Raw genomic sequence first — 57,671 nt, 5'->3', positions numbered from 1 at the left:
CTTTGTGTTTTCACAAATATTACCGCTACTCACCTACGCAGGGCTGCTGGTCGTTCCTGTGGGGGCGATTGTATTTGCGGAACATCAAATTTTCCCACGAATTGGCTACACCCGCTATTGGTCTTCGTACCGTAAGCTTAGCTTTAGTATGCCTGCCATGGCGTCGTGGGGCTTGGGCTTGGTTTTCGGTTTTGGCTTAAATGTGCTTGATGTGATGTCTTTCTTTTATCTCTTTATCCCTACTTGGTTTTTTACCATCGCGGTGTATACGCTGCTCGCATCTAAATACGGGGCAAAAGAGAACTTTGCAAAGGAGGTCAAGGAAGAAGAAGTTCGTAATGAAGCCATTGAACGCTTTCACGTAGAGCAAGCAAAAAATGAAGCTGTTGTTGCCAAGGATGTTTCAATGTTCTCGAAGGGATTAAAATTCGTTGCTATTTCGGCTTTGATCGCTACCTTGGTTTTGGCCGGTAATGTTTTATTCGGAAGTGCTACGGAAACAGATTATATCGAAAATAGAGAACTTTTTTATACCTGCGCATTCGGTTGTACCAGCATTTATTTCGTGTTAGCTTATTGGGCGCTGAAACGCGGGAAAACCAATACAGCAGATTAGCGTGGAAAACCCGATACAACTCAATCAAACGAATTTAACAGCAATAGGAAATCATATACCCGTGCCTATGTATTCACGTTCCGCGAATAAAACGGGAATCGTACATATCGGGGTCGGCGGCTTTCATAGGGCCCACCTTGCCTACTATCTACACCTTTTAAAAAAAGGCGGCGGTGCCCCAGCGTGGAATATCTGCGGAATCGGATTACGCGAAGCGGATTCCAAACTCCGTGACATTTTTAAAATCCAAGACCACCTCTATACCTTGATGGTCAAACACCCAAACGGAAAAATCAATGCCGAAGTCATCGGGGCCATAGTTGATTTCAAAATGGGAATCGAGGACCCCGAACCCGTTATCGCTAGCATGGCAGATGCGGATACTAGGATCGTATCGCTGACGATAACCGAGGGAGGGTATAATTTTAATCCTAATACGGGGGACTTCAATTTTGATAACCCCGACATTCAACACGAACTACAGCATCCACTGGAACCTAAAACCGTATATGGGTTTTTAACCACGGCCCTAAAAAGGCGGCGCGATGCGGGTTTGCCCGCTTTTACCATTTTGTCCTGTGACAATATCGAGCATAATGGAGACATGGCAAGAAAGATGCTACTTGCCTTTGTCCAAAAGCAAGATCCTGACCTGGCGGAATGGATAGCACAACAAGTGGCGTTCCCCAATAGTATGGTAGATCGCATTACGCCGGTGACAACCCCAACGGATATCGAAACCTTAGCACTAACTTATGGCATACAAGATGCCTGGCCCGTTACCTGCGAACCTTTTATACAATGGGTCGTAGAAGATAAATTTTCGAATGGGCGACCGGCCTTTGAAAAAGTAGGCGTACAATTCGTACCCGATGTGGAGCCTTATGAGAAAATGAAACTGCGACTTCTCAATGCCGGGCATTCGGTCTTGGGGCTTTTGGGGGCGCTATACGGCCACACCACCATCAATGCTTGTATGGAAGACGAAACCTTCACCACTTATTTGCGCGGCTTTTTGGATGCAGAAGCTACTCCAGTTTTGGGAAATATCGAAGGCATTGATTTGGAGGACTATAAAGACGGTTTGCTAGAGCGTTTTGCCAACCCAAATATCAAAGACAGCGTCAGCCGTATTTGTTCGGAAAGCTCGGCCAAGTTGCCTAAATTTTTGATTACTACACTACAGGAGAATTTAGCTACTGGCGGAAACATACAATGCGCCACATTGGTCATCGCTGCTTGGTGCTATTATAGTGATAAGGGAATCGATAAGGATAGGAAGCCAATTGAAATTATCGATGCTATGGGTGCCGAACTTCATGAAGCGGCCAAACGAACAGAAACTGACAGCCTGTCTTTTATAAAACAAGAATCCCTGTTTGGTAACCTTGCTAAAAATCAAAGATTTACAAGGTTATACCATGATAGAATCCAAAAGATTTACAAGGATGCCAATATCAAAAGGTATATGCTTGAGCTGCTTTAAAAGCTACATTTTTGGACAGCTTCGTAAAACCTACCTTTTTCGATACAAATCATAATTGCCCTATACGGCCGGTCCGAGGTTTTGGTCCATGTCCAATCCAGACCTTCCGTAAGGATCCACATGGGCATTCACCAATGGGCATATACCATTTTAGTTTTTTGGATTGAAGCAATCCCGATGCGGTACATGATTCTTCGCTCTTTTGAGGCCTATTTTGAGGAGGATAGCCGGGATACGGAAGGAAAAAAGTCGGAAGAAGCGTGAAAAAGCATCATCTTTTAGCCTCCCAAGGGTTCGGGAGAAAAAGTTTAAACCACTTCACAGTATAACACGGTCCCGGTATCTTAATAGGGAGGATAGATACTTGCGGCTAGCTTAGGTACTTTAAGAAAACGTTGTGCCCTTTAAATAATGTCGGTGCTAGACATTAAAGTATTTACTGTTCCAAATAGCGGGGTTAAAGTTTTTCCCTAAAGCAAATCCATAGAAAATAACGACGGAAGCGATACTCTTGAACATGAAAAAATAAATGATCCAAAATTCGCTCGATGTAGCTGTTTTCGAAAACAGACCTGAAGGAACCAAAGAAGTACAGACATAACTGATCAACATTACCAGTACGGTAAGGTTTACAATGCCCTTAAACGGCCACACCAACAATTTTCTTAACGGGTGTAGGTCATTGCCCCATTTGTGTATCAGGTAAAAGTAATCGTTTCCAATAGGTGCGAACAATAAAGGGTCGTCCTTATCCTCTAATTTAAAAAGTTTTGAAGGGGCTACAATTTTAAATCCTGTCAATTCTATTTCATGGGCTTTCTCCAACTGTTTGATCTTGGATATGGCTTCCTGCGGTATTTCCCCCTTAAAATATTTGGAGTTCAAAAAGCGCAACCGATAATCGATACAGATTTTTTTGATTTGGTCGATATGATAAATACGATCGGTTTCCAATAAATCAAAATCGAATGCATTGGTCACCAGTGCTTTTCCTCCTGAAAAATTTTTTTCGATACGATCATTTTCCTGTGCATCTTTTTGAAGAATCCGATGCACTTCCGCTAGTATGGTATCGGTATTTGAAGTTGTAGAACGAACTTTTTCGAGCTTTTGCTCGATGTTGGTTTTTTGTAATCTCATTTCTTTTTCTTTAGCATTGTAAAGTTAACAAATAGTCACCGCATTTGAAATACCATGTTGAACTTACATGTTAAGATAAGGTTAATTTCTTTGAATGGCACTTTCTTTTAACATGGTATTCCGGCAAACCAGTGTATCTTACCGACGAAATCGGCGTTTTATCGGTTTCCGTTCCCAAATATTATCAAATGATGTCCTACTTTTACCAGTTATGTTGTGCGTGCCTATTTCTTTTCCTCAATCTTTGTTGTGCACAAAATTCCAATGAAAAACCCATAATGGATCCTAGTGAATCCATTGTTACCAACACTCAAAATTCGGACCATCATCAAGTATTGTTAACGGCCATGCGTGCTGCTGATCTAGAGGACATTTTGTCCGGAAAGGGTCCGTTCACAGTTTTCGCCCCTTCGGACTCGGCCTTTGAAAAGCTTTCCCAAGAACAAATGGAAACACTCTTAAAACCCGAAAACAAAAATGACCTACAAGCGTTACTTCGATATCATATCATTGCTGGAAACCTTTCGGCATCCTATATTCTAAAAGCAATGTGCCGTGGAAAGGGAACGGCCAGCTTCACTACGGTTCAAGGCGATAAGCTTATCGCCACCATGGACGGTATCGATATTGTACTGACCGATAGCAATGGGAACTCCGCGAGGATCACGACCGCGGACGAGAACCAATGCAACGGGGTCATCCATGAAATCGATAGTGTTTTCCTACCAGCAAAGATATAAAGGTTTGTCAACGAAGTTCGGCCTGTAGTTCTTTTTCAAACCGCGTCTGTAGTTTCTTCATAATTTTATCGATCTGCTTGTCCGTCAAGGTTTTTTGTTCGTCCTGTAAGGTAAAGCTCAAGGCATAGGATTTTTTTCCCTTCGGCAACTTATCTCCCATGTACACGTCAAAAAGACTGACATCCTTCAACAGTTTTTTTTCGGTTTGCAGCGCTAGTTGATATAGATCGTTAAAAGCAACGGAATCGTCCAATAAAAGGGCAAAGTCACGTTTTACGGCGGGATATTTTGGAATTTCTTGATAAACAATGGCTTTCGCCCCGGCCAATTTGAGTACCTCGTCCCAATCGATATCGGCAAATATCGTCTCTTGGGCGATGCCAAATTTATCGAGGACCGATTTTTGAACCAGACCTATTTCGGCCAAGTTTCGCTTGTTCGAGGTCAAGGTTATGCCCTCGGAATAAAGAGGCTGATCCACCGGTATAGGCCGTATGTCATTGATTCCCAATCGCTGCAATACATTTTCGATCATACCGCGTACATAGAAGAAATCCGATTTTTGGGTTGCACCGGTCCAGCTGTCCCGTTCTCGATTTCCTGTAGCCAACAGCACCAGATGTTTGCGTTCCGCTCTCCTTTCTGCAGTAAATTGGTGATAGGTCTGTCCAAACTCGAACAGCCTAAGGTGCTGTCTTTTTCTATTGATATTATGGGAAACCGCTTCCAAGGCACCGAACAACATCGACTGTCGCATTACCGATAGGTCGTTGCTCAAGGGGTTCAGCATTGTTATCGCTTGTGCCTTCGCCGCTTCTGATATATGTTCGTGGTATTTTGTACTGGTGAGACTGTTGGTCATGATTTCGTAAAAACCGGAAGCGGCCAATAGTTCACCAATTATCCGTTGCAGCTTGTAATCTTCCAATTTGGAAGTAGGGGCAATGGAGGCGTTCAATTTTTCGGTAAAGGCAATATTGTTATAGCCATAAACGCGCAAAATCTCCTCTATCACATCAACTTCGCGCTGCACATCTACCCTATAGGAGGGAATGGAGAGTCCAAGCCCTGTTTCGGTCACATTTTTTACCTGTATTTCCAAGGAAGCCAAAATGGATTTTATGGTGTCTTTTGGAATCTCCTGGCCAATCAGGCTATGCACTTTTTTGAACGTTAGAAATACTTGATGGTCATCCGCTCTTTTAGGATATAGATCGATAATATCGGACGAAATGGTGCCGCCGGCAATTTCCGTAATTAAAAGTGAGGCACGCTTGAGGGCGTATTCCACCTGTTCGATATCGATACCCCGTTCAAAACGGAAAGAGGCATCCGTATTGAGGCCATGGCGTTTTGCCGTCTTTCGAATGGAAACCGGATCAAAATAGGCACTCTCCAGAAAAATCGAAGTGGTCCCCTCGGTAACTCCTGTATTGATACCTCCGAAAACACCGGCGATACACATTGGTTTTTCACCATCGCAAATCATAAGGTCGTCCTCGTGGAGTTCCCTCTGTTCCCCGTCCAAAGTCATGAATTTTGTTCCCGCCTTCACGGTCTTCACAACAATCTTTTTATCGAAGATGCGGTCGGCATCAAAGGCGTGTAGCGGTTGTCCCAGTTCGTGCAGCACGTAATTGGTGACATCAACGACATTGTTTTTGGGCGTTAGGCCAATGGCCCTTAAGCGATGCTGTAACCAATCCGGTGAAGCTTTCACCGTTAGGTTACTTATAGAAAGGCCACAGTACCGCGGTGCCAGCGCACTATCCGCTACTTGCACCTCAATTCTTAGGGATCGATCGTCCACATTGAACTGGCTTACCGATGGTGTGATCAGCTCTATTTGCAGGTCCTGTTGTTTTAGGCCGGCCCTTAGGTCCCTAGCAACACCGAAATGGCTCATTGCATCCGCCCTGTTTGGGGTAAGGCCAATTTCAAATACCTCGTCCTGAACGATCTCAAAAATGGTGGAACAAGGGGTGCCAGGTACCAACGAAGGGTCCAGGACCATAATGCCATCATGACCCTTGCCCAAGCCCAATTCATCTTCGGCACAGATCATTCCGTAACTCTCTTCGCCTCTTATTTTCCCCTTGCGAATGGTCCATGGCTTGCCATCGGCGTCATAAAGTTCCGTACCCACAGTGGCTACCGGCACTTTCTGTCCTTCTACTACATTGGGCGCACCGCAGACAATTTGTAGGGGCAGTGCGTCACCAATATCGACGGTCGTGAGTTTGAGCCGATCGGCATTAGGGTGTTTTTTACATGTTAGCACATGTCCTACAACTACGCCTTTCAAGCTGCCCTTTACCGATTCAAAGGCAGTTATCCCCTCTACTTCCAGACCAATATCCGTTAGCAGTTCTCCCGTTTTTTGGGATTCCCAGTCCAGGTTTAAAAATTGTTTGAGCCAGTTGTAAGAGATGTTCATCGGTCGGTTTTAAAACGCGTAAAGATAAAACAATGCCCCTAGACATTCAATAGCGATTCTTTGGAATTGATTTATTTTTTAGCGTAGGTTTGCCATCAATAATCGCCCCGATAGGGTTTAAGCTTAAAGACATGAAAAATCTCTTCGTTTTTGTGGTGGCATTTATACTGCTTTCGGGATGTGAACGCCAAAAGACTGCCGTACCAAAAGATGGGATTTGGCGCGCAGCTTTAAAGATTACGGACGGGCAGACGCTTCCTTTCAATTTTGCATGGACCACATCGGAAAATGGGGGGTATGCGCTGCAAATTTTCAACGGTACGGAAACCATTCTTGTCGACGAAATTGAGATCACCAACGATTCCATTTTGATTAGGGCCCCTGTTTTTGAGGGGTATTTGGCAGGTACGTTTACCGAAACGGCAATGCAAGGGGCTTTTATCAAAGAAAGTTTGGACCGTGTGGTACCTTTTACCGCCGTATATGGCGAACCTACCCGTTTTGATGAGACCAAAGCCCATAACACGAATGTTGCCGGGATATGGGAAACCTTATTTAGTGGAGATACGGAAGACGAATATTTGGGAAAGGGTATTTTTTCCCAGAAGGGAAATCAGGTTACCGGTACGTTCAGAACAACTACCGGCGATTACCGTTATTTGGAAGGGATCGTTAACGGCGATTCCCTAAAACTATCGGCATTCGACGGTGCACACGCCTTTTTATTTGCGGCCCGGGCCACGGATAGTACCTTGGAAGGAACCTTTTTTTCGGGAAATCATTTTCAAGAGCCTTTTTTGGCAAGGCGTAACCCACAGTTTGAACTTCCCAATGCCGATTCGCTTACCTTTTTGAAACCGGGTTATGATCGGTTCCACTTTGCCTTTCCGGATGCCAACGGTACAATAGTAAGCTTGGATGACGACCGTTTTAAAGGTAAGGTGGTATTGGTACAAATTATGGGTACTTGGTGCCCTAATTGTTTGGACGAAACCAAATTTTATGTTGACTATTTAAAACGGAACCAAGAAGAGAATCTAGAAATAGTTGGGTTGGCGTTCGAATATGCCAAGACCGAGACCGGCGCTTTTAAAAGTATTGAAAGGTTAAAGGAGCGTATTGGAGTGGAGTATCCCATTGTTTTAGCACAATATGGTACCTCCGACAAGCAAAAAGCTCAGGAAAAGCTGCCTATGCTGAACCATGTACTATCCTATCCAACTACGATATTAATCGACAAAAAAGGGGAAGTCCGAAAAATACATACCGGTTTTAACGGTCCTGCAACCGGGGAAAAACATCTTGAATTCAAAAATACTTTTGAAGCTTTTGTTCAAAATCTTTTGAACGAATAAAGGTATTACACCATTTTAACTTTGAAATGGTATTAAATAATGGTGGATTTTCCCAAGCCGATGTTTTCGTCGTTCATATTCATATCGTCATCAATATCGGTGATATGGTCGGCGATAAAGTCGCCCACATAGTTCGTTCCATATTTGCTGCTACCGAGAATATCAGGTGTTACAATTTTCTTTTTGAACGATTTTCGTACGGAAGCGATGACAGCCCGTGATTCTTCCTTCAAGCCAAAATGGGACAACAGTAGGGACGCACTGAAAATAGAAGCAACCGGATTGGCCTTGTTCAGTCCTTTTGCCTGGGGGTAAGACCCATGTACCGGTTCGAACATACAATGGTACTCTCCAATGGAAGCCGATGGAAGCAGTCCTTGCGACCCAATGATGACACTGCCCTGATCGGACAGTACATCGCCGAACATGTTACTGGTCAAAATGATATCGAATGCCGTTGGATTTAACAAGAGTTGCACCGCCGCATTATCGATATACAGGCATTCCAAGGTTACCTCCGGATAACTTTCCGATATCGTCATGACCACTTTTCGCCATAGGCGCGAGGTTTCAAGAACGTTCGCCTTGTCGACCAAAGTTACTTTCTTTCGTCTTTTTTTAGCGGCTTTAAATGCTTTGTGGGCAATTCTACTGATTTCCTTTTCGGAATACGAACATTGATCGGTGGCTAGCGTACCGTTGTTTTCCAGTTTTTTTTCGCCATAGTAAATACCTCCCGAGAGTTCCCTGTAAATCTCAAAATCGGTACCGGCCACCATTTTTTTGCTTAATGGTGAGTTTTTGATAATTTCAGGAAACATCATTACGGGCCTGACGTTCGCAAAAAGGCCAAGTTCTTTTCGGAGCTGTAATAGCCCTTGTTCAGGGCGAATACTCAACGAAGGGGAATTGTCATACTCCGGAGTACCGATAGTGCCAAAGAGCGAGGCATCGGAATCGGCACACACTTCCAAGGTTTTTTTGGGTAGTGGAGTACCGTACTTTTCAATGGCAATGGCGCCAATGGGCACTTTTTCGAAGGTAAAATTATGATTGAAGGTCTCCGCGACCGCCTGTAGGCACTTCACCGACTCGGCCAGTACTTCCGGCCCAATTCCGTCACCACCCAAAAGTGCTATTTTCAATTGCATTTACAAAACACTTTCAATGTTCAGGTCCGTCGCCGTTATGATGTCATGGATATCGGTATCCAAAATTTCCTTTTTGTTGTCGGCAAACTTTAAAAATTCTTGATAGACTTCATCAAGTTGGAGCTTCGTAAGTTCGTATCCTACCAATTTTGCGCGATAGGCCAAAGCCGCCCTTCCGCTTCTTGCGGTCAGTACTATGGACGATTCGTTAACGCCTACATCGGCAGGGTCGATAATTTCGTAGGTTTCCCTGTTTTTGATGACCCCGTCCTGGTGGATTCCCGAACTATGTGCAAAGGCATTTGCACCAACGATGGCCTTATTGGGCTGTACTATCATTCCCATTTTTTGTGAGACCATTTGGCTGGTATCATAGAGCAGCTTGCTGTTGATATCGGTATCAAGCCCTAAGGTAGGGTGCTGCCTTAAGATCATCACTACTTCCTCCAAAGAGGTATTTCCGGCCCGTTCCCCGATTCCGTTAATGGTGCACTCAATTTGTCGGGCCCCGTTGGCCACACCGGCAATGGAATTTGCGGTAGCAAGTCCCAGGTCGTTATGGCAGTGGCAGGATAGCGTGGCTTTATGGATACCGGTAACGTTTTCCTTTAAGTATTTTATTTTCAATCCGTATTCTTCGGGAAGGCAATAACCGGTGGTGTCGGGGATATTCAACACTGTTGCACCCGCTTTTACCACGGCCTCGCACACTTTTGCCAAAAATACATTGTCCGTTCGTCCGGCATCTTCCGCATAAAACTCCACATCTTCCACAAAGGTTTTGGCATAACTGACCGCAGCTACCGCCCGCTCGATAATTTTATCCCTTGTGCTGTTGAACTTGTGCTGAATATGTGAATCGGAAGTACCTATCCCGGTATGTATTCTTGCCCTTTTTGCGGGCTTCAAGGCATCGGCGGCAACCGTTATATCATTTTGGACGGCCCTTGTCAGTCCGCAGACCGTTGCATTTTTCACCAATTTTGCAATTTCGTGGACCGAATTGAAATCACCGGGACTTGAAATGGGGAATCCCGCCTCGATGATATCAACGCCCAACTCATCCAATCGTTCGGCGATCACCAATTTCTGTTCGGCGTCTAACTTGCATCCGGGGACCTGCTCGCCGTCCCGTAAGGTGGTGTCAAAAATATCTACCTTATCTTTACTCATTATATTTGTGTAGTTTAGGTACCCTCTACGAATATAGCGCGACGGGTTGGACCCACCGAAATTACGAAAAAATAGTTACAACGTTAAATTGGTTTGGTCGCAATTTAATAATTTGAATTTCAAGTTTTTAACTGTTATTTATTACGATGACAACTGTACATAAAGATGCCCTTTTCGTGTTGGTAAAGTCCTTGTCCAAGTCTGAGAAGCGGCAATTTAAACTATACGTCGGCAGGCTGGGGGTAAATACCGATGCTAAATTTTTAGCGCTTTTTAATTTGCTCGATAAAATTAAGAAGTACGACGAAAAAAGTATTTTGGACAGTGGGATCGTAAAAAAAACCCAGCTCTCCAATTTAAAGGCACACCTTTACAAGCAAATCCTGGTCAGTCTTCGGCTCAATCCCGTGAATCAGAATATTCGTGTCCAGATTCGCGAGCAACTGGATTTTGCGACCATATTGTACCAAAAAGGACTGTACAAACAGAGTTTAAAGTTGTTGGACAAGGCGAAGGCCATTGCAATCGAAAATGAAGAGAAAAACATTGCCTATGAAATTGTAGAGCTGGAGAAAATTATTGAAACCCAATACATTACCCGAAGTATCCCGGACAGGGCAAACGAGCTTGCCGTACAGGCCAAGAACCTTTCTGCCATGAACGTGATGACCAGTAAGTTGTCCAACTTGTCCTTGCAACTGTATGGTATCATGCTAAAGATCGGTTATGTACAAAGTGACGCCGATTTTAAAAGGATAAAGCATTACTTTGAGGAACACTTGCCAAAATATGATCTAAAAGAACTCGGTTTTCGGGAGAAATTATGGTTGTACAAGGCGCACCTCTGGTACAGTTTTTTAATTCAGGATTTTGTGTCGTCGTATAAGTACGCCAGCAAATGGGTGGACCTTTTTTATGAGCAAAAGGAACAAATATTTCTAAATCCCGTCTTTTTTCTAAAGGGCAACCACTACCTTTTGGAATCATTGTTCTATGTGAAATACAGTTCGCAGTTCCGACAAACATTGGAAAAATTAGAATCCGTTGTAGCCGGAAAAGACTTTCCCAAAAATGATAATATTACGTCATTGGCCTTTCTATATCTCAATGCCAACAAATTGAATTTGCACTTTCTGGAGGGCACCTTCCACAAAGGCCTTTATTTGGTGAAGATTGTCGAATTTGGAATAAACAAGCATAAAGATCGCATTGATGCGCATCATATTATGGTGCTGTATTATAAAATTGCATGCCTGTATTTTGGGGATGGCGATCATAAGAATTGTATTGTCTATCTGAACAAGATCATCAACAACCGGAACTTAAAAATGCGGGAAGATCTGATGTGTTTTGCCCGCGTATTGAGCTTGTTTGCGCATTACGAAGCAGGAATGGACTATCATTTGGAGGTACAATTGAAGAGTACCTACAAATTTTTATTAAAAATGAACGATCTGCATGAGGTCCAAAAAGAAATGATCAAGTTTTTACGGAATCTTGGAAATATTTATCCGCACGAGTTGCAGGATGCCTTTCAAGAACTGCATGCCCGATTGAAGCTCTACGAAAACGATCCTTATGAAAAAAGGGCCTTTTTGTATCTGGATATCATTTCATGGCTCGAAAGTCATCTCGAAAACAAACCGGTGGCACAGATCATCAGGGAAAAGGCAATGGCCTATACACGTTGACCTTTGAAGGTATTTACGCCCCATACCCGAAATTTTATCGAGCTCGGTCTGGTCATGCTATTAATGGGTACCTCCGGGCCTTTCGGAAAGTATATTACCCTCCCGGCACCACTGACCATAGCCATCCGTTCCATTCTGGCACTGGTTTTTTTATATGCTTATTGCAGGTTCAAGGGCATTTCGTTTCGCCTTAGAAAAGCGGATATGGCTCCCATTTTCCTTTCCGGGGTGTTAATGGGCGTTCATTGGATCACCTATTTTGAGGCCTTGCAACTCTCCAATGTAGCCATTGGTATGCTGGCCTTATTTACCTATCCGGTGTTCACGGCCTTTTTGGAACCGGTTTTTTTAAAAACCCGTTTTCAAAAAATACATTTGTTCTTGGGGGCTTTGGTATTGAGCGGTGTTTATCTGTTGGCACCCGATATCGATTTTGGGAATTCGCATACCGTGGCGATAGCGTTCGGACTTTTTTCAGCGGTATGCTACGCTTTAAGGAATTTGATCGTTAAAACTAAAGTCGGTAACTACCAGGGGTCGGTTTTAATGAGTTATCAGCTGTTATTGGTTTCGGTTTTATTGATTCCCACTTTTTTTATTTACGACCTAACCGAGGTGCCAGGGCAATGGAAAGGGTTATTGGGAGTTGCCTTGGTGACTACGGCCTTGGGCCATACGCTATTGATCAATACATTTAAACACTTCTCGGTGACCACGATAAGTATCATTAGCAGTGTACAACCCATATACGGGATAGTCATCGGAGCTTTGTTCCTTTCCGAAATACCATCTTGGCCCACGATTATCGGAGGTGCGTTGATTTTGGCATCCGTAGTCATCGAAAGTGTTCGCGCGTATCGCCGTTAAGTTGGAAGCGGTGTCGGTTATTGTTCCGGGGTTTTCGGGGAGGTATCCATATTCAGTTCCTGTACCAATCCTTGTCCCAACTTTTGAAATTCGTTCCGTTTTGCCATCGCCCGTACTTTTTCCGGGTCGAACCTTCCATTAAAATAGAGGAAAGAGCCTTTGGTAGCATTGTTATTATAAATCAATATTTCACGAACGGTATTGCCTTTTTCCCGAACCGATACCACGTTTCTTTTTAAGGCATCGTTTTTACGATACACTTCTATAAAATTGTTCCCTGTGATCGTATTCATCTGTTGGTTGAGAAAAGAAGTGCGTTCTGCGGTAGCACTGGGAAACTGCATGTAACGCAAATCTTTTGTAGTACCAATCATTTGTTCCATTTCGGGAGAAAAAGTGCTTAAAAGACTAAGCATAAAACGGGGTACACGTACTGCGGTTACCTGATCGTCGTTTTTATGCGCATTGTAAAACCGATCAATGGAATTGTAACTTCCGCAGGAGGCGAATACGGACAGGGCAAGTATTACCAGGTTTTTTCGAATCATAAACAACTTGTTATTAAGGGCTTATATCATTTTAAAGTTAAAATGGCATTAAATGTAATCAAATTATACACACGCATCCCAAATGGGATCTTTGGGAGGGGCGGCCTGAATGGAAATGGGCTCTTTTTTGACCGGATGTATAAAGGAAAGGCTTCTGGCATGCAAGTGAATGCTGCCGTCCTTATTACTGCGGGGAAATCCATATTTGAGGTCTCCCTTTATAGGGCAGCCTATGGCGGATAGCTGTACCCGAATTTGATGGTGCCTACCGGTCTTTAAGGCTACTTCTAGTAAAAAATGGGTATCCAATGTACTGCGGAGCGTATAGGAGAGTATGGCCTTTTTACTTTCGGGGACTTCTTTGGGGTACGCGTACGATTTGTTCTGTTTCGTATTTCGTTTCAGCCAATGCGTTAGCGTAGCTTCGTGTTTTTCCGGTGCTTGGCGTACAACGGCCCAATAGGTTTTTTCCGCGGCCTTTTCGGCAAATAGTTTGTTTAAACGGGGGAGGGCTTTTGAAGTTTTTGCAAAAACCACAATGCCCGTAGTGGGGCGGTCCAAGCGGTGGGCAACGCCCAAATACACATTTCCAGGTTTGTTGTATTTCCGTTTTAAGTAGCCTTTGGTAACCTCGCTCAAAGGGGTATCGCCGGTTTTGTCGCCCTGTACGATATCGCCCGCTCGTTTGTTTATGGCAATCAGATGGTTGTCCTCGTAGAGTACTTGCAAGTTCGAAATTGTAGACCGCAGTTTAGATGCCATCAAACCACAATTTTTTTACCGCTCAGGGAAAGGGCCAATAACAATAGCACCCCAAGGGTAACGGACACGTCGGCCATATTAAAAATACCGGTTTTTAAAAACCCCAAACGTATCTGAAAAAAATCGGTTACCGAGCCATAGGCAATACGGTCGATCAGGTTTCCGATGCCGCCACCGATCACAAAAGAAAAGGCGGTACCGTCCCAAAGGGTTAAGGTTTTTTTTAACAAAACTCGGAACAATAGCACGAAAAGTATTAGCACGGGAATCAGTTGCAACACGATTATTTTTACCCAAGGCGAAAAATCATCCCCAAAACCGAGCATTGCACCAGTGTTCTCCACATTTGTCAATATAAAATGATCGGGCACAATTTCAATATACTCACCAAAGTCGACCTTTTTGCGTACCACATCTTTGGAAACTTGATCACAACCTATGTTCAATAGCACCAACAAAACGATACCGATCTGCTTCAACCTCCGGCCCTTTTTCATAGCGCCTTTTTTAATATTGTTCGTCGTCACTAGGGAAACTTTTTGTTTTAACGTCCGTCACATATTGGGAGATGGCATTTCCCATATCCTCGTATAAATTCATATACCGTCTTAAAAACCGCGGATTGAACTCATGTGTCATACCCAGCAGATCGTGAATGACCAGTACTTGGCCGTCTGCATGTTTACCTCCGCCGATACCGATGGTAGGTATCGAAAGTTTTTCACTGACTTTTTGAGTAAGCGAGGCCGGTATTTTTTCCAAAACGATACCAAAACATCCTATTTTCTCCAACAACTTGGCGTCTGATATCAATTTTTCAGCTTCGCTTTCCTCCTTGGCCCGAACGGTGTACGTACCGAACTTATAAATTGACTGCGGTGTAAGCCCCAAGTGACCCATTACGGGAATGCCCGCATTTAGGATACGTTTTACCGATTCCTTTATTTCCTCACCACCCTCAAGCTTAACGGCATGTGCACCGCTTTCCTTCATGATCCGTATGGCCGAACGCAAGGCCTCCTTGGGATCACTTTGATAACTTCCAAAGGGAATATCGACAACGACCAAAGCACGTTCTACCGCTCGAATGACCGAAGTGGCGTGATAGATCATCTGATCCAAGGTAATGGGTAAGGTGGTTTCGTGCCCCGCCATAACGTTACTGGCCGAATCACCGACCAGAATGATGTCTACTTTGGCGGAATCCACGATTTTTGCCATCGAATAATCATAAGCGGTAAGCATGGAGATTTTCTCCCCATTCTTCTTCATTTCTACCAATGATTTTACGGTGACCCGTTTGTACTCTTTTTTTGCAGTGGACATTAGTATTTGTTTTTGTACGGATAAAAGTACACAATGGACACGTCTTTCGTTTCCTTTTGGCCCTGATTTTCGTAATTCCTCTTTTTTTTGATGTTGCTAAAGAGGAGTTGACACAATTTCTTTTTCGACTGGTCAAACAAGATGGACAATGGAAATTCGGGTATGGAAATGGTGCGAGGGGCAAATAGGACTATGGAAATTTTCCTGTTTCGATTGGGGAGGGTTAGTTTCGGAAAAAAGCGTAAAACAAAGGTGTCGTTTAACCCAAAACGTTCGGATGTAACGGATAAGTTCTATTTTAGCGTAACAAATATATGTTCCATGGTTTTTAAGTTAAGGGTAATACGGGTATTGCTGGTGTGTTTTTTCAGTTTGGTTTCCTCGGTGACGATGTCGCAAGAATCAGAAGCTTTGGAGGGACGCTGGAATTTGACCATTCAAAAGGATGGGGAAGAACTGCCTTCCTGGTTGGAAATTACCCACTCAGGGAACCATACCCTTGTAGGTAGGTTTGTGTACGCTTTTGGGAGCGCACGACCGATTTCAGAGATATCCTATGAAAAGACGACATTTCGATTTGAGATACCACCACAATGGGAACCGGGCGGATCCAACATGATCTTTGAAGGGGACTTGGTCGGGGATGCGCTGAACGGTACTATGGTGTATACCGATGGAAAGCGTTATGATTGGACAGCGGTAAAGGCGCCTAAACTAAAGTACCGCGCAGCTTCGAACTGGGGGGGCACGGTCGCTCTTTTTGATGGCGAAAGCTTGAACGGATGGCATGCCGAAGGTGAGAACCAATGGATTGTTGAAGAGGGGATTTTAAAAAGCCCTGCGTCCGGTTCCAACCTTGTTTCCGACCGGAAGTTTAGCGATTTTAAATTGAAAGCGGAATTCCGATATCCGGAAGACAGCAATAGCGGACTTTATCTGCGTGGTAGATATGAAGTACAGATCGCCGACAATTATGGTAAGGAAGCGTCCAGTGTTTACTTTGGAGGAGTTTATGGGTTTTTAACGCCGAACGAAATGGTCGCGAAAAAGGCGGGAGAATGGCAGACCTTTGAGATTACCCTTATCGGTCGCCGGGTTACCGTAATCGCAAATGGGACCACCATTATCAACGACCAAAATATCCCAGGGATGACCGGTGGGGCCTTGGATAACAAAGAAGCGCAACCGGGCCCGATATTCATACAAGGAGACCATGGACCCATCGATTTTCGTAAAATAGAGATTACACCTATTGTAGAATAGGGGCCTCATGGCGAGCTGGCATATCATATAAAATTGTATTTTCTTCATCGCACAACCTCTTGGTTTGATTGCGACCAAATAGGGTTGCTATGAACCATGAACCTTTCACAGCTGCCCTCGCCAAGCTCAACTTCTCATACTTAGTATAAGAACGAAACCGGTTGCGACATTCTTCTTCGTTAGGTAGTAGCGTCGTTATGGCCCAATACTCTTTTAAAAATCACCCTAAAGATAACCGGGAATGACATCCTGTCAGTTTTCATGTCTTGGCATATTGTTTGTCATTTAACGAGTGAATCGCAAAAAAAGAGGCGCTAACATTTAAAATAAATAACATGAGTAAAATAATAGGTATAGATTTGGGAACCACCAACTCCTGCGTTTCGGTAATGGAAGGAAACGAACCTGTGGTGATTCCAAATGCAGAAGGAAAGCGGACCACTCCATCGGTTATCGCTTTTGTTGAAGGAGGAGAAATCAAAGTTGGTGACCCGGCCAAAAGACAGGCGGTGACCAACCCTAGCAAAACAATATATTCCATTAAACGATTTATGGGGAATAAGTACTCCGAATCCGATAAGGAAGCAAAAAGGGTACCCTACAATGTGGTAAAAGGCGACAACGATACGCCCAGAGTAGATATTGATGGACGTTTGTATACCCCTCAAGAATTATCGGCGATGATTCTTCAAAAAATGAAGAAGACCGCTGAGGATTACCTGGGACAAGATGTGACAAGGGCCGTAATTACGGTTCCTGCCTATTTTAACGATGCCCAACGGCAGGCGACTAAAGAGGCGGGCGAAATTGCGGGACTTACGGTAGAACGGATTATAAACGAGCCTACTGCGGCATCTTTGGCGTACGGACTCGATAAAAAGACCGTAGACCAAAAAATAGTAGTATTCGATTTTGGTGGTGGTACGCACGATGTATCGATTTTGGAATTGGGAGATGGAGTTTTTGAAGTACTGTCTACCGATGGGGATACGCATTTAGGTGGTGACGACGTGGACCAAAAGATTATCGATTGGTTGGCCGAGGAATTTAAAAATGATGAAAGTATCGACCTGAGGGACGATGCCATGGCGCTGCAACGGTTGCGGGAAGCTGCTGAAAAAGCAAAGATCGAACTGTCTTCCTCTGCACAGACCGAAATAAACCTTCCCTATGTTACCGCTACCGCTACAGGACCTAAGCACTTGGTGCGTACCCTTACCAAAGCAAAATTCGAACAATTGATCGAAGATTTGGTGAAGCGTACCATCGAGCCATGTCAGACCGCCTTAAAAGCGGCAGGACTTTCCAAAAGCGATATCGACGAAATCATTTTGGTAGGGGGCTCTACAAGGATACCTGCAGTGCAAGAGGCCGTTGAAAAGTTTTTCGGTAAAAAACCTTCAAAAGGGGTAAACCCGGACGAAGTGGTCGCCGTAGGTGCAGCCATTCAGGGAGGGGTACTTACCGGTGATGTAAAGGACGTATTGTTATTGGATGTGACACCGCTATCCTTGGGTATTGAAACCATGGGCAACGTTTTTACAAAGTTGATCGAGGCCAACACCACTATCCCGACCAAAAAGTCGCAAGTGTTTTCCACCGCGGCGGACAATCAGCCATCGGTAGAAATACATGTATTACAGGGTGAGCGGGCAATGGCCGCCGACAATAAGACCATAGGGCGTTTTCACTTGGACGGTATTCCACCGGCACAGCGTGGTACACCTCAAATTGAAGTTACTTTCGATATCGATGCCAACGGAATTATTAAAGTTTCGGCAACCGATAAGGCGACCAATAAGTCACAAGATATCCGTATCGAGGCTTCCTCTGGTTTGACCGAAGAGGAAATCCAAAAAATGAAAGCGGAGGCGGAAGCCAATGCCGAAGCGGATAAGAACGCAAAGGAAACTGCCGATAAGTTGAACGAGGCCGATGGAATGATTTTCCAGACCGAAAAGCAGTTAAAGGAGTTTGGCGATAAGCTTTCCGATGATAAAAAGCAACCGATAGAAGCTGCTTTGGAAGAACTCAAAAAAGCTTACGAAACCAAAGACTTGGCCGTGATTACCCCTGCTTTGGATAAAATTAACGAAGCGTGGAAAGTAGCTTCCGAAGAAATGTACAAGGCGCAGGCTGAGGCACAACAGGCCGGAGGAGCTGCTCCAGAAGCCGACGCAGCTGCGGGTACATCCGAGGAAGCAGAGGGCGATAACGTTGAAGACGTTGATTTTGAAGAGGTAAAGTAACGTGAACATAGTGTTTTCTTCATATAAAAAAGGGACGGTGCAAACCGTCCCTTTTATCTTTGGTACTAATTTTGTTCTGGTTAATGGAATAAAAGTAATTTTACGGTATGATAAGAAATTACATTTCAACCTTGTTATTGTGCTCCACCTTTGTCACGGTAACACTTCGATCGCAAGAAATTAAACTATTTACCACGGCCGATTTCGATTTGAAAGGAGCGGTCAAAAAGAGCTTGGTCAGTACCGACTACGGTAAGGAAGAGTATAAATTTGATGCCAAGGGGCGCTTGACCAAATCTGTGACCCGCTATAACGAAGCCGACTACACCATAACGTACTATACCTATGGAAATGGACGGCTTACGGAAAAACGCTTTGAGAACTATAGGGGCGGTAACTTTGACAAGGCAACCAGTATCGCCAATTTATACACCTTTGATTCGCTACAAACACTTAAGATTACGGAGAAGATCATTTCATATGATCAGGATTTTTTAGATCAATACCAATACTGGCACGACGACAGTGGACGGCTCACCAAGATCGTTCGAACAAACGATGAGGGAATTGATGAAACAACGGTCAGCTACACCAAATATAGAAACGAAAGTACCGTCAGTTACCGTTTAAACGGAGTACTTCAAAAATCCATCCGTACCTCAACACGCAAAAACAAGCTCGGAGGTCGGGAACGCATTGTACTCACCAAAAAATTTCTGAACGGAGACCCCCACAAGGCACAAGAAACTACTTTCAACGAAAAAGAGCAAGTATTCTTAAAAACGGATTTTATTTTTGATACCGATGCAGGACAGTTTACACCCGAAAGGACTACCAACTATCGTTACGATGCCGATGGATGTTTGTCGGGGGAAACCGTAAAAACTGGCGAAAATGAGGAAGTACGGGAATATGTATATCAATTTGATGATGCCGACCCTAAAAATTGGGTAAAACAAATTGTCACACCTGAAAATAGCTATACCACACGGGCGATCGATTATTATCCCATAGCGGAAACATCGGAAGAAAAATAGGCTAAAAAATACAGAAGTTGGATTGTTACCACTGAAAGGGCGACATATCGGCATAGACACGGAAATACCGGATACCTACGTCAAAACAGTTGACGAATCACGCTTTTTTTGACCTCATGTACCCCGTCAAAAACTAGTGCTTTGGCCTTTCCCAAAAACAATCGTTCGATTTGTACAGTGGCTTCCGTCCTTCTTTCTTCGGTCAAATAAGGGTCCTTGTTCCCGACAACGGTGATGATTTCGGTCTTGTTTTCCATTAAAAATGAAAAACTGGACGGTTGAAGTTCTTTTGGTATCCCGCCAGCGTAAAGTATCAGTTTATCACATTTTATTTTTCGATGTGCCACCCATCGCGTTGCAATGGAAACGCCCTGGGAATATCCAAAAACAATTAATTTTTTGGTAGATGGAATGTTCTCTTTTTCCAAAACAGCATCCAAATAGGCGTAGAGGTTGCCGGTTTCCAGTACGGTTTCCTCTTTGGTGAGCCAACTGGCGCCAACATGGCGATAGGTATTGTCGAGATAATATTTGGACGGAGCCTGCGGAGCGATAACATAATGTTCGTCCGTAGGGAGTTCATCAAAGTATTTTAAAAAATACCGGCTAAGATAACCGATACCATGTAGCACGATCCAAACATATTCCGTGTCGTCGGTCAATTCGTTCAGGGTGGAGTAGGTGTTGACCGTATTATATTGTACTTGATTTTTTTTGGGCTTCATCAGGGCTATGCAAGGTTAAGAACAAGATTTTCAGGAATGGCGATATGTGGATAATGGGATTTAAAACTACTGAGCATTTTGGCGTACGGAAGGTCGTCAAAACAACCATATTCCTCCAAATACTCCATAAAAACGTCACCATCGGCGGTGAACTGTTGAAAAACGGCATCCTTTATTCCATCGAACTCCAACACCGGAACTCCTAATTTATGGCATAGCGCACTGTTGAAAGCGGAGGTAAGTTTGAACCAACGATTGTTTAAAAAAACTTCGGTACAACCATGGAATACCAGCACATCCGTATTTAATATCTTTATGATCTTATCCATTGCAATATGATTTTTCACATTACCAAAATGCAGTCGGGCCGGAATGTTCACCGCTCTTAACAGGGCACACAAAAGAATCGCTTTTTCTATACAATACGCCCGCTTTCGATTTAGAAGGTTGCTTGCCCGGAGCGTTTGTGGACGTAGGTCCAAATGGTAGGGGTCATAGGGGTAATGATCCCGCACATGATTGAACAGGGCGATACACTTTTTAGTATCGGAAACTTGGCCGGAAACGATGTCGTTCGCACGGTCCTGAAGTTCCGTTTGATCATGGTCTATAAAATAGGTCGTTCTTAGGTACGCGTCGTTCATGATTTTTCAAGATTGAACCAGTTTGTAACAATGGGCCAAAGCTGCTCTTGATGCCGTTGTCTAAAAAAATCGTTGTGGCCAATTTTAGAAAGTCCAAAGGTTTTTGGGACTAAATGCATCCGTTCTACCTTGGCGTTCCTATAAACCTCATTGGCGAGTACGTCGACCGATTTTTTTGGGGCGAAGGTATCATCATCAATACTGAGCATTAACATAGGCCCTTCAATTTTAGGATAGTAATTTTCTCCGTACCGTTTCGCCAAGTCCAGCATGGAGCGTTTTCGCAGTAGCATGATACCCCAATCGCGGGCCACTTGTTTTGGTAAAGCTTCGCCAAGCCCGAACCAAGGACTGGGGAAGTAGCCCATCACCATGGTCAATACGGGCATTAAAAAACCGAAACCGACCAAAATAACCAGTTGCATTTTTCCAGGAAAGTTCCGGAAGTATCCAAACTGGGAGGCCACGGTCAAAAAACGATCGTAGTGCAAATATGCATCCCCAAGGCCCAAACTATTGCCACCAAAACTATGGCCGATATGCAACATGTTGTTTTCTGGACATGCGTTCTTTGCATGTTCGGTAACCGCCTTAAAATCTTGCTGTGCCCATTCCTTGTAGGAAGCTTCCAGTTTGGCAATTGCCCCTTTTTTGGAAAAGGCGATACCGCGATAATCGAAGGTATACACTCGGCAACCTTGCTCCGAGAGCCATTTGGCAAATTTGAAGAAAAAACGTTGGGGCAACCCTACGCCGCCCGAGATGACAACAGTATTGCCAGAGGCATTTTTAGCTTTGAACATATGTGCGGTGATGGGGAACCCATCGGAGGTAATAACGGTTTCTTTATTCATTTTTTAACAGTTTGCGTATCAAAAAAATCCAATAAGAGCTTGAAATAAGCTTCACGGTGTTCGGATTTTAGTATTTGGGCGTGTTTGGCCCCTTTAAAAATGACCAATTCACTGGGAACGGAAGCGGCATCCTTAAATTTTGGGCCGGCATCGTTACGGATAACGGCATCATTTTCAAGATAGATCAAAAGCAATTTTTTAAGCCCTTTCGCTTCCTTGATCCGGTCGATCATTTTGATCCGTTTCCGATACTTGGGCATAAAAAAGTAAATACAGCGCAGCGCGTAGTAGGCGATAGGGTAGTGGATCCAAAAATCTTCAAGGGTGTTGGCGGCACTCTCTATTATAGCAAAATCGAATACCTGTTCTTCTGCAAATGCAATGGTCGCAAACTGTCCGCCCATAGAAATACCGTGGTATCCGATCGGCAGATCGGGATATCTTTTTTTTGCTTCTTTCCCTGCAGCGATAACATCTTCAAAATAATCAAAGTTCCCTACAGGGCTTTCCCCAAAACCGTTCAGGTCGAACAACAGTACATGATATCCATGATTGCGGAGCACATCCGTATATCCATTTTTTAAAAAGTAGGCTTTGGCCTCTTTTCCCATAGGATGTCCCATTACGATAATTCCCTTTAAAACCGTCGTACGGCTTTCCGCGAAAAGCCCTTTCACAGATACGCCGGAACGGCTTGAAAACGAAATAGACTCCCATTCCTGAAGCTGTTTCTCCGACAAAGGGTTGCGCCAAGTGACCATATACTTCGCGAAAAAAGGTTTCTTTAAAAGGGTATAAATAATTTGCATTCAGGGTAAGATAATGTTGGACATACGCGTAATGGCATTTTGAAGATACTTGGGATTCCGGTATACCCGCATCAAAAGAATGCCCCCTTCAATGTCCTGAACGATCTGTTCGGCCAAATAGCGTGACTTTTCTTGAGAATGGCTGTCCTGTAAAAGTCGCTCCAGGCCGGTAATAAAGTTTTGAAAAAAGGAACGGATCTCCTCAAAATACTTGGGGTTCGAATGGGCCGATTCCAATGCGGTGTTGGCCATAACGCAACCTCCGTCATTGTCGAGAAACAGTTTATGGATCAGCAGGCGGATACCGGATAGTTTTTGTCCGATGTCCAATTCTGGATTGTCGACCACCTTGTTCATGTTATAGGTCATGTAACTGTTGACCATGGCAAGAACTTCCTGTATCAGCGCCTCTTTGTTCTCAAAATAATAATAGAAGTGGGACTTTTGAATATTGCATTGCTTTGCAAGGTCGCTCATGCTACTGTTCGCAATACCTTTTTGCCGTATCGTTTCGATAACGCTTTGCAATACTTGTTCTTTAGAGGTTTTTATTGTCGGCATTTTATTGAACGTTCGTTAAAATAAAACAAATATAGGTTTTTTTATGACTTTGAACCAACTAAGGTTCCTGTTCATTCCGTTACATAAAAAATAAGGATTATCAGCGAAGTTGTCGTCTTCCTGTAAATCCTAGCTTTCTATAGGTTTTAAGAGGTGCTTGGCAACTGCCTTGAGCATTTTCCAATACCCATAAGGTATTTTGCCTATTCTAAGGATTATCACAGCGTCGATTTGCGGCAATTCTATCGAAATAAGAAAATTACGGACAAAAGAGGAACTGAAGACGCGTTCATTGTCTAATTTTGTAAAAAACCGAGGAATGGAAGATGTAAAACAGAAAATACTGAAGGTCTGCAACGAGGCGACCAAAAACACCTTGATGGAAACGCTTCAGATAGAGTATATCGATGTCGGCGAGAATTATTTGGTTGGTAAAATGCCCGTAAATTCAAAAGTACATCAACCCGATGGTGTGTTGCACGGAGGGGCCTCCGTAGCTCTGGCCGAAAGTATCGGAAGTACGGCTTCCTATATTTTCTTGGATGGACAGAATTTTTTTGTTCGAGGTATCGAAATTGCGGCCAATCACGTTAAAAGCATCCGATCGGGCGAGGTATTTGCCCGTGCGACAATCGTACACAAAGGGCGCACCACTCAATTATGGGATATCAAAATAACGGACTCCGAAAATAATTTGATTTCGTCCTGTAAGCTGACCACCATGTCTCTTCCAAAAAAATAGTATGCTCTTGGATGTCATAGGTGCAGTTATCGCCCAAATGGATGGGAATCTTCCTTTTGTCGCTTTTAGAAAGCCGGGCAAACAGACTGTTAAGGTATTTTTGCAGGAAAATGATGCACTCCATCATGTGAATGACTTTACCGAGACCGGATTTGTTTTTGCACCTTTTGACGAGCAGGAACCCTCACTTTTGTTAAAGGGCGATAGGATACTCTCGGGTATTTTTGGGGAAGTACAAAACCTTCATGGCGATGAAACCGGTTCCTTTGTCCAAACCGATGAAAATCGTAAAGCCCATATAAAATTGGTCAACAAGGGCGTTCAACGAATTGGGGATTCGGAACTTGAAAAGGTGGTACTCTCCCGACGTTTACGGGTGCCGAATACAAAAACGGCGATACAGCTTTTCCGAACCTTGTTGCACACCTATAGTGGAGCGTATTGTTATCTGTGGTTTCATCCCGAAGTCGGCTGTTGGTTGGGGGCGACACCAGAAATTCTTATTCGTACGGAAAACAAACGGTTCACCACCATGTCACTTGCTGGAACGCTTCCTTTCATAGCGGGTACGCTACCAAAATGGGGGGATAAGGAAAAAAAGGAGCAGCGTTTGGTCACCGAATACATCAAAAATGTCCTAAAGGATAAGGCCAAGGCTTTACGTGTTTCCCCAGCGGCCAATTTTAGGGCGGGAGCGCTATGGCATTTGCGTACCAAAATTGAAGGCCAGATGCAGACCGACCTGAAAAGTTTCATCACCGCGCTTCATCCGACACCCGCGGTCTGCGGTTTGCCCGTTTCAGGGGCAAAGACCTTCATTTTGGACAATGAGTATTATCCACGCAGTTTTTATACCGGATTTTTGGGCGAATTGAACATCAAGGAAAGACTGTCCCGGCCCGCTGTTGCAAAGCGAAGAAATACCGAATTAAAAGCATATGATGGAATACGCTCCCGTACGGAGCTGTTCGTAAACCTTCGATGTATGCAGTGGCATGACGATCATATGTATATATATGTGGGAGGAGGGATAACCGCAGCCTCCGATGCGGAAAAGGAGTGGGAGGAAACCGTGCATAAAAGCAAGACCATGCTCAGGGTGCTTTTGGGCAAATAGTTTTATGTTTTGCATTGGGTAGCAAGCGTATTGCTTTGTATTTTTGTGCCAATGATATATCCCAGTATTCCTTCGGCCCAGACCATTGTCCAACATTGTAAGGAAAGGGGCATCAAAAATATCGTAATCTCTCCAGGTTCCCGCAATGCCCCGCTGACCATTGGGTTCTCTGAAAATCCTTTTTTTAGCTGTTTTAGTATCGTCGATGAACGATGTGCCGCGTTTTTTGCGTTGGGTATCGCACAGCAGACCAGAGAACCGGTCGTCATTTGTTGTACCTCGGGAAGTGCCCTGCTGAACTACTATCCGGCTATAGCGGAGGCGTTTTACAGTCAAATTCCATTGGTGGTCATTTCTGCAGACAGACCTCCCTATAAAATAGATGTCGGTGATGGACAGACCATACGACAGGATGATGTTTTCCTAAGACACATCGGATATTCCACACATTTGCAACAAGATGTGATCCATGCCACCGATAGGTTAAAGACTTATGTTCCGGATTGGTTGGAAGGGGATGCTATCGATGTGCTGCAAACAACGGTTCAGCGCAAAAACGACCAAGCGCTGAACAATGCGCTGCATGTTGCCATGTCGTCCCAACTTCCGGTACATATAAATGTTCCTTTTGAAGAGCCGTTATACGATAAAGTACAAACGCCTTCCGTTGTGGTAGATGGTCATCCCTTACCGGATGCCGCACCTCGCATAACAAAGGATAAACTTCGCGAATATGCCGAGCGATGGAACGCTACCGACCGAAAGTTGATATTGGTCGGGGTCAACTACCCGGATACAATTTCGCAAGAGTGTTTAAATACTTGGGCGAACGATCCATCGGTACTGGTACTTACCGAAACGACTTCGAACCTTCATCATCCTAATTTCTTCCCAAGTATCGATAGTTTACTGGCGCCTTTGGAAAAAATCGAGGGCACCGAAGAATGGTTTTCGCGTTTACGCCCAAAAATACTGCTCACCTTTGGCGGCTTGATCGTTTCCAAAAAAATAAAGGCCTTTTTACGGGGACACCGCCCCGAGGAGCATTGGCATATCGACCCTATAAAAGCGTACGACACCTTTTTTAGTCTTTCCCAGCATTTTAAAATTACCCCGAATCTGTTTTTCGACACATTCTTGAAGTACACAAAACCGGTCCAAAGCGATTATTTTCCGTTTTGGAATTCGATTCGAAAAGGCTTCGAAATGCGACGGGACAGTTACTTAAAACAAATCCCCTTTAGCGACATGCTCGCTTTTGGACAGATTTTAAAAGCCATTCCCGAGGGATATCAGTTGCAATTGGCCAACAGTTCCACCGTGCGTTATGCGCAGTTGTTCGCATTGGACCCTTCGCTAACCGTTTTTTGTAATAGGGGAACCAGTGGTATCGACGGCAGCACCTCTACGGCCATAGGCGCGGCCTTATATCATAGTTCACCGACCGTATTCCTTACCGGGGACCTCAGTTTCTTTTATGACAGTAACGGACTTTGGAACGAGTACATTCGTGATGACTTCAGAATAGTGCTGTTCAACAACAGTGGGGGCGGTATTTTTAGAATTCTCCCCGGAAAGGAGCAAAGCGAAAATTTTGAACATTTTTTTGAGACGAAACACAACTTAACTGCCGGCAATCTCTGTGAAATGTTTGGTTTCGAACATATCGGGGTTGCCGATGAGGAAAGCCTTGTAAAGGCCTTGAAATCCTTTTTTGAACAAGGTAAGGCCCCTAAATTGCTCGAGATAAGTACACCAAGATTATTGAATGATAAAATTTTGCTCACATACTTCGATTTTATATCTTCGGTTTTTATAAACCATTAACATTATTATAAACAAGTAATTATGAGTAAAAGAGATGATTTGATCAAAGTGTATGCAGCAGACGTGAAAGATAAGTTGGGCGAGACTCCCGATATGGATCTTTTGACCAAGGTAACCGTTGGTCTAGGACCTGCTATCTATAACTTGGATGCTTCCAAGGTTTCCGGTTCCGATGACAAAGAGTTGGAAACGGTAAAAAACAATTATCTTATCAAAAAATTAGGTTTGAAGGATAGCCCGGAACTTATGGCCGCTATCAAGAGCGTTGTTGAAAAGTATGGATCCTCAAACAGAAACAAACACCGTGCGGTAATTTATTATATGCTTTGCAAGCATTTTAAAAAAGCGTCGGTATACGACAAATAAAATACCGTCTTATCAGTATTGGCCACTCAACTCGAGTGGCTTTTTTTGTTTGTGCGGTTTTAATCGGAACGGCATTTTCCGGTAGGTAGTTATGCCACCGTTTTCTAATGGTTATTTTTACAGTATGATCGAACTTGGAAATTATAATACCCTTAAAATTGATAGGGATACCAGTGTAGGGCTTTTTTTGACAAGCGATACCGGGGTAGAAATACTGTTGCCCAACAAATATGTTCCAAAAACGTACGAAATAGGCGATATGCTCAAGGTGTTCTGTTATTTGGACCACGAGGAACGTCCCGTAGCGACCAGTCTGGAGCCGTTTGTTAAACGTAATGCATTTGGGTTTTTACAGGTAGCGGAAGTCAACAAGATCGGGGCGTTTATGGACTGGGGGCTGGAAAAACATTTATTGGTTCCCTTTCGCGAACAGCGTGACGCCATGAAAGAGGGTCAATGGTATGTAGTATACTGCTATTTGGACGAGCAATCGTTTCGTTTGGTGGCCTCCAATAAAATAGACCGCTTTTTACAAAAAGAAGAAATTTCGGTATCCGTCGGTCAAGAAGTAGACCTTCTTGTGTCGCGCCGCACAGAGCTGGGGTGGGAGGTCATTATAAATGACAGGCACAAGGGGCTCGTTTTTTTAAGTGATGTTTTTCAACGGATAGGGGTAGGGAATAGCAAAAAGGGCTATGTTAAAAACATCAGGCCCGATGGTAAAATAGATGTAACGCTACAACCGATCGGCAACAAGGCGTTGGAGCCGGCCGCAGAAAAAATCTATCGCATGCTGGTAGATCATGGTGGGTTTTTGCCTTTCCACGACAAATCAGACCCCAAAACGATTGCCGCAACTTTTGAGATGAGCAAGAAAATGTTTAAAAAAGGAATCGGTACTTTATATAAGGAAAAGAAAATAACCTTAGGGGAGGACGGTATTCGTACTCTGGAAAAGTAAAGCTTAAAATAATGTATATCAGTGAAGTATATTACTTTAACATCGGTTTTTTATCCCTTTACCACTAAAAATTCTATTTTTGCAACAAATGGTCGGCATTTATTGTGTGCCTACTATAGTTTTAATTAACTTTAACATATAGGTTCCCTCTAAAACTCACTGTACATGCCTTTTATAGAAGAAAGCGATTTACTGGAATTGCACAAGGACATTGACAAGGCTCAAATTATAAACGAGCGACTTCTGGATCAAATAAAGTTCAAGAACAAAGAACTGCGAAGGAGCAAGATGCAACGCAACGTGTTGGCCGGTATTACGGCGCTCTTTCTTGTCGGGACATTGGCCATAACTTCCTTTACGGCCGGCTTGAGTACTTCAAAAAATTATGAGACACAAAATCATTACTTGGTGTCCATAGATAGTTTGGATGCGGTAAAGTCCAGGATAAATAATTTAAAGGTCCAGAACGAGGAATTGAGCCTGGTAAAGGAATTTTATTTGGCAAAGGAATTTTTGGAGAAGGAAAAAATCTATTCCGTTCAGGTAAAGTCCTTTGTGGAAAACAATATGACCTTGGCCTCGGAAGCACTCACCAATACCATGTTCGTAAAGACCAATCCGTTTTATTCGTATTCCCTTGGGAATTTTGAAACCTTGGAAGAGGCGCAGTCGTTTCGCAAACAACTTGTCGATCTAGGTTTTCAGGACGCGTTCGTAGCATCGTACCAAGATGGTAAAAGGGTGCAAATAGAAGACCCTTTTTAGTTTTGAAAATACGTGCTTGGTTAAATGCGGCCAGACTACGGACCTTACCGTTATCGCTCAGTGGGGTAATCATGGGTACCGCTATCGCCAACTTTTACGGTTATAGCGATATATTAATTTTTATTTTAGCATTATTGACGACCATAGCTTTTCAAGTAATATCGAACTTCGCGAATGATTACGGTGATGGTATGAAGGGAACCGATAATGATGATAGGATCGGACCCAAGCGCGCATTGCAGAGCGGACTTTTGAGCCCCTTGGAGTTAAAAAGGGGAATCGCACTTACGGCGTTTATCAGTGTTGTACTGGTGATTGTTTTGGTGTATCGGGCATTCGGTACGGAACACCTCGTACTTCCGCTGGTTTTTTTGATTCTGGGCGGGCTTAGCATATGGGCAGCCATCCGCTACACGGTAGGAAAGTCGGCCTATGGTTATCAGGGATTTGGTGATCTTTTCGTGTTTTTGTTTTTTGGCCTGCTCGCGGTCATCGGTTCTTTTTTCCTGTATACCAAGCAATTGAGGTTTACGCCCGTGTTGCCGGCAATTGCCATCGGGGCGCTTAGTGCCGGCGTTTTAAATCTGAACAATTTAAGGGACTACCGATCCGATAAAAAGGCAAATAAGCACACTTTAGTAGTGAAAATAGGGTTTTCAAATGGCAAACGTTACCATTATGCGTTGCTGGTCATGGCATTTGTAGCGGTGCTCGTGTTCGTAGGAACCTTTGCAAAAACCGTTGTAAACAGTCTACCGCTGTTGGCGTTTGTTCCGATAGCCTACCATTTTTGGACCGTATTGAATATAAAGGAGCCGGTGGCCATGGACCCCGAGCTTAAAAAGTTGGCCCTTAGCACATTTCTTTTGGCCGTGCTGACCTACATTACTTATAATAAATTTTTGTAATTTTACTAACCACCTAAAAACCCTACCTATCTTGGAACAACCCATTAGAATACTCATCGTTGAGGATAATGTCATTATTGCGGATGACATGCAATCCATGCTGGAGGAAATCGGCTATGAGATTGTTGATAACGTAATAGTCTATGAACAGGCGGTAGAAGTACTGAAGACCCAACAGGTCGATTTGGTATTGATAGATATTATATTGGCATCGGATAAAACGGGAATCGATTTGGGAAAACATATTCGTGAGCACTACGACATTCCCTTTATATTCGTTACCTCCAACTCCGACAGGGCAACCGTGGAAAATGCCAAAACGGTTAAACCGAACGGTTATTTAGTGAAGCCTTTTGAGCAACAGGACCTTTATACCTCTATAGAAATTGCCTTATCGAATTTTATTCGTTCCGACAAAAACGGTGAAGCTCCAGCCAATAATTTGCAAGAGGAGGATGTAGCCATTTCCAATTCCGTATTGAAAGACTCGATTTTTGTAAAGAAACAACACTTATACTACCGTATTCAGTTTGGCGATATTCAGTTCATTAAGGCCGATAACGTATACTTAGAAGTGAATACAGTGGATAAAAAGTTTCTCGTTCGTTCTCCGTTAAAGGATTACCTGGAAAAACTTCCAAAGAACAAATTTTATAGGGCGCATAAGTCGTATATCGTCAATGTCGATCATATTGATGCGATAAACTCAAAAGATATCATGATCAACAATAACTTGATTCCGATTTCAAAGGAGTTCAAGGAGTTCATTATTTCTTCTATGAATTCTTAGGATCTCTCCTTTGTCAATACCGATTAAATCCCGCTCCAAGCGGGATTTTTTGTTTTAATAGTGCCAAAAACCGCGCTCACCACAATATTTGGCCGTTTCACAACAAGTATTTTATAAAAAGGCCCCGGTAGCTTACTTTTACTATGTAGAAATAACAAAACAAGCGTCTAAAATTTTTTCATTTTCATATAGTGTTCTCGTAAAGGAGTCCTGAATAAAAATCAGGACTCTTTTTAGTTTAAAACGGTAGTTATCTGGGAATATCTTGCTATTTTAATGGTATCGTAAAAAACGGTAGCGTATTGCCGGTTTCGAAAGAGCGTTCCCGCCATTTTGGGTGTGTTCTTAAAGACGTTTATACTAAAGTCTTGGTTGACAACATAAATAAGCGGTTACACAACAATGTTCATTCCCAATTACACAAAAAAGATATTTTTGGGATGCACTGAAAGAAACCTTAGTAATAGTCCGTTTTCAACGTGTTTAAATAACCCCAAGTTATTGCACAGTAACCAATATGAACAGAACTACCAACCAACTAATAGTACTTTTCCTTTTTTTGGTTTTTTGGGTACCTCAAAAAAGTTTTGGCCAAGAAACGGCCATCTCCAATGATAACCTTTTTGAGACCTTTAAGAAGGACCAAGAATCACAGAGCAGACTGAATTTTTTCTTTGGAGAACCGAATCGTTATCGTGAAAACTCCGCCTATGATTGGTTGGATCAAATCAACCTTTACCTACAGCAAGCGAACAAGCAAAAGGACTCTACCGTTATTTTGGACTACCTGTTGATGCAATCACAGGTCTATCACGATTTAGGGGATTACTATCGTAGTATCGCGATTTCCAAAGATTTGCATAAAGAGATCGATGAGCTGGACCTCTATAGAAAAGCGTTGTTGTTGGATTTAATGGACCTCAACTACGGAAAGCTCGAATTTTACGCGGAACAAATAGATGTCAGAAAAGAAAAACGCGTACTTGGATTGACCGAAAACATTTCTTTTTATGACATTTATGCCAATTTGGGTTTTTACCAAAAAGCTCGGGAAGACTATTTTTTAGAGGAAAAAAAGAAAGTTGATGAAACGGATTATTATGAGCAATCGATCTTTTACAATAACGTAGGTGATTTTCTCCGCCTGGACAAGTCCCCTACGGCCATCTCCCAATACAATAAAGCGGGAGCCTTCATAGATTTGTTTTTAAACGAGGTCACCGAAACGAGAAGTGCAAGACAGTTGACCGAAGCAAACCTTCTAAAAGGAATAATCGAGGGCAACATCGGTAAATCCTTGGTACAACAGGGGGAGTACAAACTTGCTTTGGAGCGTCTGGAAAAAAGCATTTCGATAATCGATGAATTTAATGCGGGGAAGTTTTCTTCCGATTTGGTAGAAAACAATCTTGCCATTGCCGAATGTTATCTTCAGACCGGAAACTTTAAAAAAGCGACCGATTATTTGAGTAGTGATTTTACTCCGGTAAAGCCGGAAAACATCATCAAAAAAAATCAGCTGTATGCCAATTATTACGACAAAACGGGAGACTACCAGAATTCCATAGCGTATTTGAAAAGAAACAACCGGATTTCCGATTCTTTAAAGACCAAAGAGTCGCAACTGCGCAGACAACAATTGGAGACCATTGTAGGTGAAGATAAAAACAACGACCGTTTTATGATCGAGCAACAGCGGCTCGAAATGGAACGGCAGAGAAGTGACATGATCGCACTGGATGAGCAGAACGATACTACCTTTATCCTTTTGGTGCTCACGCTTTTAGCCTTGGCCGGTCTGGTATATGCTTACCTAAGGAGTATTAAAAATCAGCGTTTGATCGCGGAACAAAAACACATTATCGAAAATTCTTTGGTAGAAAAAGATTCGCTACTGAAAGAAATCCACCACAGGGTAAAGAACAATTTGCAAATGGTTTCCAGCCTATTGAGCCTGCAAACCAAAAATACCCGTAGTAAAGCGGCGATCGAAGCCTTGGAGGAAGGTAAAAGCAGGGTGAAAGCGATGGCACTGATCCATCAAAAGTTATATCAGAACGAAGACCTTTCCGTAATTGAAATGCAGGGGTATATCGAAAGTTTGATCAATAGCGTACAATCGGTATACAAAAAAGGGGGACATAACATTAATATTACCGTTGATGCCGAGGGTGTAGAACTCGATATCGATCGTGCCATCCCTTTTGGGCTTATTTTGAACGAGCTGGTTTCCAATTCCTTTAAATATGCGTTTCCTACTGATGATGAGAATGGGAAAATTTATATTCATTTAAGAAAAATAGGGATTAAAGAAGGCTTTTTCGAGTATACTGATAATGGGGTAGGGCTTCCCGATGATTCAGAGGAGCGCACCAACTCTTCAATGGGTATACGGCTTATGAATCGGCTGGCCAACCAGTTACAGACCAAATTAAACGTCGATAACAATGCCGAGGGCGTGCGTTTTTGGTTCAATTTTTCTTAGATTCGATTATCTCACCTTACTTTTTAGCACAGTACGGTGTAAGCGCTTGGGAAAAAAGCGTTTTAGGTATACTCCTATGGTTTCTTTTCGTCCGATATAGGCTTCAAACTTCTGTTTTTCCATAACACGGATCATTTTCTTTACAAAAACGGAAACGGGTAATCCGTTCGCCGTAGCAGAATCATCTTTCGATTGGGCGGTACCCGTTTCCGTAAGGGCATTTTGGGCAACCTTGGTCTGCACGAAACCGGGACAGACGATGCTTACCTGAATACCATCTTTTTCATGTTCCATCCGCAATACATCAAAAAAACCGTGCAGGGCATGCTTTGCAGCACAATAACCGGAGCGGTAAGGCGAACCGAATTTGCCCATTAGACTCGATACCGTAACAAAATATCCTCCGCCTTGGCGTACAAAATGCGGTAACAGCGCCTTGGTCAAAGCCACGGTGCCAAGGTAGTTGATGTCCATCAAGGTTTTGAATACCTCAAATTTGGTATCGATGAGCAAGGAGCGTTGGCTCAATCCTGCATTGTTCACCAAAACATCCACCGAACCCACTAAAGCCAATACCGAATCGGTAAGGGCGATCATACCATCAAAATCGGAAAGGTCCATAGGAACGACATGTACTTTCTCCGGTCTTGCGCAAGCTTGGCGCACGCGGTATAAGGCCGCTTCGTTTCTTGCGGAAAGTACCAAAGTACAGTCCATTGCTCCCAGTTCTTGGGCCAATGCAGCTCCAATACCGGAGGAGGCCCCTGTTATCCAAATGGTTTTTCCGTGAATCGTTTTCATACCGCTAATTTAGCTCTAATACCATTTGAAGGTTAAAATGGTATGAAATGAGCCATAAGAATTCTTGATACCAACCGAAATGATTATTGGCGAATTACATCTGACCATTAAAAAACAATAAATATAAACAGATGAAATATAGTTAAATTTGAAATGCCTATGAAAGCTTGTTACAAAAAGTACATTCTCGACTTTAAAACCCCTAGTGGAACGTCCCGTGGAATTCTGCGTCAAAAGGAAACCTGGTTTTTGATCGTTAGGGACAATGATCGCTCCGGTATAGGGGAATGTGGGTTGCTAAAAGGGCTGAGTGTTGACGATGTTCCTGAATATGAAGCCAAATTACAATGGGTATGCGACCATATCCAAGAAGGTAAAGATTGGTTATGGGAACAACTTTCCGAATTCCCCAGCATACAGTTCGGGGTAGAACAGCTTTTCCTTTCCCTTTCGGCGAAGGACCCGTTCCTGCTCTTTCCCTCGGATTTTACCGAAAAGGAAAGCCCAATATCCATAAATGGTTTGGTGTGGATGGGAAAAGAACGTTTTATGCACGATCAGATACAACAAAAGATTGCCGAGGGGTTTGGTTGTATTAAAATGAAAATAGGCGCAATCGACTTTGAAACGGAGTATGGATTGTTAGAGGGGATACGCAGTAAATATGGTGCCGCTGAAATCGAATTACGGGTCGATGCCAATGGGGCTTTTACTCCCGAAGATGCGATTCACAAGTTGGAAAGGCTTTCAAAGTTGGACATTCATTCCATAGAACAGCCAATAAAGCAAGGGCAGTTTGATAAAATGAAATTACTGTGTAAAGAAACGCCCTTACCAATCGCCTTGGACGAGGAACTGATAGGGATATTTTCCATTACCGAAAAAGAAAGCTTGCTCCGCCGTATACGACCACAGTATATCATTCTAAAACCAAGTCTTGTCGGTGGATTCAAGGGAAGTCTGGAATGGATCGAATTGGTTGAAAAACATGGAATTTCGTGGTGGGTGACCAGCGCCTTGGAAAGCAATGTTGGTTTAAGTGCCATTGCGCAGTGGACCTATACGCTAAAAAATAAACTGCCGCAGGGTTTGGGTACCGGAAGCCTATACACGAATAATTTTGAGAGTCCACTCGAAGTAACGGACGGGGCGATATGGTATCGAAAATCGCGGCAATGGGAGAAAAATATAATATCAAATTTATGTATATAGCACAGGGATACAAAGGGAATATCGGTTTATGGAAATACGCGATATTGCCCTTAGGCTTTATTGGCTTAATGGTTCTCAATTATATTTCCATTATGTTATCGCCCGTTTCGGTCGAGGACAGTATACAAATAATGATAGATGCCATTGGTTCCCATGCAGTGTTGGTTACCATGCTTTTTCCCATGGCAATTGGGTTGTTCTTCGTTTTGGTATGGACCAAGTTCGTACACCAACAATCGATAACTTCGTTGACCACTTCCCGTACCGTAATCGATTGGAAACGGGTCGCTTTTGCATTCCTTTTATGGGGCGGCGTTACGGTCGTTTTAACGGTGGTATCTGTTTATTTTTCACCGGAGTCCTATGTTTTTAATTTTAAGTTGGGACCATTTTTGCTTTTGGCGTTGATCGGAATACTGTTGATTCCATTACAAACCAGTTTTGAGGAGTATCTTTTTCGAGGACATATGATGCAGGGTATCGGAATCATGGCAAAAAATAGATGGGTGCCATTGGTGGTCACCTCCGTATTGTTCGGAATCATGCACATAGGCAACCCCGAAGTGGAAAAATTGGGTTATGGTATCATGGTATATTACATTGGTACCGGTTTTTTCTTGGGAATTATAACCTTAATGGACCGCGGTTTGGAATTGGCGTTAGGGTTTCATGCCGCCAACAATTTGATCGGTGCGTTATTAATGACTGCGGATTGGACCGCTTTTCAAACCGATTCTATTTACTTGGATGTTTCCGATCCTACTTTGGGCTGGGATATCTTTGTCCCCGTTTTGATTATCTATCCGATATTATTGATCATTTTTTCAAAAAAATACGGTTGGACGGAATGGAAAGAACGACTCGCAGGAACGGTACCGACAAAAGAAGCGTTTCATTCCGACAATGAAAACCTGCGCAATGCATAACACCATACATCCAGCCTTTAAACTTAATGGTGTTTCTTTTAATAAGGAAGCACTGCAGGAAGTTGCATATAGTTTTATTAAAGAGGGCGCTGATTTTGAAGTTGCCATTGGAGATTTCTTGATGGATTGGTTGGACAGGCGCGACACCATTACTGTTCAAACATCGGGAAGTACCGGCAACGCAAAGCAGATCGAATTACAGAAAGAAAAAATGGTACGATCAGCACTGGCGACGGCAGAATATTTTGGATTGTGTTCGGGACAGCGTGCATTGTTGTGTTTGCCCGCAAGTTTTATTGCCGGAAAAATGATGCTCGTTAGGGCAATGGTATCGGGCTTGGAAATCGATTGCGTTGCCCCTTCTTCAAACCCCCTACACGAAAACCGTAACACTTATGACTTTTCGGCAATGGTGCCCTTGCAGTTGGGAAATGCCATTGCCGCTATAGACCGCATCGGGACACTCCTGGTCGGTGGGGCTCCGCTTTCGGATACCATTAAGGACCAAGTACGCACCAAAAAGACCCGTGTTTTTGAAACCTACGGTATGACGGAGACCATTACCCACGTAGCGGCAAGGGAAATCCCGAAAACGGATACGACAACACCATGTCCCTTTAGGGCATTGCCAAACGTCTCATTTGCAACGGACGATAGGGAATGTTTGGTAATCGATGCTCCTGGCATAGCAGATGAAAAGGTAGTAACCAATGACGTGGTGGAACTACTTTCGACGAAAACGTTCGAATGGTTGGGACGTTTTGATTTTATAATCAATTCAGGAGGAGTTAAATTGAACCCGGAGCAGATCGAAGGAAAATTGAGACCGTACATTTCCGGTCGGTTTATGGTAGCCGGGGTTCCCGATGCCGCATTAGGTGAAAAGGTGGTACTTGTTTTGGAAGGAGAAGAAACATCTCCTGATTTGCTGCAAAAAATACAGATGATACCCTCGTTGAACAAATACGAAACCCCAAAAGCAATTTTTTATTTTTCAGAGTTGCTGCTCACGGAGAACGGAAAACTAAGGAGAAGTCGAAATAAGGAACAACTCTTAAAATTAAGTAATCCGAAACAACGGTAGCGGTTGCCCGTTTTTATAAACGTTCAAGTCTATCATTCAAATTATGGATAAAAATGGGCAATCGGTATGATAACGAACGCAGCATTACATGATCAATTTTTTTAAATGAAGGAGATACTAGAAGCTTTTTTGATTGAAAATGGATTGAGCCAAAAAGCGACCGAACGGCTTTGTTTTGATTGGAGTACTCCACGTAAGATCAAAAAAAATGACTATTTGCTCAAGGTAGATCAACAAAAAACGTTTTTATATTTCATTTGCTCGGGTTGCATTGCCGTTATAGTGGAAGGGGAAAAAAAAGATGTGGTGTTGGGTTTTGGATACCAAGGCTCGCTGGTGACCGAATTCGTTTCTTTTGCCATGGGGACTCCAGCAAAGAACGCCTTGATAGCGGTGACGGATTGTACGGTTCTTCAACTCCGAAAAGACAAATTACAAATGCTTTTGGATAAAGACCTAGAAGTAGGAAAATGGTATAGAAATTTATTGGAAAACACATTGGCCGGGCATTTAAAGCGTCAAATCGAGTTGACGACATTAACGCCTAAAGAGCGCTATCGTGTTTTTTTGGGGAGAAGTGGTCATTTGGTAAATGCCATACCGCTAAAGATGATTTCGTCCTATTTGAATATGGCACAAGAAACTTTGAGTAGGGTCAGAAAAGACATTTCTTGATTTCAATCAAAAAAACATCTTTTGGATTGGTGCAACTTTACAAAAAAAAAGATGCCGTTACAAAAAGGTGATCATGCGCCAAATTTTATACGATACGATATCCATGGAGAAGAAGTACATCTTCACAGCTTAAAACATGAAAAAATATTACTCACGTTTTTCAGATATGCCGAGTGTGCACTTTGCAATTTACGGATTGCAGAACTTCAAAAGGAAAAGGACCGTTTTCGAGAGTTGGATATCCATCTGATCGCGATTTTTCAAAGTAGTAAAGGGAGCCTCTTGCAATCGGCTTATCAACACCATAAATTACATTTTTCCATTATTGCCGAACCGGAGCTGGAATTGTATCGCCTATACCATGTTCACGCATCGTGGTCGAAGCTGTTTCGAACCATTGATTTTAAGGGCATCAGGAGTATGATTGACGCAAAAGCGGCCGGCTTTTCGTTGGGAGGTAGGGTGGAAGGAAAATTTCATCAAATACCGGCAGATTTTTTGATCGACCGTTCGAAGCATATTGAAATCGTACATTATGGTAGGAACCTTATAGATCATATACCGCTTGAAATGATCTTAAAAAAAACACCTTAAAATTGGACCATGGTTCTTGGCTGTCGTCTTCGCGGACCACTGTGAATTAAGTATTCATCTGGATTTTTAGTGGCAAAAGGATTACCTCGCATACAACATCGCTCAAGACGACTTACGTTAACTATTTGTTTCATACTCCTTCTGATGTTACCGTTTTAAATATAAGTAGTGCAGGAAGAATAGGTTTTTGGTACTATTTTTGTTGTAAGAAAAGTAAACTGAATATGCATATGAGGTAGGGAATTCCTTCTTTAAAATACATGCTGATGGTATGGGCAGGTTTAATTCTTTATAGTGAAATCGCCATGTGGACAACCCTAATGTATGCTATAAATCCTATTAACATAACACTCTTAAAAATGAGAAATCCAAACACTAAAAACTTGCTTTCCATTTCATTGATGCTTTTGCTGGTCTGTAGCTCATATGCACAACAAAAGGTGTTTGGCACGGTTACCAATGAAAATGCTCCCCTAAAAGATGTTGTAATCAGTTTAAATGGTTCCGAGGTGCTGACCCATAGCGACGTTAATGGTAAATATAAAGTGTCGGTACGCGAGGCGGATAACTTGCAATTTGCCTATGATGGCATGAAAACGGTAACCATCAAAATTGAGGATGTAACACGTGTATTGAACATTACAATGCTTCCCAAGGTAATGGCATTGGAAAATATTACGGTAAAAGAGAAAAGGAAAACTAGAGATCTGGAATCGGATTATGCGTCAAATGAAGACATTATTCGTACCGCATACGGTTTTATAAATGCCAAGGTATCGGCAACTAGCGTGGCGGTGTTAAAGGAAAAACAGATTGGAAACTTCTCTTGCATACTTGATGTTTTACGGTCGCGATTTCCCGGAATTCGGGTAACCGGCGATTGTTTTTCCGGCGGTTCGGTAACCAGTGCGTCCGGGGCCGCAGGGGGACTTCAGGCGGCTAACGTTCTCTTTGATGTGGATGGGCAAGTTAGTACGGATGCTCCTCTTTGGTTAGATCCGGCGGTGATAGAGCGTATGGCCGTACTCAGTGGAAGGGCCAGTGCAGGTTTTTATAGTAGTTTGGGCGTAAACGTTGTAATCATAGTGAATACCGCTCTATCGATTCCTAATGCCCAAGAAAAAGTAGCATCGCGAAAGAGCGGCAAAGCACTTCTTGAAGGCCCGGTACTTACCGCAAAATCGATGGAAAAGAATTTGCCGGAATACTTAAAACAACTGCATGAAACAACTTCGTTGGAAGCTGCAAAAATGGTGTTCGAAAAATATAAAACCACTTATGGCAATTCTTCACAATTCATTTTGGATACCTACGGTTTTTTTGCGGACGTAAAAAATGACCTGCCCTTTGCCGACCAACTATTGGAGCAACATTACCATTCTTTGGAAGATGATGTATTGGCCCTGAAGGCGCTGGCGTATATGTTCGAGGCACAACAACGATATGAAAAGGCGCATGAAGCATATACCGCGGTCTTCAAAAAGAGGGCAAGATATGCCCAAAGTTATTTCGACATGGCCAATAGTTATCGCAATTTGGGCGATTTTAAAAAATCCAAGGACATGTATACTAGATACAACTACTTGTTGCATCAAGGGATTTTGGAATTGGATACTACCGGTTTCACTAAAATTATGGGACGAGAACACCATAATTTGCTAAAAATGGAGCAGATGCTTTCGGTTAAAAACGATACGGTTTCCTTAAACTCCAAAGAAATGAAAAAAGGCTTTACCCGTTTGGTAATCGAATGGAACGATAGTGAGGCGGAGTTTCAACTTGGTGTGGTAGATCCCGATAAAAACCTATATGAGTGGAAACATAGTTTGGCCGACAATCCGGAATCTGTAAAGAAATCGAAGGATTTTGGATACAATATCAGTGAAAAAGCGTTGGACCCTTCGCTCAAGGGCGACTATGAAATTTTTGTCAAATATTTGGGTAACAAAAGCCTAACACCTTCATACCTTAAGGTCACCACCTATCACGACTATGGAACCATAACTCAAAAAAAGGACGTGAAGGTATTTAGAATGACGCTAAAGAACGTGAATCAGGAACTGATGAAAATCAATAATGCTATGGGCATCGTTTCCTTGGCCCCCTAGTTAGCGTTAAGGAGGCCTAACGTTTTAATACTGTTTTAATATACTCCTAATAGATTGGAATGGAAATTGGAACAAACAAGGTATATCATACCTGAAGCACTCCTAAGTTAAAAGGAATCTCGATAGGGGCGTGGTCCGCTGCTTCGATTCCCATAGAGATCCATTTTCGGGTTTCCAATGGATTTATTATCGCGTCCGTCCAAATGCGGGAGGCGGCATAATAGGGTGAAATTTGATTATCGTAGCGTTTTTTTATGTTATCGAACAACGCTTTTTCTTTGGCAGGAGTAATTTCTTCGCCTTTTTTCTTTAACGACGACTTTTCGATCTGCAGGAGTACTTTCGCTGCGGAATTTCCGCTCATCACCGCCAGTTCGGCACTTGGCCAGGCTACGATCAATCTAGGGTCATATGCCTTTCCGCACATGGCATAATTACCGGCGCCATAACTGTTTCCGATAACTACGGTAAACTTGGGAACTACCGAGTTGCTTACGGCATTAACGAGTTTTGCCCCGTCTTTTATGATTCCGCCGTGCTCACTTTTGCTGCCGACCATAAATCCGGTCACATCCTGTAAAAACACAAGAGGAATTTTCTTTTGGTTGCAATTGGCTATAAAACGGGTGGCCTTATCGGCAGAATCGGAGTAGATGACCCCACCGAACTGCATTTCGCCTTTTGCCGTCTTTACTACTTTTCGCTGATTGGCCACGATACCTACTGCCCAACCGTCGATACGGGCGTAGCCCGTAAGTATGGTTTTTCCGTAGTCGGCCTTGTATTGTTCAAATTCGGAACCGTCTACCAAACGTTCGATCAAGGTCAGCATATCGTACTGGTCGGCTCGTGAAGCCGGAAGAATACCGTAAATATCCTCTTGGTTCCCTAGCGGTTTTTTAGGTTTGGATCGGTTAAAACCAGCCTTATCAAAACTACCGATCTTGTCCATAATGTTTTTAATGGTGTCCAAGGCGTGTTTATCGTCCTTGGCCTTATAATCGGTTACGCCACTGATTTCACAATGGGTATCGGCACCACCCAATGTTTCGTTGTCTATGGTTTCCCCAATGGCCGCTTTTACCAAATAACTTCCTGCCAAAAAAATACTACCGGTCTTATCAACGATCAAGGCTTCATCGCTCATTATCGGGAGGTAGGCTCCACCGGCCACACAACTTCCCATGACCGCTGCAATTTGGGTAATGCCCATACTGCTCATTCGCGCGTTGTTTCTGAAAATACGGCCGAAATGTTCCTTATCCGGGAAAATTTCGTCCTGCATCGGTAAATACACGCCGGCGCTATCCACCAAATAAATTATGGGTAGACGGTTTTCCATGGCAATTTCCTGAGCCCGCAGGTTTTTCTTTCCCGTAATCGGAAACCATGCCCCTGCTTTTACGGTAGCGTCGTTGGCTACTACGATACATTGTTTTCCTTTTACATAACCGATTTTAATTACCACTCCTCCAGAAGGACACCCACCATGTTCGGCATACATGCCGTCCCCTGCAAAAGCCGCAATTTCGATACGGTCGCTATCCTCGTCCAATAAATAATCGATTCTTTCCCGTGCGGTCAACTTTCCGCTGGCGCGTTGCTTTTCCAAGCGTGCGGTACCACCGCCTAGGGCTACTTTGGCCAATCGGCGTTTCAGGTCCGATAACAAGAGCTTGTTATGATCTTCGTTTTTATTGAATTTAAGGTCCATCTAGCTTTCTTTTACGCAATAAAGATACGGACTAAAATTCATTACATTTGGTGAAATTTGAGAGCGATATGAGAACATTGATACGTTGGGGAATACTGGGGCCGGGAAAGATAGCCCATAGTTTTGCAGGTGATCTGGAGTTGGTGGAAACGGGTGTTTTGAACGCGGTCGCCTCAAGAAGTATGGAGCGTGCGACAGCGTTCGCCGAAACCTACGATGCCCCGTATGTATTCGATGATTATGATGCCATGTTGGCGTCGGACACTATTGATGTGGTGTATATCGCGACTCCACATACCGGGCACGAAATGTGGGCCCTAAAGGCTATGGAGCAAGGCAAGCACGTCCTTTGCGAAAAACCGCTGGGCATCAACCGTTCGCAAGTGGAACGAATGATCGCCTGTGCAAAAAAGAATGGTGTTTTTTTGATGGAAGCGCTCTGGACTCGATTTAACCCTTCCATTCAAAAAATAAAACAATTGGTCGATGCCAAAAAAATAGGGGAAATCGGATACCTACATGCCGATTTTGCGTTTTATGGCTTGGATAAAGGGGAAGAAGGAAGGCTATTGAACCCGGAACTGGCCGGGGGGTCGCTTTTGGATATTGGGATCTATCCTATTTTTTTGAGTTATCTGTTGTTGGGAAAACCAAAAAACATCCAGTCTTCGGTAAACATTCACCATACCGGGGCAGAGGTACAGGCCGCAATGCTCTTCGATTATGGAAACACAAAGGCCCTATTGTACAGCGGACTCACTTCAAATTCGGAAATGCGTGCCGAGATACAGGGAACGGGAGGAACGATATTTATCGATTCCAGATGGCACGAAACCCAAGGTTTTTCGGTGATTATGGACGGCGTCACCAAAGAATATGGGTTGCCTACTACGGGAAAGGGATATTCCCATGAAATCAACGAGGTACATTCCTGTCTTCAATCGGGGCAATTGGAAAGCGAACAATGGTGCCATGCGAACAGCCTAGACCTCATTACCCTCTTGGATACGGTCCGGCAACAATCGAATATCGTTTTCCCCTTTGAAAAATGAAAGTTGTAGAATTACTAGGACCGTTACCGCAAAATTTGCGATATTTGAAACTACTACCAAACCAAGAAAACCACGCTAAAAATGGGAATGAATAAAAATACGGTGCTCGCATGGGCCACATTTATCATGATTTTTGTAGGCTTGGCCCTTATTGCCTTGGGCGCTTTCCGATATGATGATGTTGCAGGATGGGGATTTGCCTCCGTAGGTATCGGTTTTTTTGCCATAGCCTGGGTGTTTAATGCCTTAAAGGGGCGGGTTTAAAAATCACGGGATTCTTATTAATGTCCGTTTCAATACGTTCTTTCGAGTAATGTCCATAGCTTTTAAGGATATTGCCGAGAGGATGTAACACAAGAGTAAAGTCTTCAATTTTAAATACAGTACAACAGATGAGCGACGATAAAAAAGTCATTTTTTCCATGTCAGGGGTCAGTAAGACCTATAAAAATGCCAATACTCCGGTTCTAAAGAACATATACCTCAGTTTTTTCTATGGAGCTAAAATCGGAATTTTAGGATTGAACGGTTCCGGTAAATCTACCTTATTGAAAATCATAGCCGGGCAAGATAAAAACTATCAGGGCGACGTTGTTTTTTCACCGGGCTATCGCGTTGGGTACTTGGAGCAAGAACCGCAATTGGATGCAGAAAAAACAGTTTTGGAGATTGTAAAGGAAGGTGTTGCCGAAACTGTCGCCATACTGGACGAATACAACAAGATCAATGATATGTTTGCCTTACCGGAGGTTTATGAAGATGCCGATAAGATGCAAAAGCTTATGGATAAGCAAGCGGCCCTACAGGATCAAATAGATGCCTCCAATGCATGGGAGCTTGATACAAAGCTAGAGATTGCCATGGACGCATTGCGTACTCCGGAACCCGATAAAAAAATTGCCGTATTGTCGGGAGGGGAGCGGCGTAGGGTAGCCTTGTGCAGATTGCTGCTACAGGAACCTGAGATACTTTTACTGGACGAACCTACCAACCATTTGGATGCCGAATCCGTACATTGGCTGGAACATCATTTGGCGGGATATAAAGGAACCGTAATCGCCGTAACGCACGACCGTTACTTTCTGGACAATGTTGCCGGGTGGATATTGGAGTTGGATAGGGGAGAAGGTATTCCCTGGAAAGGCAATTATTCCAGTTGGTTAGATCAAAAAGCAAAACGATTGGCTCAGGAAAGTAAAAGTGCTTCCAAAAGACAAAAAACATTGGAACGGGAATTGGAATGGGTCCGCCAAGGTGCTAAGGGAAGGCAGACCAAACAAAAGGCCCGTTTGAAGAATTATGATAAACTGTTGAGTCAAGATCAAAAGCAGTTGGACGAGAAACTGGAGATCTACATCCCGAACGGACCGCGATTGGGTACCAATGTGATCGAAGCAAATGACGTTAGCAAGGCCTACGGGGATAAGTTGCTCTATGAAAAATTGAGCTTTAACCTTCCGCAGGCCGGTATTGTGGGGGTTATCGGTCCTAATGGGGCCGGAAAAACCACCATCTTTAGGATGATTATGGGAGAGGAAACGCCGGATGATGGGGCCTTTCAGGTAGGCGATACGGCAAAAATCGCCTATGTGGACCAAAGTCATTCCAATATCGATCCGGAGAAAACCATTTGGCAAAATTTTAGCGATGAACAGGAACTTGTGATGATGGGAGGAAGACAAGTAAATTCAAGGGCGTATCTGAGCCGTTTTAATTTTTCCGGAAGCGAGCAGAATAAAAAAGTGCGAATGCTTTCAGGAGGTGAACGGAACAGGCTTCATTTGGCCATGACCTTAAAAGAGGAGGGAAACGTGCTGCTCTTGGACGAACCTACCAACGATCTGGATGTAAATACCCTAAGGGCGTTGGAAGAAGGGTTGGAAAATTTTGCAGGATGTGCCGTGGTTATTTCGCACGACAGATGGTTTTTAGATCGTATTTGTACGCATATACTGGCCTTCGAAGGAGATTCTCAGGTATACTTTTTTGAAGGATCATTTTCGGATTACGAGGAAAATAAAAAGAAGCGCCTGGGAGGCGATTTAATGCCCAAAAGAATCAAATACAAAAAATTGATTCGTTGACCTAGAAGGGGTCGTTCGGATACCAATCCAGTTGCACTACTTTAATATCGGTATTCCCTTCGGAAACGATTTGCTTAAATTCGGATACGTCACTTACATCGGGTTTTCCCCTATAATGGTAAGGATACACTTCTTTTGGCGCAAACTGCAATACGGCATCGGCAGCCTTGGACACCGTCATGGTATAAGGCAAATTCATGCAGACAAAAGCCTTGTCGATGTCCTGCAAAGCCCTCATTTCGGGGATGTCTTCGGTATCTCCAGAAATGTAGAGCCGTTTATCGCCCATTGTCAGTACATAACCGTTTCCCCTTCCTTTGGTATGGAAGGCCAATGCTTCTTCCCTTAAATTGTACATAGGCATCGCCGTGACTACAATTTCGTACCGTTCTTTTTCATCCCCATTGTCCATCACATCGATCTGTGGGGTAAACGAATCCGGCATCTTGTCGGCCACCGCTTGTGGCATCATTAGTTTTGCTTTAGCGGTATTTAAAGCTTGTAGTGTAGCAAGATCAAAGTGATCTCCATGAATATCGGTTATCAGTATTAAATCGGGCCCCTTTTGACCGGTAAATGCTTCGGCACCTCCTACTGGATCGACGTAAATAGTAGTTCCGTTCCATTCGAGTACCATAGTTGCGTGCGAAATGGGAACAATTGTAATAGATTTCGCAGTGTCCGATACTTTTTCCATGTTGTTGGTCGTAGCAGTATCATTTTTCTCGGTTTTTTCTTTACAGGCCAATACGAATGGCAGGATACTACTAATCAGTAAAAAGGAAATTCTCATGTCGAACGTTCGTTACCGTTATCCTATAAAAATAGGTATTTTATGGTAAAACATCTGCTGTTGACAAACCGTACTGGAATAGTATGGCGTTTGTTCCCATTGTTTTTCCAATACAAAGAACAGGGCCAACTATAACAATCGTAGCCCTGTTTTCATGCTATATATGTCGCGGGCTGCGACCAATTTTCCTAGCTCAAAATGGCTTTTGCCAAATGGGAACTAAAGGAAGCGTGAACTACAACCTCCGAAATACAAACTACAAAAAAGGATTCCCTGTGCTCAATAATAGTCCGCTTAAAGCGTTCAAACCGAAGTAGATTTCTTGTTCCGACCGAGAAATACCTTTTTAGCCAAGTAATGTTGAACAATTGAAAAGCAATCCCGTAATTGTTTTGAAAATAGGTAATTTCGTTGGCGATGGCCGTTATGATGGTGAAAAATAGCATTAATGTAAGAATAAGTATTGATTTTTACATGCAGTTCGTCCAATTTTTTTGAAAGAAAAAATCTAAATGGAAAACCTGCCCGTATATAGAGCGATACAAACAAACACATTCTAATAAAAAGTAATTAATAATTAAAGTTATGACTGAAACAAAAAATAACAACGGATTAAAGGTTTTGGCTGGTCTGCTTGGTGTCGTACTATTAGGTACCATCATTTATACCGTAAGTCTTTACCAAGATAAAAAGAAAACGACTGCGGCACTTACCGACGAAAAGACCAAAGTTGTTGAGGACTTGAACAGCCTTAAATCTGAATATGACAAGGCTATTTTGGAAAGCAACGTTACCAATGAAGAGTTGGTCGCTGCAAGGGACAACATCGCCAAGTACATCGATTCTGTGAAAACGATGAAGGCCGATATCTCTTCTTTATCAAGATATAGAAGACAAGTTAGTGTTCTTAAAGCGGAAAGAGAGCAACTTCTAAAGCAAGTAGACTCTTTAAAGCAATCGAATACGTTGATTGCTATGCAACGCGACAGTACCTATGTTGAATTGGAAAAGCAAACCGTTTTTAACGATTCATTGGTAGTGCAGAACACCCAATTGGCCGATGTGGTCGAAAAAGGATCTGCTTTGAACATCACCACGTTTACTGTTGATGCGGTAAAAGAAAAGAACAGCGGTAAACTGGTTTCAACTTCTAGGGCTAGCCGAACCGATAAATTTAAAATCTGTTTCACTGTAGCCAACAATGTCATTGCACAAGCAGGAGACAGGGAGTTTTATCTTGAAGTATTGGATCCTCAAGGAAACGTTTTGGGCGAAAGCTATGCCAAAACAAACGATTCCGGTGCTTCCGTTACGTACAGCAAGGGAACCAATTTTTACTATGAGAATAAAACCTTGGATGTTTGTGACTATATCAACAAACCATCAAGTGAGTTTCAGAAAGGAAACTACATGGTAAACGTTTATGATGATGGCCTTAAACTTTTAGGTACCTCAAAGTTTAGCTTGAAATAAAGAAATAACACTTTCCATTATACACGGAAAAAGGGACATCTTCATCGATGTCCCTTTTTTTATGTTCTTGAATGAAATATCCGGATGTTTTCGCAAGATTTTGTATTTCACTCATCACTCATCACTCATCACTCATTTCAAAGCCCCCACCATATCTTCCGGTTTCACCCAAGCGTCGTAATCGGCCTCGCTTACATAACCGAGATTTACGGCTTCTTCCCGTAAGGTGGTTCCATTTTTATGTGCCGTATTCGCAATTTCTGCGGCCTTGTAGTATCCGATTTTGGTATTGAGGGCAGTGACCAACATTAAAGAGTTGTTCAATAGTTGTTGTATCACTTCATGATTTGGCTCGATACCTCTTGCACAATTAACCTCAAAACTGGTACAGGCGTCCCCTAACAATTGGGCGGATTGTAAAATATTGGCGGCCATCATGGGTTTAAAAACGTTTAGTTCATAATGGCCCTGAGTGCCTCCAATGGTAATGGCCACATCGTTGCCCATTACCTGGGCACAAACCATGGTCAATGCCTCACATTGCGTGGGGTTCACTTTTCCGGGCATGATCGAACTTCCCGGTTCATTGGCGGGTATGATAATTTCCCCGATTCCAGATCTTGGTCCGGAAGCCATCATTCGAATATCGTTGGCTATTTTGTTCAAGGACACCGCCAACTGTTTTAAAGCCCCATGGCTTTCAACGATGGCATCGTGAGCGGCCAGTGCCTCAAACTTATTGTCCGCGGTCTCGAAGGGTAGACCGGTAAATTGGGCAATGTATTTTGCTACAAGCACATCATAACCCTTTGGAGTGTTCAATCCGGTACCCACTGCCGTTCCCCCTAAAGCAAGTTCCGCCAAATGGGGCAGGGTGTTTTGTAACGCTTTTAGGCCATGGTCCAATTGGGAAACATATCCCGAAAACTCTTGACCAAGGGTAAGCGGTGTGGCATCCATCAAATGGGTACGTCCTATTTTTACCACTTTTTGGAACTCTTTTGATTTTTGATCTAGGGTATCGCGAAGTTTGGTGATGCCTGGTAGGGTCGTTTCAATAATTTTTTTATATGCGGCAATGTGCATTCCAGTGGGAAAGGTGTCGTTGGACGACTGTGACTTGTTCACATCATCATTGGGTTGAATGGTTTTTTCCCCTTCACCGATAACCTTTCCGGCAATTTCATGTGCCCGGTTCGCGATTACCTCGTTAACGTTCATGTTACTTTGCGTTCCCGATCCGGTCTGCCAAACGACAAGCGGAAACTGGTCGTCTAGTTTTCCCGCCAAAATCTCATCGCACACTTGCGCTATAAGATCTCGTTTTTCCTCGGCCAATACACCAAGTTCACAATTGGTATAGGCCGCTGCCTTTTTTAGGTAGGCAAAGCCGTAGACCACTTCCAAAGGCATGGAACCAACGGGACCTATTTTGAAATTCATTCTAGAGCGTTCGGTCTGCGCCCCCCAATATTTGTCGGAAGGCACTTGTACGGTGCCCATCGTATCTTTTTCTGTTCTAAAGCTCATATATCAATATAATTAGGTTAACAAAGGTAGTAGTTTGGAAAATGAATAGCACCTAGCGAGTTCCAAAAATTACATACATCATTTTTTTTGAATTTGATTTGTCAATGTGCCCTTTTTCAAAGTATCTTTGTATTCGTAAAATAAAGAAGCATGTTCGAATTCGACCAATACCTTGGATTTTTAGCCTTTCTGACCATTCTTACTATAGGCTTTTGGCTGATGATTTTTTTATTGACTTTTGTAATACCATATTGGTTGTTCGGTAATCTTATCGAAATGTATAAAGAAAAACGTAGGGCCAAAGCGGCTGCACGTAACGCATAATAAAAAAGAGCCTTTAAGGCTCTTTTTTTGTATAACATATTTTGAACTGAAAAACAGTTTAGGTCAACTATAAGTGGTACATCCGTATACCATTAGAAATACCTAAGTGTTGAACTTTCAACATAGCGGTATTTCTATCAAACAGCTACTGTTGCTTTTTGTTTTTCCGTTTTTCTTTCTTCTTTTCCCTTTTCGATTGTTGAATACCATCGCTTTGCATTTTTACAAAGGCTTCGTATTTTTCGGGAGGCAAACCGGCCTTCAGTTCTTCATCTTGCCGTTTCCTTATACTTTCGTAACCTTCACGTGTTTTTTCCGGACTTAGTTTTAAAATCTGCATTTCAATACGCTCTTGGGTGTACTTTTTTAAAATCGCCCCAAGCACGGCAACTTCAAAGTCGTTGAGTTCCAACACTTCCGTTATATTGGGCATCGCCTCATCAACGATTTCCTCTGCAGTTTTTGGCTTCGGAGGTTCGGGCGCCGATTGGGCCTGCGGAATGGTACTTCTTCCTTGTCTACCGCCGAGCCCTCTTCTACCATAGGCGCCACCACCATATCCATATTGTGCGCTCAGTTCCGCTGCGAATGAAAATAGACAGAGAAAAAGGAGCAGTCCGACATATTTCGTTTTCATTTTGTAAAAGTATTTAGAACAAACCTATTTTATAAAAGGCAAACGTTAAACCGTTTCGGCTTTAAAGATACCACAAATAACCGATTTTAAGAGGTTTTTGATGTCCAAAGTGTTGATTGTTATTGGTTTAAAACACTTTCGATATTCGTTATCGGCCTACCGATCACCGCGCTATTACCATTTATTACAATTGGTCTTTCGATAAGCTTGGGATACTGTATCATGGCTTCCAGCGTTTCTTCGTCGGAAAGCAATCTCCCCCGGTATTTTTCTTTCCAAATCGCCTCGTTTTTGCGTACCAAATTTTCAGGACGGATACCCAAACAGTCGATTACCGAGCGCAGTTCGTCCTTGGTGGGAATGTCTTCCAAATATTTTATGACCTCAAATGCTTTGCCCGATTTCTCCAATAATTCAAGGCCTTCCCTTGATTTCTGACATCTCGGATTGTGATAAATTTTAATCATTTTTACTTTATTTACTATTGATATGGTGAGAAGTTAGGAGTAATGAGTACGGAGTATTTAGTATTGAGTAATTGGTATTTCCTGCTCATTACTCATTATTGCCACTAACTACTAGATACTAACTACCACATACTAACAAACTACTAACCGACTACCTACACATCTTCCTCCTGCTGTCCCGTCATCATCAAATAGGCTTTTAAAAAGCGATCGATATCCCCGTCCATTACGGCGTCTACATTTCCGGTTTCTTCGGCAGTCCGTACATCCTTCACCAGCTTGTACGGATGCATTACGTAGTTTCTTATTTGGGAGCCCCATTCGATTTTCATTTTGGAAGATTCTATTTCTTCCCGGGCTTCCATTTTTTTGCGCAATTCAATTTCATACAACTGTGATTTCAGCATTTTAAGGGCGGTTGCCCTGTTATCATGCTGGGATCGGGAGTCCGAACAGGAAATTTGAATACCACTGGGTTTATGCACCAGTTGTACCTTGGTCTCTACCTTGTTCACATTTTGGCCACCGGCACCACTTGAGCGCGCGGTGGTGATTTCGATATCCGCAGGATTCACTTCGATTTCGATGCTATCATCTACTAAAGGATATACATAAATGGATGCGAAGGAAGTGTGCCGCTTTGCATTACTGTCAAAAGGGGAAATCCGTACCAATCGATGTACACCGTTCTCACCCTTTAACCAACCAAAGGCATACTCCCCATCAATTTCTAGGGTAACGGTCTTGATGCCCGCGACATCCCCTTCTTGGTAGTTGAGTTCCTTGACCTTATACCCGTTTTTTTCGCTCCACATCATATACATGCGCATCAGCATGGAGGCCCAATCACAGCTTTCCGTCCCTCCGGCCCCGGAGGTAATCTGTAAGACTGCGGTAAGTTCGTCCCCTTCTTCGGACAGCATGTTCTTGAACTCCATTTGCTCGATCAGTCCCAAGGACTTATCATGCTGTTGAACGACCTCGGTTTCCGAAACCTCGCCTTCCTGATAAAATTCCAACAATACTTCTAGATCGGACAACAGGGTTTTGGCCGCATTATAATCATCGACCCATTTTTTCTTGGATTGAATAAAACGCATATGCTCCTGAGCCGTTTTTGGATTGTCCCAAAAGTCAGGGGCGAGCGTTTTTTCCTGCTCGTTTTCTATTTCGATAAGTTTGGCATCAATGTCAAAGATACCTCCTTAACGCACCAAGGCGATCAATAAGACCTTTGTAATGGTCCGTTGTTATCATTGTGTTCTGTTTGTGGGCAAAAATAGGATTTAACTATGGTTGTGCAACCAAATTTCTATAATTTTAGCACAGTGATTATAGATTAAATCAACTCCTATGAAGCAATGTTACGTCCTTCCCATTGTACTCTTTTTTTGTGGTTGTTCCATTTTCGGACAGTTTTCTGAAAAAAAGAAGGGATATCAGCAATTTGAGGGGTATTTTGATTTTTATCATGATAGTGCCTCGGATAAGATATTCTTGACCGTAGATCGGTTGGACAAGCAATTTTTATATGTATATGCACTGAGTAGTGGAATTGGAAGTAATGATATCGGTTTAGACCGGGGACAGCTTGGTAATGAGCAGGTTGTGTTTTTTGAAAAAGCGGGCGGAAAGCTGTTTTTGGTACAGCCGAACCTTAGCTACCGGGCGTTGACCGATAATGCGCTGGAACAAGCATCCGTAAAACAGGCCTTTGCCAAATCTATTTTGGGAAGTTTTAAGATTATTGAGGAAAAGAACGGGTCGTATGTTATCGACATTACCGATTTTTTGATCCGTGATGCACACGGGGTGGCACAACGTTTAAAGCAAAAGGCACAGGGAAAATATACCTTGGATAAGGATAAAAGTGCGCTGGCCATGGAAAGGACGGTCGCATTCCCTAACAATATTGAGTTCGATGTAACTTTGACGTTCAAAGGTACACCTCAAGGGGATTTTATTAAATCGGTAAGCCCAAATCCAAGTTTGGTAACGGTTGCGCAGCACCATTCTTTTATAAAGTTGCCCGATGACGGTTACGAACAACGCGCTTTTGACCCTCGGAGCGGTGCTTACCCCTTTGCATATTATGACTACGCCAGCCCGGTACAAGAACCCATATTAGAACGTTTTATTACGAGACACCGGTTACAAAAGAAAAATCCGGAAGCCGAAAGGAGCGAAGCGGTAGATCCCATTGTTTATTACCTCGATAATGGTACTCCCGAACCGGTACGTTCCGCATTGATGGAAGGCGGAAGATGGTGGAACCAAGCTTTTGAGGCCCTAGGATATGAAAATGCTTTTCAACTAAAAATACTTCCCGACGATGCAGATCCCTTGGATGTCCGCTACAACGTAATACAATGGGTACACCGTTCCACAAGGGGCTGGAGCTATGGCAGTAGTATAACCGATCCGCGGACAGGAGAAATTATAAAAGGCCACGTAAGTTTGGGGAGTTTGCGGATCCGTCAGGATTTTATGATAGCCCAAGCTTTAACCAATAGGCCCTTTGGGGAAAGGGACGATAATGATGAAAAACTATTGGAGATGGCCCTGTCTCGGATCAGACAACTATCGGCGCACGAAATCGGACATACCTTAGGCTTCGCACACAATTATGCGGCCAGTGCGAACAATAGGGCATCCGTAATGGATTACCCACATCCTCAATTCACGATTTCGGGAGACGAAATCGACTTTTCAAATGCATATGCGGTCGGAATCGGTGCATGGGACAAGGTTGCCGTAGCGTATAGCTACTCCGATTTTGGAACTGCCAAAAACGAATCGGAAGAGTTGTCCAAAATTTTGGAGGACGCACAAAATAAAGGACTGCGCTATATTACAGATCAAGATGCACGGCCGATGGGAAGCGCCCACGCGATTGCCCATTTATGGGATAATGGCATAGACATTGTTTCGGAGTTGGAAGCGTTGTTAGCGGTTCGGAAGAAGGCCATTGGTAATTTCTCCATTGATAATATTCGGGACAATGAACCGAATACCGTATTGGAGGACGTTTTTGTTCCCCTATATTTTTTCCATCGGTATCAAACGGAGGCCGTGGCGAAGCGTATCGGTGGTCTGGAATATAATTATGCGGTAAAGGGCGATGGCCAGGAGGTGGTATCGGTTTTGGCCGCCCCGCTTCAAAAAAAGGCGTTGACCGGCGTTCTAAATACATTGAACGCGGCCACCATTGCGATTCCTAAGGAAAAGCTGAAGCTGTTTCCGCCCAGGGCCTTTGGCTATCCCAGAACACGGGAGTCGTTCAAGGGAAAAACAGGGGTTTCCTTTGATGCGCTTTCCGCTCCGGAGACCGCGGCGGATATGAGCTTGGTTTTTGTATTACATCCGGAACGAAGCTCGCGGTTGATCCAACAAAAGGCGCTTGACCCAAATCAATTGGGTCTGGAAACGCTGCAAAACGAATTACTAAAAAGTACATTTGGAAAAAGCCACAAGGACCCTTATTTGACGACCGTACAACAAAACATCAACTTTAGGGTATTACAGCATTTGATGAATTTGGCCGTTCAGAAAGGTGTACACCCCCAGGTGAATGCTATTACACACGCTACGCTTCAAAAACTTAAGACCGATTATGCCCGTTCTACCGATGTTTTTGAAAAAGAAGTGGTCAGAAGGATCGATAATTTTCAAAAACACCCAGAAAAGTTTAAGGTATTCGCAGTTCCTAAGATACCCGATGGATCTCCCATCGGTATGGACTGTTTTCATGGGTAATGTCCAAGACAGGTATTTCTTGATATTCTCAACCGAAATAAACCACTAAAGTGCAGTAATTTGGAAATAAACTTAATCAGTGATACGGTTACTAAACCAACACAAGGGATGTTGGACGCTATGATGCGCGCGCCGGTGGGAGACGATGTGTTTAAAACGGATCCCTCGGTAAATGCTTTGGAACAGAAAGTGGCCGAGCTGTTCGGTATGGAGGCCGCGTTGTATTTTCCATCGGGAACTATGGCCAACCAAACCGCGATAAAGCTACATACCCGACCGGGAGACCAGCTTATTTGTGATAAATATGCCCATGTGTATAATTATGAAGGGGGCGGGGTCAGTTTTAATAGCGGTGTATCGTGCAAATTGATCGATGGGCACCGGGGAATGATGACCGCTGAACAGGTAAAACAAGCGATCAACCCACCCGACTTTTACCATAGCCCGTTGACCAGTTTGGTCTGTGTAGAAAATACTACGAACAAGGGTGGCGGTGCCTGTTGGTCGGTAAACGCTCTGGAAGAAATTAAAACGGTATGTGCGGAGAACGGCCTGGCCTATCATTTGGACGGTGCTCGACTATGGAACGCGATGGCAAAGACGAACGAATCTGCCGAAACTTTTGGAAATTTGTTCGACACCATCAGTGTTTGCCTCAGTAAGGGACTGGGTTGTCCCGTAGGTTCCGTTTTAGTAGGTTCGGAAGAACATATGAAGAAGGCCTTGCGGATCCGAAAAGTGTTAGGAGGTGGTATGCGTCAGGGCGGTTTTATGGCTGCGGCCGGTAGCTATGCCTTGGACCATCATATCGAACGTTTGGAAGAGGACCACGAAAAAGCTATTGTGTTAGGAAGTACTTTGGCCGCACTGCCTTTCGTTAAAAAAGTGGAACCGATCGAAACCAATATTGTGATCTTTGAACTTGACGAAACTAAAATGTCGGCCGAAACCTTCATTTCAAAATTAAAGGAGAAACAGATTCTTATGATAGCGATGGGGGATGGAAAGCTTCGGCTTGTAACCCATATGGACTATTCGGACCTGCAACATGAGAAGGTGCTGGCAGTATTAAATTCTCTGTAATACCTTTTCAAAATTAAAATGGCAGAAAGCCTAAATATTGAGTGTATCAATTTTTGTCTTTAGGTTTTTAATACCGTTTTCCATACCGGCTTCGGAATCATAAAGCGGGCTATTTCCGATCAATTGTCCCGTAGCCCCTTTTAAATTGAATAAAAACTTGCCTTGATAGTTGGTTTTACGCTCAAAGCCGGATGCTTGTAGAATAAGTGGTTTCAAAACGGAGACCATTCGTTCCGCTTCGTCCTTGGTTTCAAAGGAAACACTCTTGAAAATGGAATTGCCGTCATCGGTCTTCAGTTGAAACCTGAACAGGTTTTCGTCATCTTTAAATACCTCGATCATAGCAGAATGGATTCTTTTTCTTTAAAGGTATTCACTTTCTATGAAGAAAGCAACGTTATAATTCTTTCAATACTATTCCAACAGGAAGTTATAGGAACGCATTAAGTCGAAATTGCATGAAAAAAAGCATAGGTTGATGATTCCCATAAACGAAAAGCTTTAATCGCTTGGTTTAAGCGGATTAGGGGCTCTTTTTTTCCTAGATACCATAACATTTCGTTCTTTTTAACTCCGATTGAAAGAAAAACCTTTCATTTGATAGCAATTATGTTCTAAAAATATGTTAATTATGTTAAGAAATAGTATCTTGCCGATACATTACTATAAACATTAACTAAACATTTTTACAATGATGAAAAAAGTACTTTTGTGCTGCGCGCTGATGACGGCGGCAGTTAGTATGGCTCAGGATTTGCCCGCAAACCCCCAACCCGGTAAATGTTACGTACGTTGTACGACACCTGATGTGTACGTTAACGAAACGGTAACCATTACAGTAAAACCGGCTTACAAGGTGCTCAAAAAAGTACCCGCTACTTTTAAAACGGTAACGGAAAGGGTCATGATAAAGCCAGAAGGTAAAAAATTGACCGTAGTACCTGAAAAGTGGGGCACCGAAACGGTGAGTTACGTGTCTAAAGAAGGCGGTAATACCCTTTCGATTACTCCCGCTTCTTTCGGAACCAGTTCCGAAACGATTGAAATTAAACCCGCCTATGCCCAATGGGAATTGGGCGCACCTGCTCCAGATTGTGCCTCTGGAAACCCTAATGATTGTCGGTATTGGTGTTATAAAGGGTATCCTGCGGAGTTTACTACCGTGGAAACAACTACTCTGGCCAGTGATGCCAGTACTTCTAAAACCCCGATAGGGTCTAAAAACGCTTCTTACACAAAGCAGGTGTTGTTGGAACCGGCCCGAGTTGTCGAGGAAATCATTCCTGCCCAGTACAAGGAAATTACCAAAACAGTTTTGGACAATGATGCCTATACTACCGAAGAAACGGTACCTGCCGTAACCGAAACGGTTACCAAGGAAGTATTAAAGGAAAAGGGCGGATTGACCACTTGGAAGGAAGTCGAGTGCTCTTTGGTAGAGTATCAGGCATTACCGATCAATTGGAATTTGGGAAGCGCTACGTTGACTTCCCAAGCCCGTAACATTATTGATTCGCGTTTGATGCCCGTTTTGGCACAAAACCCTGGTGTAAAGTTAGAGATCGCATCGCATACCGATGTTAGAGGAGGGGCCAGTTCCAACCAAAGTCTTTCCGAAAGAAGAGCAAAGGCCGTTGCCGATTATTTGATCAGCAAGGGAATCAATGCGAGTCTTTTAGTAGCAAATGGTTATGGAGAAAGTAAAATCAAGAACAGATGTAAAGAAGGTGTTTCCTGTACGGAAAGGGAGCACGCGGTCAATAGAAGAACGGAATTCCGTTTGATCAACAACTAAGAACTATCATCAACCTAAATAGTCAAGGAGCTTTTCCATATGGAAAGCTCCTTTTTTTATGATAACGGATTTGCTAGGCCTGTTTTAGCAATGAACTCATTTAGACTTTTTGGATTGAAGCGATCCCGATGCTTCGGGAAGTGATTTAAAGGCCTGTTGAAGACTTTT

The 57,671-nt window shown here is 43.2% G+C and carries 52 protein-coding genes (1 of these 52 running past the window's edge); 31 read left to right on the top strand and 21 right to left on the bottom strand.

Going from position 1 to position 57,671, the window contains the following annotated elements; translation table 11 throughout:
- Both ACRD7P_RS11600 and ACRD7P_RS11595 read left to right on the top strand, forming a co-directional pair.
- Positions 1 to 616, top strand: partial view of a purine-cytosine permease family protein gene (locus tag ACRD7P_RS11600; RefSeq protein WP_430907780.1) — the final stretch only. It extends 1,103 nt beyond the left edge of the window; the window shows 616 of its 1,719 coding nt (coding positions 1,104–1,719); its start codon lies beyond the left edge, outside the window; its stop codon occupies positions 614 to 616.
- Between the two features lie 67 nt (positions 617 to 683).
- Positions 684 to 2,102, top strand: coding sequence for a mannitol dehydrogenase family protein (locus tag ACRD7P_RS11595; RefSeq protein WP_430907779.1), 1,419 nt, complete (start codon positions 684 to 686; stop codon positions 2,100 to 2,102).
- Between the two features lie 420 nt (positions 2,103 to 2,522).
- On the opposite strand, the gene ACRD7P_RS11590 is transcribed toward ACRD7P_RS11595, so the two are convergent.
- Positions 2,523 to 3,242 (bottom strand): hypothetical protein, encoded by a 720-nt coding sequence (locus ACRD7P_RS11590; RefSeq protein WP_430907778.1) that lies wholly within the window; start codon positions 3,240 to 3,242, stop codon positions 2,523 to 2,525.
- Positions 3,243 to 3,520: 278 nt separating this feature from the next.
- Between ACRD7P_RS11590 and ACRD7P_RS11585 the strand changes: the two genes are divergently transcribed.
- A complete protein-coding gene (locus ACRD7P_RS11585) occupies positions 3,521 to 3,982 on the top strand; it encodes a fasciclin domain-containing protein (RefSeq protein ID WP_430907777.1) in 462 nt (153 codons plus the stop codon).
- 7 nt (positions 3,983 to 3,989) lie between these two features.
- On the opposite strand, the gene pheT is transcribed toward ACRD7P_RS11585, so the two are convergent.
- Positions 3,990 to 6,419 (bottom strand): phenylalanine--tRNA ligase subunit beta, encoded by a 2,430-nt coding sequence (gene pheT / locus ACRD7P_RS11580; RefSeq protein ID WP_430907776.1) that lies wholly within the window; start codon positions 6,417 to 6,419, stop codon positions 3,990 to 3,992.
- 131 nt (positions 6,420 to 6,550) lie between these two features.
- On the opposite strand from pheT, the gene ACRD7P_RS11575 reads away from it, so the two are divergent.
- Positions 6,551 to 7,774 carry a peroxiredoxin family protein gene (locus ACRD7P_RS11575; protein ID WP_430907775.1) on the top strand — a complete coding sequence of 408 codons (1,224 nt, stop codon included), beginning with the start codon at positions 6,551 to 6,553 and terminating at the stop codon, positions 7,772 to 7,774.
- Positions 7,775 to 7,806: 32 nt separating this feature from the next.
- Here the strand turns inward: ACRD7P_RS11575 and leuB are convergent, their stop codons facing one another.
- Together leuB and ACRD7P_RS11565 are read right to left on the bottom strand one after the other, a co-directional pair.
- The gene (leuB, locus tag ACRD7P_RS11570; protein ID WP_430907774.1) at positions 7,807 to 8,925 is read right to left on the bottom strand and encodes a 3-isopropylmalate dehydrogenase; all 1,119 of its coding nucleotides are present in this window, start codon (positions 8,923 to 8,925) and stop codon (positions 7,807 to 7,809) included.
- Positions 8,926 to 10,098, bottom strand: a complete 1,173-nt coding sequence (locus tag ACRD7P_RS11565; RefSeq protein ID WP_430907773.1) for a 2-isopropylmalate synthase — start codon at positions 10,096 to 10,098, stop codon at positions 8,926 to 8,928. It abuts the gene before it with no gap.
- 146 nt (positions 10,099 to 10,244) lie between these two features.
- Between ACRD7P_RS11565 and ACRD7P_RS11560 the strand changes: the two genes are divergently transcribed.
- Together ACRD7P_RS11560 and ACRD7P_RS11555 are read left to right on the top strand one after the other, a co-directional pair.
- The gene (locus ACRD7P_RS11560; protein WP_430907772.1) at positions 10,245 to 11,789 is read left to right on the top strand and encodes a hypothetical protein; all 1,545 of its coding nucleotides are present in this window, start codon (positions 10,245 to 10,247) and stop codon (positions 11,787 to 11,789) included.
- A gap of 3 nt (positions 11,790 to 11,792) precedes the next feature.
- The gene (locus tag ACRD7P_RS11555) at positions 11,793 to 12,656 is read left to right on the top strand and encodes a DMT family transporter (protein WP_430907771.1); all 864 of its coding nucleotides are present in this window, start codon (positions 11,793 to 11,795) and stop codon (positions 12,654 to 12,656) included.
- A gap of 17 nt (positions 12,657 to 12,673) precedes the next feature.
- On the opposite strand, the gene ACRD7P_RS11550 is transcribed toward ACRD7P_RS11555, so the two are convergent.
- The 4 genes from ACRD7P_RS11550 to panB form a co-directional block, all read right to left on the bottom strand.
- Positions 12,674 to 13,204: a DUF4252 domain-containing protein gene (locus ACRD7P_RS11550; protein ID WP_430907770.1), complete on the bottom strand. Its 531-nt coding sequence runs from the start codon at positions 13,202 to 13,204 to the stop codon at positions 12,674 to 12,676.
- A 63-nt stretch (positions 13,205 to 13,267) separates the two neighbouring features.
- Positions 13,268 to 13,966 (bottom strand): RluA family pseudouridine synthase, encoded by a 699-nt coding sequence (locus ACRD7P_RS11545; protein ID WP_430907769.1) that lies wholly within the window; start codon positions 13,964 to 13,966, stop codon positions 13,268 to 13,270.
- Complete coding sequence (lspA, locus tag ACRD7P_RS11540; protein WP_430907768.1) at positions 13,966 to 14,463, bottom strand: signal peptidase II; 498 nt, start codon at positions 14,461 to 14,463, stop codon at positions 13,966 to 13,968. Before lspA ends, ACRD7P_RS11545 begins: the two co-directional genes overlap by 1 nt.
- 10 nt (positions 14,464 to 14,473) lie before the next feature.
- Positions 14,474 to 15,292: a 3-methyl-2-oxobutanoate hydroxymethyltransferase gene (panB, locus tag ACRD7P_RS11535; protein ID WP_430907767.1), complete on the bottom strand. Its 819-nt coding sequence runs from the start codon at positions 15,290 to 15,292 to the stop codon at positions 14,474 to 14,476.
- Positions 15,293 to 15,613: 321 nt separating this feature from the next.
- On the opposite strand from panB, the gene ACRD7P_RS11530 reads away from it, so the two are divergent.
- The 3 genes from ACRD7P_RS11530 (at position 15,614) to ACRD7P_RS11520 (ending at position 19,841) form a co-directional block, all read left to right on the top strand.
- Entirely contained in the window at positions 15,614 to 16,555 is a 942-nt protein-coding gene (locus ACRD7P_RS11530; RefSeq protein ID WP_430907766.1) for a 3-keto-disaccharide hydrolase, read from the top strand.
- Positions 16,556 to 16,890: 335 nt separating this feature from the next.
- Positions 16,891 to 18,804, top strand: a complete 1,914-nt coding sequence (dnaK, locus tag ACRD7P_RS11525; RefSeq protein WP_430907765.1) for a molecular chaperone DnaK — start codon at positions 16,891 to 16,893, stop codon at positions 18,802 to 18,804.
- Positions 18,805 to 18,911: 107 nt separating this feature from the next.
- Positions 18,912 to 19,841, top strand: coding sequence for a hypothetical protein (locus ACRD7P_RS11520; RefSeq protein ID WP_430907764.1), 930 nt, complete (start codon positions 18,912 to 18,914; stop codon positions 19,839 to 19,841).
- 80 nt (positions 19,842 to 19,921) lie between these two features.
- Here ACRD7P_RS11520 and ACRD7P_RS11515 read toward each other — a convergent pair whose 3' ends face one another.
- Genes ACRD7P_RS11515 through ACRD7P_RS11495 form a run of 5 tightly spaced genes read right to left on the bottom strand, consistent with a single transcriptional unit; the run spans position 19,922 to position 23,434 of the window.
- Positions 19,922 to 20,566, bottom strand: a complete 645-nt coding sequence (locus ACRD7P_RS11515) for an alpha/beta hydrolase (protein WP_430907763.1) — start codon at positions 20,564 to 20,566, stop codon at positions 19,922 to 19,924.
- Positions 20,567 to 20,571: 5 nt separating this feature from the next.
- Positions 20,572 to 21,210 carry a transglutaminase-like domain-containing protein gene (locus ACRD7P_RS11510; protein WP_430907762.1) on the bottom strand — a complete coding sequence of 213 codons (639 nt, stop codon included), beginning with the start codon at positions 21,208 to 21,210 and terminating at the stop codon, positions 20,572 to 20,574.
- Positions 21,207 to 22,064 carry an alpha/beta hydrolase family protein gene (locus ACRD7P_RS11505; RefSeq protein ID WP_430907761.1) on the bottom strand — a complete coding sequence of 286 codons (858 nt, stop codon included), beginning with the start codon at positions 22,062 to 22,064 and terminating at the stop codon, positions 21,207 to 21,209. The genes ACRD7P_RS11510 and ACRD7P_RS11505 overlap by 4 nt, the downstream gene beginning before the upstream one ends.
- Positions 22,061 to 22,873, bottom strand: coding sequence for an alpha/beta hydrolase (locus tag ACRD7P_RS11500; RefSeq protein WP_430907760.1), 813 nt, complete (start codon positions 22,871 to 22,873; stop codon positions 22,061 to 22,063). The genes ACRD7P_RS11505 and ACRD7P_RS11500 overlap by 4 nt, the downstream gene beginning before the upstream one ends.
- Positions 22,874 to 23,434, bottom strand: coding sequence for a TetR/AcrR family transcriptional regulator (locus ACRD7P_RS11495; RefSeq protein WP_430907759.1), 561 nt, complete (start codon positions 23,432 to 23,434; stop codon positions 22,874 to 22,876). It abuts the gene before it with no gap.
- 319 nt (positions 23,435 to 23,753) lie between these two features.
- On the opposite strand from ACRD7P_RS11495, the gene ACRD7P_RS11490 reads away from it, so the two are divergent.
- From ACRD7P_RS11490 to ACRD7P_RS11450, 9 genes are all read left to right on the top strand, one after another.
- The gene (locus ACRD7P_RS11490; protein ID WP_430907758.1) at positions 23,754 to 24,176 is read left to right on the top strand and encodes a PaaI family thioesterase; all 423 of its coding nucleotides are present in this window, start codon (positions 23,754 to 23,756) and stop codon (positions 24,174 to 24,176) included.
- Between the two features lies 1 nt (position 24,177).
- Positions 24,178 to 25,293: a chorismate-binding protein gene (locus tag ACRD7P_RS11485; protein ID WP_430907757.1), complete on the top strand. Its 1,116-nt coding sequence runs from the start codon at positions 24,178 to 24,180 to the stop codon at positions 25,291 to 25,293.
- 51 nt (positions 25,294 to 25,344) lie between these two features.
- A complete protein-coding gene (gene menD, locus ACRD7P_RS11480; protein ID WP_430907756.1) occupies positions 25,345 to 27,120 on the top strand; it encodes a 2-succinyl-5-enolpyruvyl-6-hydroxy-3-cyclohexene-1-carboxylic-acid synthase in 1,776 nt (591 codons plus the stop codon).
- A 21-nt stretch (positions 27,121 to 27,141) separates the two neighbouring features.
- The gene (locus tag ACRD7P_RS11475; protein WP_430907755.1) at positions 27,142 to 27,486 is read left to right on the top strand and encodes a DUF2853 family protein; all 345 of its coding nucleotides are present in this window, start codon (positions 27,142 to 27,144) and stop codon (positions 27,484 to 27,486) included.
- 124 nt (positions 27,487 to 27,610) lie between these two features.
- On the top strand, positions 27,611 to 28,447 hold the full coding sequence (locus ACRD7P_RS11470; RefSeq protein WP_430907754.1) for a CvfB family protein: 837 nt from the start codon (positions 27,611 to 27,613) through the stop codon (positions 28,445 to 28,447).
- A gap of 165 nt (positions 28,448 to 28,612) precedes the next feature.
- Positions 28,613 to 29,212 (top strand): SPOR domain-containing protein, encoded by a 600-nt coding sequence (locus tag ACRD7P_RS11465; RefSeq protein WP_430907753.1) that lies wholly within the window; start codon positions 28,613 to 28,615, stop codon positions 29,210 to 29,212.
- 2 nt (positions 29,213 to 29,214) lie between these two features.
- A complete protein-coding gene (menA, locus tag ACRD7P_RS11460; protein ID WP_430907752.1) occupies positions 29,215 to 30,120 on the top strand; it encodes a 1,4-dihydroxy-2-naphthoate octaprenyltransferase in 906 nt (301 codons plus the stop codon).
- Positions 30,121 to 30,151: 31 nt separating this feature from the next.
- The gene (locus ACRD7P_RS11455; protein ID WP_430907751.1) at positions 30,152 to 30,910 is read left to right on the top strand and encodes a LytR/AlgR family response regulator transcription factor; all 759 of its coding nucleotides are present in this window, start codon (positions 30,152 to 30,154) and stop codon (positions 30,908 to 30,910) included.
- A gap of 517 nt (positions 30,911 to 31,427) precedes the next feature.
- Positions 31,428 to 33,395 (top strand): tetratricopeptide repeat-containing sensor histidine kinase, encoded by a 1,968-nt coding sequence (locus tag ACRD7P_RS11450; RefSeq protein ID WP_430907750.1) that lies wholly within the window; start codon positions 31,428 to 31,430, stop codon positions 33,393 to 33,395.
- 6 nt (positions 33,396 to 33,401) lie between these two features.
- On the opposite strand, the gene ACRD7P_RS11445 is transcribed toward ACRD7P_RS11450, so the two are convergent.
- A complete protein-coding gene (locus tag ACRD7P_RS11445; protein ID WP_430907749.1) occupies positions 33,402 to 34,196 on the bottom strand; it encodes an SDR family oxidoreductase in 795 nt (264 codons plus the stop codon).
- Between the two features lie 159 nt (positions 34,197 to 34,355).
- Here ACRD7P_RS11445 and ACRD7P_RS11440 point away from each other — a divergent pair, with 159 nt between their 5' ends.
- The 6 genes from ACRD7P_RS11440 (at position 34,356) to ACRD7P_RS11415 (ending at position 40,795) form a co-directional block, all read left to right on the top strand.
- Positions 34,356 to 35,408, top strand: coding sequence for an o-succinylbenzoate synthase (locus tag ACRD7P_RS11440; RefSeq protein ID WP_430907748.1), 1,053 nt, complete (start codon positions 34,356 to 34,358; stop codon positions 35,406 to 35,408).
- The gene (locus tag ACRD7P_RS11435) at positions 35,399 to 36,334 is read left to right on the top strand and encodes a lysostaphin resistance A-like protein (protein ID WP_430907747.1); all 936 of its coding nucleotides are present in this window, start codon (positions 35,399 to 35,401) and stop codon (positions 36,332 to 36,334) included. The genes ACRD7P_RS11440 and ACRD7P_RS11435 overlap by 10 nt, the downstream gene beginning before the upstream one ends.
- Entirely contained in the window at positions 36,327 to 37,418 is a 1,092-nt protein-coding gene (locus ACRD7P_RS11430) for an AMP-binding protein (protein WP_430907746.1), read from the top strand. Before ACRD7P_RS11435 ends, ACRD7P_RS11430 begins: the two co-directional genes overlap by 8 nt.
- Positions 37,419 to 37,523: 105 nt before the next feature.
- Positions 37,524 to 38,093, top strand: a complete 570-nt coding sequence (locus tag ACRD7P_RS11425) for a Crp/Fnr family transcriptional regulator (protein WP_430907745.1) — start codon at positions 37,524 to 37,526, stop codon at positions 38,091 to 38,093.
- A 51-nt stretch (positions 38,094 to 38,144) separates the two neighbouring features.
- The gene (locus ACRD7P_RS11420) at positions 38,145 to 38,687 is read left to right on the top strand and encodes a peroxiredoxin-like family protein (RefSeq protein WP_430907744.1); all 543 of its coding nucleotides are present in this window, start codon (positions 38,145 to 38,147) and stop codon (positions 38,685 to 38,687) included.
- Between the two features lie 359 nt (positions 38,688 to 39,046).
- On the top strand, positions 39,047 to 40,795 hold the full coding sequence (locus ACRD7P_RS11415) for a hypothetical protein (RefSeq protein ID WP_430907743.1): 1,749 nt from the start codon (positions 39,047 to 39,049) through the stop codon (positions 40,793 to 40,795).
- 85 nt (positions 40,796 to 40,880) lie between these two features.
- Here ACRD7P_RS11415 and ACRD7P_RS11410 read toward each other — a convergent pair whose 3' ends face one another.
- A complete protein-coding gene (locus ACRD7P_RS11410) occupies positions 40,881 to 42,509 on the bottom strand; it encodes an acyl-CoA carboxylase subunit beta (RefSeq protein WP_430907742.1) in 1,629 nt (542 codons plus the stop codon).
- 68 nt (positions 42,510 to 42,577) lie between these two features.
- Between ACRD7P_RS11410 and ACRD7P_RS11405 the strand changes: the two genes are divergently transcribed.
- The 3 genes from ACRD7P_RS11405 to ettA all read left to right on the top strand — a co-directional run bounded on the left by ACRD7P_RS11405 (position 42,578) and on the right by ettA (position 45,645).
- On the top strand, positions 42,578 to 43,561 hold the full coding sequence (locus ACRD7P_RS11405; RefSeq protein ID WP_430907741.1) for a Gfo/Idh/MocA family protein: 984 nt from the start codon (positions 42,578 to 42,580) through the stop codon (positions 43,559 to 43,561).
- Between the two features lie 81 nt (positions 43,562 to 43,642).
- Positions 43,643 to 43,825, top strand: coding sequence for a CAL67264 family membrane protein (locus ACRD7P_RS11400; RefSeq protein WP_276392562.1), 183 nt, complete (start codon positions 43,643 to 43,645; stop codon positions 43,823 to 43,825).
- A gap of 128 nt (positions 43,826 to 43,953) precedes the next feature.
- Positions 43,954 to 45,645, top strand: a complete 1,692-nt coding sequence (gene ettA, locus ACRD7P_RS11395) for an energy-dependent translational throttle protein EttA (RefSeq protein WP_430907740.1) — start codon at positions 43,954 to 43,956, stop codon at positions 45,643 to 45,645.
- A gap of 1 nt (position 45,646) precedes the next feature.
- On the opposite strand, the gene ACRD7P_RS11390 is transcribed toward ettA, so the two are convergent.
- Positions 45,647 to 46,438, bottom strand: coding sequence for an MBL fold metallo-hydrolase (locus ACRD7P_RS11390; protein ID WP_430907739.1), 792 nt, complete (start codon positions 46,436 to 46,438; stop codon positions 45,647 to 45,649).
- 585 nt (positions 46,439 to 47,023) lie between these two features.
- Between ACRD7P_RS11390 and ACRD7P_RS11385 the strand changes: the two genes are divergently transcribed.
- Complete coding sequence (locus ACRD7P_RS11385) at positions 47,024 to 47,911, top strand: hypothetical protein (RefSeq protein WP_430907738.1); 888 nt, start codon at positions 47,024 to 47,026, stop codon at positions 47,909 to 47,911.
- 132 nt (positions 47,912 to 48,043) lie between these two features.
- Here the strand turns inward: ACRD7P_RS11385 and fumC are convergent, their stop codons facing one another.
- The 4 genes from fumC to prfB all read right to left on the bottom strand — a co-directional run bounded on the left by fumC (position 48,044) and on the right by prfB (position 52,126).
- Positions 48,044 to 49,441 carry a class II fumarate hydratase gene (gene fumC, locus ACRD7P_RS11380; RefSeq protein WP_430907737.1) on the bottom strand — a complete coding sequence of 466 codons (1,398 nt, stop codon included), beginning with the start codon at positions 49,439 to 49,441 and terminating at the stop codon, positions 48,044 to 48,046.
- A gap of 469 nt (positions 49,442 to 49,910) precedes the next feature.
- Positions 49,911 to 50,402, bottom strand: coding sequence for a hypothetical protein (locus ACRD7P_RS11375; RefSeq protein ID WP_430907736.1), 492 nt, complete (start codon positions 50,400 to 50,402; stop codon positions 49,911 to 49,913).
- Between the two features lie 119 nt (positions 50,403 to 50,521).
- Positions 50,522 to 50,869 carry an arsenate reductase (glutaredoxin) gene (arsC, locus tag ACRD7P_RS11370; protein ID WP_430907735.1) on the bottom strand — a complete coding sequence of 116 codons (348 nt, stop codon included), beginning with the start codon at positions 50,867 to 50,869 and terminating at the stop codon, positions 50,522 to 50,524.
- A 155-nt stretch (positions 50,870 to 51,024) separates the two neighbouring features.
- Positions 51,025 to 52,126 (bottom strand): peptide chain release factor 2 gene (prfB, locus tag ACRD7P_RS11365; RefSeq protein ID WP_430907734.1). Its coding sequence is split into 2 segments (ribosomal slippage): positions 51,025 to 52,062 and positions 52,064 to 52,126, totalling 1,101 coding nucleotides; the frame shifts between segments, so codons are not numbered across the junction.
- A 96-nt stretch (positions 52,127 to 52,222) separates the two neighbouring features.
- Here prfB and ACRD7P_RS11360 point away from each other — a divergent pair.
- Complete coding sequence (locus tag ACRD7P_RS11360; protein WP_430907733.1) at positions 52,223 to 54,625, top strand: zinc-dependent metalloprotease; 2,403 nt, start codon at positions 52,223 to 52,225, stop codon at positions 54,623 to 54,625.
- Between the two features lie 60 nt (positions 54,626 to 54,685).
- A complete protein-coding gene (locus ACRD7P_RS11355) occupies positions 54,686 to 55,708 on the top strand; it encodes a threonine aldolase family protein (RefSeq protein WP_430907732.1) in 1,023 nt (340 codons plus the stop codon).
- Positions 55,709 to 55,738: 30 nt separating this feature from the next.
- Here the strand turns inward: ACRD7P_RS11355 and ACRD7P_RS11350 are convergent, their stop codons facing one another.
- Positions 55,739 to 56,050, bottom strand: coding sequence for a DUF1508 domain-containing protein (locus tag ACRD7P_RS11350; RefSeq protein WP_430907731.1), 312 nt, complete (start codon positions 56,048 to 56,050; stop codon positions 55,739 to 55,741).
- 352 nt (positions 56,051 to 56,402) lie between these two features.
- On the opposite strand from ACRD7P_RS11350, the gene ACRD7P_RS11345 reads away from it, so the two are divergent.
- The gene (locus tag ACRD7P_RS11345) at positions 56,403 to 57,503 is read left to right on the top strand and encodes an OmpA family protein (protein WP_430907860.1); all 1,101 of its coding nucleotides are present in this window, start codon (positions 56,403 to 56,405) and stop codon (positions 57,501 to 57,503) included.
- Positions 57,504 to 57,671 lie beyond the last annotated feature (168 nt).

This window comes from Maribacter sp. 2-571, assembly GCF_050589625.1.
Classification (GTDB): Bacteria; Bacteroidota; Bacteroidia; order Flavobacteriales; family Flavobacteriaceae; genus Pelagihabitans.
The sequence above is the reverse complement of the archived record's forward strand: the minus strand, read 5'-3'. Positions and strand labels throughout refer to the sequence as shown.

Coding starts and splice junctions, on each gene's coding strand:
- arsC (WP_430907735.1), bottom strand. CDS start 50,869: ATGATTAAAATTTATCACAATCCGAGATGTCAGAAATCAAGGGAAGGC.
- ACRD7P_RS11450 (WP_430907750.1), top strand. CDS start 31,428: ATGAACAGAACTACCAACCAACTAATAGTACTTTTCCTTTTTTTGGTT.
- ACRD7P_RS11590 (WP_430907778.1), bottom strand. CDS start 3,242: ATGAGATTACAAAAAACCAACATCGAGCAAAAGCTCGAAAAAGTTCGT.
- lspA (WP_430907768.1), bottom strand. CDS start 14,463: ATGAAAAAGGGCCGGAGGTTGAAGCAGATCGGTATCGTTTTGTTGGTG.
- ettA (WP_430907740.1), top strand. CDS start 43,954: ATGAGCGACGATAAAAAAGTCATTTTTTCCATGTCAGGGGTCAGTAAG.
- ACRD7P_RS11425 (WP_430907745.1), top strand. CDS start 37,524: ATGAAGGAGATACTAGAAGCTTTTTTGATTGAAAATGGATTGAGCCAA.
- ACRD7P_RS11545 (WP_430907769.1), bottom strand. CDS start 13,966: ATGGCATCTAAACTGCGGTCTACAATTTCGAACTTGCAAGTACTCTAC.
- pheT (WP_430907776.1), bottom strand. CDS start 6,419: ATGAACATCTCTTACAACTGGCTCAAACAATTTTTAAACCTGGACTGG.
- ACRD7P_RS11415 (WP_430907743.1), top strand. CDS start 39,047: ATGAGAAATCCAAACACTAAAAACTTGCTTTCCATTTCATTGATGCTT.
- leuB (WP_430907774.1), bottom strand. CDS start 8,925: ATGCAATTGAAAATAGCACTTTTGGGTGGTGACGGAATTGGGCCGGAA.
- panB (WP_430907767.1), bottom strand. CDS start 15,292: ATGTCCACTGCAAAAAAAGAGTACAAACGGGTCACCGTAAAATCATTG.
- ACRD7P_RS11595 (WP_430907779.1), top strand. CDS start 684: ATGTATTCACGTTCCGCGAATAAAACGGGAATCGTACATATCGGGGTC.
- ACRD7P_RS11510 (WP_430907762.1), bottom strand. CDS start 21,210: ATGAACGACGCGTACCTAAGAACGACCTATTTTATAGACCATGATCAA.
- ACRD7P_RS11575 (WP_430907775.1), top strand. CDS start 6,551: ATGAAAAATCTCTTCGTTTTTGTGGTGGCATTTATACTGCTTTCGGGA.
- ACRD7P_RS11405 (WP_430907741.1), top strand. CDS start 42,578: ATGAGAACATTGATACGTTGGGGAATACTGGGGCCGGGAAAGATAGCC.
- ACRD7P_RS11465 (WP_430907753.1), top strand. CDS start 28,613: ATGCCTTTTATAGAAGAAAGCGATTTACTGGAATTGCACAAGGACATT.
- ACRD7P_RS11435 (WP_430907747.1), top strand. CDS start 35,399: ATGTATATAGCACAGGGATACAAAGGGAATATCGGTTTATGGAAATAC.
- ACRD7P_RS11475 (WP_430907755.1), top strand. CDS start 27,142: ATGAGTAAAAGAGATGATTTGATCAAAGTGTATGCAGCAGACGTGAAA.
- ACRD7P_RS11390 (WP_430907739.1), bottom strand. CDS start 46,438: ATGAGAATTTCCTTTTTACTGATTAGTAGTATCCTGCCATTCGTATTG.
- ACRD7P_RS11360 (WP_430907733.1), top strand. CDS start 52,223: ATGAAGCAATGTTACGTCCTTCCCATTGTACTCTTTTTTTGTGGTTGT.
- ACRD7P_RS11515 (WP_430907763.1), bottom strand. CDS start 20,566: ATGAAGCCCAAAAAAAATCAAGTACAATATAATACGGTCAACACCTAC.
- ACRD7P_RS11410 (WP_430907742.1), bottom strand. CDS start 42,509: ATGGACCTTAAATTCAATAAAAACGAAGATCATAACAAGCTCTTGTTA.
- menD (WP_430907756.1), top strand. CDS start 25,345: ATGATATATCCCAGTATTCCTTCGGCCCAGACCATTGTCCAACATTGT.
- ACRD7P_RS11470 (WP_430907754.1), top strand. CDS start 27,611: ATGATCGAACTTGGAAATTATAATACCCTTAAAATTGATAGGGATACC.
- ACRD7P_RS11530 (WP_430907766.1), top strand. CDS start 15,614: ATGGTTTTTAAGTTAAGGGTAATACGGGTATTGCTGGTGTGTTTTTTC.
- ACRD7P_RS11485 (WP_430907757.1), top strand. CDS start 24,178: ATGCTCTTGGATGTCATAGGTGCAGTTATCGCCCAAATGGATGGGAAT.
- ACRD7P_RS11585 (WP_430907777.1), top strand. CDS start 3,521: ATGGATCCTAGTGAATCCATTGTTACCAACACTCAAAATTCGGACCAT.
- ACRD7P_RS11500 (WP_430907760.1), bottom strand. CDS start 22,873: ATGCAAATTATTTATACCCTTTTAAAGAAACCTTTTTTCGCGAAGTAT.
- ACRD7P_RS11565 (WP_430907773.1), bottom strand. CDS start 10,098: ATGAGTAAAGATAAGGTAGATATTTTTGACACCACCTTACGGGACGGC.
- ACRD7P_RS11385 (WP_430907738.1), top strand. CDS start 47,024: ATGACTGAAACAAAAAATAACAACGGATTAAAGGTTTTGGCTGGTCTG.
- ACRD7P_RS11445 (WP_430907749.1), bottom strand. CDS start 34,196: ATGAAAACGATTCACGGAAAAACCATTTGGATAACAGGGGCCTCCTCC.
- fumC (WP_430907737.1), bottom strand. CDS start 49,441: ATGAGCTTTAGAACAGAAAAAGATACGATGGGCACCGTACAAGTGCCT.
- ACRD7P_RS11375 (WP_430907736.1), bottom strand. CDS start 50,402: ATGAAAACGAAATATGTCGGACTGCTCCTTTTTCTCTGTCTATTTTCA.
- dnaK (WP_430907765.1), top strand. CDS start 16,891: ATGAGTAAAATAATAGGTATAGATTTGGGAACCACCAACTCCTGCGTT.
- ACRD7P_RS11550 (WP_430907770.1), bottom strand. CDS start 13,204: ATGATTCGAAAAAACCTGGTAATACTTGCCCTGTCCGTATTCGCCTCC.
- ACRD7P_RS11520 (WP_430907764.1), top strand. CDS start 18,912: ATGATAAGAAATTACATTTCAACCTTGTTATTGTGCTCCACCTTTGTC.
- ACRD7P_RS11430 (WP_430907746.1), top strand. CDS start 36,327: ATGCATAACACCATACATCCAGCCTTTAAACTTAATGGTGTTTCTTTT.
- ACRD7P_RS11420 (WP_430907744.1), top strand. CDS start 38,145: ATGCCGTTACAAAAAGGTGATCATGCGCCAAATTTTATACGATACGAT.
- ACRD7P_RS11350 (WP_430907731.1), bottom strand. CDS start 56,050: ATGATCGAGGTATTTAAAGATGACGAAAACCTGTTCAGGTTTCAACTG.
- ACRD7P_RS11490 (WP_430907758.1), top strand. CDS start 23,754: ATGGAAGATGTAAAACAGAAAATACTGAAGGTCTGCAACGAGGCGACC.
- ACRD7P_RS11440 (WP_430907748.1), top strand. CDS start 34,356: ATGAAAGCTTGTTACAAAAAGTACATTCTCGACTTTAAAACCCCTAGT.
- ACRD7P_RS11560 (WP_430907772.1), top strand. CDS start 10,245: ATGACAACTGTACATAAAGATGCCCTTTTCGTGTTGGTAAAGTCCTTG.
- ACRD7P_RS11400 (WP_276392562.1), top strand. CDS start 43,643: ATGGGAATGAATAAAAATACGGTGCTCGCATGGGCCACATTTATCATG.
- ACRD7P_RS11495 (WP_430907759.1), bottom strand. CDS start 23,434: ATGCCGACAATAAAAACCTCTAAAGAACAAGTATTGCAAAGCGTTATC.
- ACRD7P_RS11505 (WP_430907761.1), bottom strand. CDS start 22,064: ATGAATAAAGAAACCGTTATTACCTCCGATGGGTTCCCCATCACCGCA.
- ACRD7P_RS11345 (WP_430907860.1), top strand. CDS start 56,403: ATGAAAAAAGTACTTTTGTGCTGCGCGCTGATGACGGCGGCAGTTAGT.